Raw genomic sequence first — 57,671 nt, 5'->3', positions numbered from 1 at the left:
TAAGCATTGCGATGGTCATAGGTCCTACGCCACCGGGTACAGGTGTGATGTATCCGGCAATTTCTGAAACCTCATCATACTTAACATCTCCGCAAAGCTTGCCGTCTTCATTCCTGTTGATACCAACGTCTATTACCACTGCTCCCTCTTTAACATGGTCAGCAGTTATAACACCCGCTTTACCAACAGCTGCAATTATTATATCAGCTCGTCTGCAAACTTCAGCAAGATTTTTTGTCTTTGAGTGAGCAACGGTCACAGTTGCGTTTTCTCTCAGCATCAAAAGAGACATAGGCTTGCCGACAATGTTGCTCCTTCCAATGATGACACATTCCTTGCCGGTAATGTCGTATCCGTCTGTACCTCTCTTAAGAAGCTGTATAACTCCTGCAGGAGTACATGATACAAAGCCCTTCTCGCCTATCATAAGAGCTCCGACGTTCATAGGATGGAATCCGTCCACATCCTTAGAAGGGTCAATGGCATTGATGACAGTTTTTTCATCAATGTGCCCGGGAAGTGGCATCTGTACCAGGATACCGTCTACGTCCCCTCGTCCGTTAAGCTCATCAATAAGCTTAAGGAGCTCTTCCTGCGTAGTCTCAGCCGGAAGCTCATAGGAAAGTGAATTATATCCTATGTATTCACAGGCTCTTTTCTTGTTGCGAACATATACCTGTGAAGCAGGATCTTCACCCACAAGAATAACTGCCAGGGTAACTTCTATTCCTTTTTCCTTAAGGGCAGCTGTCTTTTCCTTAAGCTCGTCCTTGATCTGCTGGGATATTGCTTTTCCGTCAATGATCTTTGCGCTCATAAAATCTCCTTCTTTTGCGATATTGCTCAGAACAATCCTACAATATTGCCTTCTGCATTTACATCGATATCGAAGGCTGCAGGTCTCTTTGGAAGTCCGGGCATTGTAACGATAGCGCCTGTAAGTGCTACTACAAAGCCTGCTCCTGCTGAAACGTAAGCTTCACGAACGGTGATATTGTAATCTTTGGGTCTTCCAAGCATGTTAGGATCGTCAGAGAGTGAATACTGTGTCTTAGCCATACATACAGGGAGCTTGCCAAAGCCCATCTCCTCAATCTTAGCAAGCTGCTTGGCTGCTGCAGGAAGGAAGTTAACTCCGTCTGCTCCGTAGATCTCGGTAGCAACCTTGGTGATCTTCTCTGTAAGTGATAAGTCGTCTGAGTAGATAGGTGCGTAGTTTGAAGGCTTGTTCTCGATAGTGCTTATTACTTCCTTAGCGAGAGCCTCTCCGCCTTCTCCGCCTTTTGCCCAAACTTCTGAAAGAGCGAACTTACATCCTCTCTCTTCGCAGAACTCTTTTACATAAGCCATCTCAGCGTCTGTATCTGTGAGGAATGCATTTAAGGTTACAACAACAGGAACGCCATATTTCTGGATGTTCTCGATGTGCTTCTCAAGGTTTACGATTCCCTTCTTAAGAGCCTCAAGGTTCTCTTCTCCAAGATCCTTCTTAGCAACTCCGCCGTTGTACTTAAGAGCTCTGATAGTTGCTACAAGAACAACTGCGTCAGGCTTAAGACCTGCGATCCTGCACTTGATATCAAGGAACTTCTCTGCTCCAAGGTCAGCACCGAATCCTGCCTCAGTTACTGTGTAATCAGAGATACCAAGAGCTGTCTTGGTTGCTCTTACTGAGTTACATCCGTGAGCGATATTTGCGAAAGGTCCGCCGTGTACGATTACAGGTGTGTGCTCTAATGTCTGAACAAGGTTAGGCTTAATAGCATCTTTTAAAAGAGCTGCCATTGAGCCGACTGCATTGAGGTCCTTAGCAGTTACAGGCTCGCCGTCTCTTGTGTATGCAACGATGATTCTTGAAAGTCTTGCCTTTAAATCATCCATATCGCTGGCAAGACAAAGAATAGCCATGATTTCTGAAGCTACAGTGATAACGAAGTGATCCTCTCTGGGAACACCGTCAGCCTTGGCTCCAAGACCTACTACTATATTTCTGAGGGCTCTGTCGTTCATGTCCTCAGCTCTTTTCCATATTATCTGGCGGGTATCGATGCCAAGCTCGTTACCCTGCTGAATATGGTTATCAATAAGTGCTGCAAGAAGATTGTTTGCTGAAGTAATGGCGTGGAAATCGCCCGTGAAGTGTAAGTTCAAATCTTCCATTGGAACAACCTGGGCATATCCGCCACCTGCTGCTCCGCCCTTGATACCAAAGCATGGTCCAAGAGAAGGTTCCCTGAGGGCGATAACAGTCTTATAACCAAGTCTGTTAAGCGCATCGCCAAGACCTACGCTGGTAGTTGTCTTGCCTTCGCCTGCGGGGGTTGGGTTGATAGCAGTTACAAGGATGAGTTTGCCTTTCTTATTTCCCTCGACCTTTCTTAAGTACTCCTCTGAAAGTTTTGCCTTGTACTTTCCGTAGTACTCAAGGTCGTCCTCGGTGATTCCGAGTTTGTCAGCAACCTCTCTGATGTGAAGCATTTTAGCTTCCTGTGCGATTTCGATGTCACTCTTTACAGCCATTGTTTCAATCTCCTCCATTCACATACGCGTCAAACTCTTGTTTACTCATTAGCACTTTCCTAGGCTTGGTGCCCTCCTCGTCTCCTACAACGCCTGCCTCGCAGAGCTGATCCATGATCCTGGCAGCCCTGTTAAATCCAATCTTGAACACGCGCTGAAGCATACCGATTGAAGCTTTTTCTTTTTCTATGATAATGTTCCCTGCCTGAACAAAGTACTCGTCTCTATCTGACCCGCCATCTGATGAAGATGATCCGCCTGCTCCTCCGCCGACGGACATATTGTCAATGGAATTCATGGCCTCTTCGTTGTAAGAAGCTTCTGAGCCCTGATTTCTTAAGAAATCAGTAACTGCCTGAACTTCCTTGTCTGAAACGAAGGCGCCCTGGACTCTGGCCGGCTTGGTGTAGCCTTGTGGGTAAAAGAGCATGTCGCCCTTTCCAAGGAGCTTCTCAGCACCGTTGATATCCAGGATTGTTCTGGAATCAACACCGCTGGAAACAGCAAAAGCTACACGGCTTGGCATATTGGCCTTGATAAGTCCCGTGATAACGTCTACTGATGGTCTCTGTGTTGCTATTATCAGATGAATGCCTGCTGCTCTTGCCAGCTGTGTAAGACGGCAGATGGCATCCTCAACCTCATTGGCTGAAACCATCATTAGGTCCGCAAGCTCATCAACTATGACAACTATCTGCGGAAGAACGGTCATGTCAGGGTCATTAGAATCAGCAGCAAGCTTGTTGTAACCCTTAAGGTCCCTAACTCCTGTGTCCGCAAACTTCTTGTATCTGTTGGTCATCTCAGCAACAGCCCAGTTAAGTGCAGCTGCAGCCTTCTTGGGATCTGTTACGACAGGGATCATAAGATGTGGTATTCCGTTATAAACAGAAAGCTCAACAATCTTAGGATCGATCATGATCATCTGTACCTCTTCAGGCTTGGCCTTATAGATAAGGGACATAATGATGGTGTTGATACATACCGATTTACCTGAACCTGTAGCACCTGCGATAAGAAGGTGAGGCATCTTGGCTATATCGGTTACAACCACCTTGCCCGCTATGTCTTTTCCGACAGCAAAGGCAAGCTTGGATGAAAAGTTCTGATATTCTGAGGATTCAAAGAGGTCTCTTAGTGCAACTGCCTGATTCTCTTTGTTTGGTACCTCGATTCCCACAGCAGCCTTACCCGGGATAGGTGCCTCAATCCTTATGTCGCTGGCTGCCAGATTCATCTTGATATCATCTGCAAGACCAACGATCTTGTTAACTCTGACTCCGGCCTCAGGCTGAAGCTCGAATCTTGTTACCGCAGGGCCCTGGCTGATGTCGGTTACTGTAACCTTAACTCCGAATGTAGCCAGTGTTTCCTGTAGCTTAACCGCTGTCTCTTTCAGAGCTCTTGCGGAATCTGTGTTCTTGTTCTTAACACCCTTTTCAAGAAGGCTAAGAGGAGGGAATACGTACTTCTTGGGAACGCTCCTCTTGTGTCTTTCAATCTCTTTCTCCATGCCTGGGCTCGTTGTGTGAGGACCAGGACCGAGATTAACTGATGAAGGCTTTGAACCGTTTATTGTACTGTCGGCACCAGCACTTCTTGAGATGTGATCCTGAGCATGGATCACATAGTCGCCGTTCATTCCGTTTCCGAGGTGCTCAGCGTGAACAGGCACATCAGGAAGGATGTCATCGTCTGAATCAAATTCATTTGTAGCTCTTGCAACGAGCTTCTTCATTGATGGAGAAAGCTCTTTTACCGGTTCAGGTTCAGGCTCATAGGCCTCTTCATCCCGATAATCAGGCTCATAAGAAGGCTCAGGCTCGTAGTCAGGCTCATAAGCATCATTACGTCTTCCTGCTGACTCAATCTCTTCTATGGCATCGCTCTCATTCTTAAGAATGATCTCGTGAATATCGTCGTGGAACTCATCTTCATCAGGGATAAAGAGATTTTCGCTCTTTACCTTCTCCTCGTTGTGGAGCCTTATCTCGCCCAGATCATCGCCATCCTCTTCCTCTTTATCAAGGGCGGTATCGATCATTACGCCGCTGACCTTCTTCTCCATACGAAGGATTTTCTCATCTTCCTTCTGCTCGATGGCAAGGCGTCTCTCTTCCTCAATCTCGGCGCGTCTTGCTTCCATCTTCTCTCTGCGTCTCTCAGCGTACTCTCGGTAGTTGTCAGCTTCCTGTCTGGTCTTGTCGATGAGCTTTCTTCCGCCCTTCTTAAGGCCTCCAACAAAGGACTGCTGGGTAACCACTACTATAGAAGCAATGCCGATAAGCAGCAGCAAAAGAGCTGTTCCCGCAAGTGAGAGATACTTGTAGGACACATAGGCAAGAGAACCTGCGAAGACACCTCCACCGTTCTTATGTTCACTGGCTTGTCCATATATTTCTTTTATCAAATAGGAATCTGAAGACTGTGGTCTGCCGGTGAGTAGTTCAGCCAGCATTCCGATCACAAAGAATAAAACAATGCCTGCAACTATCTTACGAATGGCGGCATTTGAGCCAAAATTGGCGACTCCGACCACAACAGCTGCAAGCACTACAAGTGGCGCAATATAAGCAGTGATGCCGAACAAACCAAATAAGACACCGCTTACTGCGCTGCCAAGTGCTCCGCATACACCGAAATTACATAGGAAAAGAAATATGGTAAGAAAAGCCATACCGATGACAATCAGTTCGCTCTTTAAAGAATAATCCAGCTCTTCCTCCCGTACATTCTTCTTTCTTGATGATGTACTCTTAGACCCGGATGATCTTCCTGTAGATCTCCTGGTAGAATTTCCCCTCGTATTTGTTGCCATATCCTACCCGTCACAAAACTTTCTTTAAAATATCGATCTGTTAATATTACGCAAACAGACCTTAGATAGTATACCATTTTTAAATCCTTTATGCTATACTAACTACTGATTTAAGTTTAGCTTAGATAAATAGTGAAGGAGAACACAATGGAATTTACACAGGAATTGGAAACCGGTACTTTTAAGATGATCGGGAACACCGAAACTTCTCTTAAGATCAGGGAAGTTGCTGATAAATGCCGTCTTGTCAGGACAGATAACGGTGTAAAGGTTGAACTTGCTTATACAGGCCCTAACGCCAGCAAATATATGCAGTACGTTGAGAAGCATAAAGAGGAACTGACAAAATATCTCATGAATCCGGACGAGGCTGACCTCTTCGAGTGGATGGAGACATCACATCAGAATCCCACTTCTCTTAAAAAGCATGAGAAGGAGCATCTCATCCTCTACGTAAACTTCGATCCTGAGACCCGTATGGTTCTTACAGGAATCGCAGATGAGAATGTTACAATGAAGCTCGGCTCACCTCTCATGGAGATCAACGTAGACCAGCTCACACGTGATGAGTTCAAGCTCAAGATCTACAACATGCTGCTTCTTGCAGACGAGATTTCAGTGCTTATGGGCAATGCAGATCTTCGCAAGATGTCAAACATTCAGATCGTTAAGACTTATCTGACAGAGATTTATGACAAGTATCATGAGAATGTATAATTAGGTTTAATGAAAATAAAACGCTATCAGCACTTACGAGTACTGATAGCGTTATTTTTTGCTTATTTTTCTTTTGCAACGAACAAAGTTCCGACTTTCTTCTTCTCAATAACGTCGTAGAGCTTCTCGGGATTTTTTCCGTTTGTTACTAAAACATCGATTCCATGTGAAGTTGCAAGTTCTGCAGCCTCAAGCTTGGTGATCATTCCGCCGGTTCCGCGATTTGATCCTGATCCGGAAGCAACATTTTTAAGCTCCTCCGTGATCTCTTCTACCCTGCTGATGACCTTGGCGTTTGGATCAGTCTTGGGATTACCGTCGTAGAGGCCGTCAATATCCGAGAAGATAATGAGCTTACTTGCCTTACAGAATACTGCTACAACAGCCGATAACATGTCATTGTCAGAAAAGAGCTTTTTCTCCGATTCAATCTCTGCGTGGCTGACTGAGTCGTTCTCATTAACAATAGGGATAATGTGGTTCTCCAAAAGTGCATCGAAGGTATTCTTAAGATTCTCACTTCTGACCGGATCAGTAATATCTCCGTTATCAAGAAGGATCTGACCTACCATCCTACCGTATTCGGAAAAGAACTTGTCATACAGGTGCATGAGTTCTGTCTGGCCGACAGCTGCTGCAGCCTGTTTCATTCTGATCTCCTTGGGCTTCTGGGCAAGTCTCATCTTGTTGGCTCCAACGGCAATAGCTCCGGAAGAAACCAGCACCAGATCGTATCCAAGATTCTCTACTCCTGCAAGTGCTCTGCAAAGATGATCAAGTGCCCTTATATCAACATTGCCATCATCATTTGTAATTGTGGAAGTTCCGACCTTTACCACAATTCTCTTTTTACTAAGTGTCATGGCTCTCCTCTTAAATAATTTCACACTTTAATTTGTTAAAAACACATATCCCTATTATATAACTGAAGAAAAAGAAATCAAGAACTTATTAATTCGGGGGTTGAAAAATAAAAAGAAAAAGTATATATTAAATTGTGCACAATTTAATTCATGTTTGTTTGTTAATTAGTGAGGTTATATATATGAAGACTAAAGCTTTTGAAGCAATAGATATGACATTAGGAAAGCCATGGCAGCAGATACTTAAGTTCACTGTTCCCATGCTCCTTGGAAATGTAGTTCAGCAGTTATACAGCACTGTTGACAGTATAGTCGTAGGAAGATATGTTGGCGACAACGCACTTGCTGCCGTTGGTAGTGCAGCTCCGATTCTTAATCTCCTTCTGGTTTTATTCATTGGAATCAGTATGGGTGCGACCATCATGGTTGCTCAGTATCTGGGCGCAAGGGACCGAAATGCTCTCTCACTTACCATCGGAAACTGTGTGACACTTATTCTGATCGCATCAATACTTATGACCGTCATCGGCGTTGCCATTGCAAGACCGATGCTGGTACTATTAAGAACACCTGACAGCATCCTTGATTGGGCAACAGACTATCTTGTTATTCTGTTCCTGGGTAGTATCGGCCTTGGTTTTTACAATATCTTAAGCGGTGTACTAAGAGGTCTCGGCGATGCAATGTCAGCTCTTATATATCTGATCGTTGCCAGTGTTATCAATATCGTTCTTGATATCCTTTTTGTTGCAAAACTTGGTCTTGGAGTTCCGGGCGTTGCTCTTGCAACCATCATTGCTCAGGGAATTTCAGCTATTCTTTGCATCGACAGACTTCGCAGAATGACTGATACCTTTGATTTCGGATTTAAGTACTTTAAGTGGAACGGACAGTATGCAGGACAGATCATAAGACTTGGCCTTCCCTCAGGAATCACTCAGGCGATCTTCTCAATGTCAATCGTCCTGGTTCAGTCCCTTACCAACACCTTCGGTGAGCAGCTCATCACTGCCAACGTTATGGTTCAGCGTGTTGACGGCTTTGCTGTACTTCCTATCTTCTCTTTTGGTTCTGCTCTTACAACCTTTGCCGGCCAGAACATTGGAGCCGGTGATAAAGAGAGAGTTGAAAAAGGATCAAGGCAGGGACTTTTCATGTCACTTTTGTTCTCAGTGCTGATTGTTGCCGTAATCCTTATTTTCGGAAGATACCTTATGGGAATCTTCACCGATACTCAGGAGCTCATCGATCTTAGTATGCACATCATGAGGATCCTCGCTGCAGGTTACCTTCTTATGGCAATCATCCAGGCCCTTACCGGAGTTATGCGTGGCGCAGGTGATACGGTAACACCTATGTGGATCTCAATAATCGAGACCTTCTTCCTGCGTATGCCACTTGCATACCTTATGGTTTACCTCACCAAGTCAGAGACCATGCCACTCGGCAACCAGGACATGATCTACTACTCACTCCTCATCGCCTGGGGCATCGGCGCTATCATGAGCATCCTCTTCTACCGTTTCGGCAAATGGAGAAACAAAGCCATCGCCCTCTAAAATGAGTCACCGGGGACGTTTCACTTTGACTCATTTTGAGTCACCGGGGACGTTTCACTTTGACTCAAAAAAGCTGCACACCTTTTTGTCGGTGTACAGCTTTTTGTTGTTATATGAAAAGGTTTAAATCATCAAAGGCCAAGCTCCGCCATTGCTTCATCATATTCTTCCTGAGTGATCTCGCCGCTTTCAAGCTTTTGCTGAAGCTCTCCAACTATGACAAGAATCCATAATATAGCAGCATCTTCATCAGACATTTCTTCATCATCGTCATCTTCGGGCTCCGGATCAGGTGTAGGAGCAGGAGCTGGAGCAGGTGTAGGCGCCGGAGCAGGAGCAGGCTGTGCTTTCTGTTGCTGCTGAGGCTGTGAATAAACGGTCTCAGACCAATTTCCGTTATTTACGTTAACTGTTGAATACTGATAGCAGCTTCCACTGTTGAAGCTTCCGCTTGTATCATAGAGATTTCCGTCAATATAAGCGCCGTATCCGTTATCACTCTTATAAATCTTGATGGTGCAGCTTTTATACTGACTGTCGTTCAGATATACTGTAAGGCCGTTATTGAGGTTTACCTGATAAGTAGTAGACTGTACTACCTTCTTTGAAGCAGCTGCTTTCTTGGTTACCTGAGCATTGGTTGTAAGGGTTCTTCCTTCTTTTTTACCAAATATTACATAGTGCTCATATGCCTTTGAGTAGTCGTTCTTTTTTAAAGTAGCTTTTACATCGGGATAAGCAGTTACGTAAGCAACAGGATCAAAATTTGCATTCATCATTCTGCCTTCCTTCATGCCAAAGTTAAGGAAGTGATTGAACATCGCTTCTTTGTTATTTCCAAAAGCAGCTTTGATATCCGGGTACTTGGTTGCGTAGAAATCTGCATCAAACTCCTTCTTAAGTGCCGCTGTGGTTGTCTTGTCCGCAGCTTCAACTTTAATTGAGCCGGAAGCAAGTGATGATACCATTGCGCCTGATAATACTGCAGCTAATAAAAGTGCAGCCATAATTCTTTTCATAATACTTTTCATGACACGTCCATCCTTTCAATACTCTTGTTTTGATGTTACATGTAGATTTTAACGCGCAGATGTGATAAGTTCTAATGAAATATTGATAAAGAATATGACGATTAATTACATAGATTTTTTATAAACAACAAAAAACGGCTCAACTGAGCCGTTCTTTTTAATGGATTAGGCGGGAGTCGAACCCGCGTCCAAAAATTCATCCCCTGTCCTTCTACTATCATAGCCGGTTATTTCGGAATTCTGCATTCCTGTTCCCTCATACCTGCGGTAACTGGCAACTGCAGATAATCGGTAGCCCCTGATACGTCCATGGAATCGAGGCATCTTCCATGTCGTTTCCTACAAAGTTTGACGCCGGTTATCTGATGTGTAGGTGCATCAGAGCCGACGCGCCGCACTTAGGCAGCGAGTGCTAAATTATCGTTAGCGTTTAATTTTAATTTGAGGTTTAACGCAACCGTCCTTCGGATAGCTTCTCCAGCTTCAAAATCCCTGTCGAAACCTTTACTAACCCTTATTCAATTTGCTTAATCAGTATATCGGCTTTTGATTATAAAATCAATAACCTGCAGGTTTAGTTTTTTGAGTCACCGGGGACGTTTCAGATTGACTCATTTTGAGTCAATCTGAAACGTCCCCGGTGACTCATTTTTCCTTTACTTAAAGCTCTGCCTGAAGTCCCTCATAGCTTCCCTCTGCTGATCCTTCTTGGCCATGTCGGCTCTCTTGTCGTAGAGCTTTTTACCTCTGGCAAGACCAATCTCAACCTTGACTCTTCCGTTCTTGAAATAAACTTCAAGGGGCACTAAAGTGTAGCCGGCAGTCATCTTCTGCTGGTCAAGCTTTCTAATCTCTGCCTTGTGAAGAAGGAGTCTCTTTACACGAAGAGGATCCTTGTTGAAGATGTTTCCTTTCTCGTAAGGGCTGATATTCATACCATTAATGAAAGCTTCTCCCTTATCAATGGTGACCCAGGCTTCCTTGATGGAGCACTTTCCCTGGCGGATAGACTTGACCTCAGTACCAAAGAGCTCAATTCCTGCCTCGTACTTCTCTTCTATGAAATAGTCGTGATATGCTTTTTTGTTGTTTGCGACAAGCTTCCTTGCCTTATTATCTTCTGCCATTGTTTATCACCTGTAATCTGTTATCTCTTCTTTTTTCTGCCCTTGCCCTGGGAGCTCCTGGCTGCCTTGCTGGTAGCAGACTTCTTGTACTTATGTACCTTGTACACTTTCCTTCCTGCAGGTTTCTTGAGCTTAGGCTTACCGGTTCTGGGGTCAGGTTCCACGTCCCTAAGGTCCACCATCTCTCCACGAACATTTACCTTTTTTCTGCTCTTTTTTGGCTCTGATTTCTTCCTTGGAGCTTCACTGTGCACCCCAGACTCATGATCATATTCATAACCATCGTCTTCATCATCTTCTTCAGCTACCTCCTGGGCGATTCCCATGAGCTTTCTGACCTTGCTGGCCCTAAACTCCGCAGCCTTTCTTGCTTCGGAATACTCAACAAAATCGTCTCCGTCATCCTCAGCATCGGGATCAATTATCTTAAAATCTATAGCCTTGGTGAGTCTGTCAGCGCCCACAACCTTGATCCAGACCTTCTGTCCAAGATTATACTCCTTGTGATAGCGCTCTCCAACAAGCTTCATGTTGTTCTCATCATATACATAGAAGTCATCTTCCATGGATGCTGCTCTGATCATTCCCTCGCAGGAATTCTCAAGCTCCACAAAAAGTCCCCAGGCTGTAACACCTGAAATAACTCCCTCGAAACGCTCTCCGAGGTGATTCTCCATATACTGAGCCTTCTTGAGCTTGTCAGTTTCTCTCTCAGCCTCTTCAGCTCTTCTCTCGGTCTCGGATGAGTGCTTTGCTACTTCATCCAGAATCTCTGTGTAATGATGAGCCTTAGCTTCGGTCATCCTTCCGCGCAAATGATCCTTGATGATCCTGTGGATCTGAAGGTCCGGATAACGCCTGATGGGCGATGTGAAGTGACAATAAAAATCAAAAGCAAGTCCAAAGTGACCTGTACATTCAGTGCTGTACTTGGCCTGCATCATGCTGCGCAGCGCCATTCTGCTGATAACGGCTTCTTCCTTGCTGCCCTCGATATTTTTGAGGAGCTTCTGAATCTCTTTTGGCTTAACCTCACCGTCATTTCTTATCTTCATATGATGGCCAAGGTGTCCGGCAAAAGTCGCCAGTGTAGCCATTTTCTCCGGATCCGGCTGCTCATGGATACGATATACGAAGGGACTTTGCAGGTAAAAGAAATGTTCTGCAACCGTCTGGTTCGCAGCCAGCATAAAGTCCTCTATAAGCTTGGTAGCAGTATTTCTCTCATGAGGAACAATATCAACAGGATTTCCATCCTTATCAAGGATGATCTTGGACTCCGGGAAATCAAAGTCGATGGCGCCCTTCTTCTCCCTCTTCTTGCGAAGGATTGACGAGAGCTCTGCCATTTCCTTAAACATCGGAACCAGCTCTTTATATTTCTCTATGGTTTCAGGATCCTCATCCTCTAATATTCTGGCAACGTCTGAGTAATTCATTCTCTCATTGACGTTAATGACAGTCTCTGCAATCTCGTGATCAACAAGTCCGCCGTTCTTATCAAAAGTCATAAGGCAGCTAAGAGCGAGTCTGTCCTCACCGTGATTGAGCGAACAGATTCCGTTTGAAAGCCTGTGGGGAAGCATGGGGATAACCCTGTCCACCAGATATACACTGGTGCCTCTTTTAAGAGCTTCTCTGTCAAGGGCCGAGCTCTCCTGAACATAGTTGGTTACATCCGCAATATGAACCCCTAGATGATAAAGACCTTCCTCATCTATATGAAGGCTTACTGCATCATCAAGGTCTTTTGCATCTTCACCGTCGATGGTGACCATAACAACATCACGCAGATCCTTACGGCCATACATGTCAGCCTCACTGATCTGATCGGGGCATCTGTTTGCCTGATTAATGACCTTCTCCGGAAACTCGTAGGGAATGTCATATCCCATGACAATTGATAAAATATCAACTCCGGGGTCGTTTATATTGCCAATGACCTCCTTGACCTTGCCCTCGGGCTTCTTGCGCTTTATGGGATCGCCGTAATCAGTAATGGTGACTACGACCTTATCTCCGGTCACAGCTGCTCCGTGGTGCTCAATGGGAATAAAGATGTCGCTTGTGATCTTGCCGTTGTCAGGAACAACAAAGCCAAAGTTCTTCTCACCCTGGTAGGTTCCAACGATCTCCTCAATTCCTCTTACCAGTATATTCCTGATACGTCCCTCTTGTCTCTTACCCTGTGAGTCAGGTAAAAGCTCAACTTCAACGGTATCTGTGTGGAAGGCTCCGTGAACATAGTCCTCGGGGATAAAGATATCTTCCTCCATCCCTTCAACTTCCACAAAGCCAAAGCCTCTGGCATTGCTTATAAACTGGCCTACCACATAGTTCTTATTATTCTTTTTTGTGCCAAAAAGGCTGTCATCCATGCGCTTTATGCGCTTTCCTTTACTCATAAACTCTACCTATAAAACAAGGCACCCTAATTAAAATTAGAGTGCCTTAAAACAATTCATCAAAAGAAATTAGGGAATTAAAGGATTCCCATATTAAGAACAATAGCCAAAACAATGAAAAGAACTGAAAGAGCAATTGTTATCTTCTTAAGAACGCCCTCTCTTGAACGGCCCTTGTTCTTGCTCCAATATGTATTCTCAACTGTTCCCTGAATTGCACCAAGTCCCTGGTTCTTGCCTTCCTGAGCAAGCACGAGAACTACAAGTGCGACACAAACTATGATAAATAATACTCCGAAAACATAACCTAAAACGTTCACGATCAAACCTCCAAAGGTAAAACTATCATTAAAAACACGCAACAGTTAATATAACATATTAGTAACGCCGAGTCAATTCTTTCTTAAATCATTTCTTAATAAGAAGAGACTTTCCTGTCATTTCAGCAGGCTTCTCCTCGCCCATGCACTCAATAAGCGTAGGAACGATATCTGCAAGACATCCGCCCTCTGCAAGTGTGTATGCAGGATCATAATTAACAAGGATGAAAGGAACAGGGTTTGTTGTGTGAGCTGTCCAAGGCTCTCCTGTCTCATAGTCAACCATCATATCTGCATTACCGTGGTCAGCGCAGATGAACAGTGTTCCGTTTGTTGCCTTAATAGCATCAACGATCTTACCAACGCACTCATCAACAACCTCGATAGCCTTAACAGCTGCAGGAATAACGCCTGTGTGTCCAACCATGTCAGGGTTAGCAAAGTTTGCTACTACTACGTCATACTTCTGAGAATTGATAGCATCAAGGATCTTCTCGCAAACCTCGGGAGCGCTCATCTGAGGCTTAAGGTCATAAGTAGGAACGTCCTTAGGGCTGTTTACAAGTACTCTGTCCTCGCCCTCGTTAGGCTGCTCAACACCGCCGTTGAAGAAGAATGTAACATGAGCATACTTCTCTGTCTCAGCGATACGAGCCTGCTTCATTCCCTTGTTTGCAAGCCACTCGCCAAAGGTATTTGTAAGCTGAACCTTCTTGAAAGCAACTTCCTTGTTAGGGATAAGTGGATCGTAATCTGTGAAGCAAACGTAAGTTACGTCCTTACGAGGTCCTCTGTTAAACTTATCAAACTCATCATCACAGAAGCAGTGTGTGATCTCTCTTGCTCTGTCAGGACGGAAGTTGTAGAAAATGATTGAATCTCCATCCTTGATAGTAGCTACAGGAGCACCGTTCTTCATGATGACTGTAGGAATTACGAATTCGTCTGTCTTACCGTTCTTGTAAGAGTTGACCATGCACTCGTGAGCTGAATCAGCCTTGTTGCCCTCGCCCTTTGTAAGTGCATTGTATGCGATCTCTACTCTGTCGTAGTTGTTATCTCTGTCCATAGCGTAGTAACGACCTGAGATTGAAGCGATGGCACCAACGCCGAGCTCCTTCATCTTGTCCTCAAGCTGCTGTACGAAATCAATTCCGCTCTCCGGAGGAGTATCTCTTCCGTCGAGGAAGCAGTGAACATATACCTTATCAAGGCCGTTCTTCTTAGCAAGCTCTAAGAGGCCATAGATATGTGTGATGTGGCTGTGTACACCACCGTCTGAAACAAGGCCGTACATATGGAGAGCTGAATTCTTCTCCTTGCAGTTGTAGATTGCCTGCATAAGACCTTCATTTGTAAAGAAATCGCCGTCCTCAATAGACTTTGTGATTCTTGTGAGCTCCTGGTAAACGATTCTGCCGGCGCCCATATTCATGTGACCAACCTCGGAATTACCCATCTGTCCGTCAGGAAGACCAACAGCAAGACCTGAAGCGTAGCCCTTTACGAAGGGATAATCCTTCATAAGGCCATCCATTACAGGAGTGTTTGCCATTGCAATGGCATTATACTCAGGATTGTCATTAAGACCATATCCATCAAGAACTAAAAGAACTGTAGGTTTAGAACCTCTCATATTTATATCCTCCATTTTTACAATAGATCAAAACATATTTGTCCTTGCATAGTATATCTCATTGAGGTCACATATGACAAGCATTTAACAATACTTTTATAATTAGTGATAAGCGTAGTACCCGTCAATATCAAGATACTCAACATCCCCGTCTTCTCCGATGCGCAGATATACCCTGGTCAGATATAAAAGGCCGCCGTCCGGTGTGACAACAGGTGTGCTTATGGTATGCGTAAAATCATACTCTATTCCATCATTGTCATAAGCTGCCTCAAGCTCTTTTACCATAAAAGACAGGTCCGCATATCCGACAACTGAGGTTTCCTGACCGTTTGAAGCCTTAAGCTCAAACCTTGTGACATCAATCTCCCCACCGTCATCATCTGCATGAGTGCTGATCACAGCAAGATTCTTGTATCTTGAGACATCTATCACATCCACATCGTTATAGGCATAGATTTCCTTATCGTTCCCAAATGTATCTTCATAATAGTAGGAATCACTTGTGCCAAGCTCATCACCAAAATCAATATCAGGATATTTCTCCTCAAGCTCTTTTAAAAAGCGCAATCCTTCTGCATTACCGTTGTTCTCAATCTGTCTGTAAGCAGACTTCGCCTTGGCTTTTTCCTGAGAATTTATCTCATTACCGCCTGCAGCTGCCACGACATATTTCATTACCACTGCCTTCTGAGAGCCGGTAATTGCCGCATAGACATTGATTCCGGGCACAAGATAGTAGATAACCACGAGGACCAGAGCAATTGGGAAAAGAAATCCACCAATCCCCTCCTGCTTTCGAAACCTGTAAACATAGTAAATAAGGTAGATCACCTCGAAAACAATAAACATGATTCCGAGATATCTTCTGGTTGTGATCCCGTACTGACCAATTCTCATGGCAAGACACATGATCTGAACCACGATAAAAGGCACAAATAAAAGCGGAGAAATCTTAAGCATCTTTAATAGCCCACCCTCGGTGCAGCCCTGAGCCATTGTTATTACAACAAGCCCTGTGGCAAATAAAGATGTGGTAATGGTGTAGGCTTCGTTGGAAGGGAATGTCCAGGTAAAGATTATCTTAAGAAGATAGACATATACGATAACCGCAGCGACTGCCAGAAGTCCGGTGAATACATAGCCCACCATGACCTTTGAAAAGCGCGCCATGTTCTCTCCCATTTTTGAAAGGCCCACAAGCAGCGCAGGGTATCCGACAAGTGCTGCAATTAAGAGTTCCACAGTCGCGGCATAATCAAAGCTTACGATAAGTGAATCGAACACCCAGATAATGCAGAGAAATCCTATTGCTACAACAGCGTAGACCGCCAGCGCCTTAAGGCTTCCAAGGAAAGCCTTTACGCTGTAGCTTTCAAAAGACTCTCCGCTCTTTTTGTACATGAAGTACCATGCGCTTATAATGCACACAGCAATGTACACCCAGAAAAAGCGATAGAATATATCAAACCTGATTCCAAGCTCGGCAGAAGCAGAAAGATCTTTTGACGTAATATATGCCTGTCTGTAGGCATGAACTATGCTGAGTAAAAGAGATATCGCCATCACAATGGCATAAATCAAAGACCCTCTTCCATCAAAGAGCTTCTGCAATTTGCCGATCTGTTTTTTGTAATTGTAATTGGATTCACATAGGACAAAGCCGAAAATAAGGCCTAATGATAAAGTCTGGATAAAGGTAAGGATCTTCCAAATGCTGCTATGATCCTTAACATTCAAAATATCCTCAAGAAGCGCAGTACACACTGCAAAAATAAAGACACTGACAATAGAAGCAGGATGCTCTTTGAAAATCCCCTTGGCATCCTCCTTAAGCTTTTTAACCCACAACATTCTCTTTTCATTCCTCTCTCATTTGTTTAGTTATTCCCAGATGACGCTAATGAGCAAAGTCCCCTCTTTGACTGTAACTTCCGCTTCCTCATCAATGATAAACTCATTGCTCACACCCAGCGGAAAGTCTCTTCTTAGTTCGCCATCCTCCATGCCATATAAAAGGCCCTTAAGGCTCACGCCACGGGATACCTCCGATAAAGAAAATACCGAGAGGGTTCCTGTGTTTCCCCTGTGAAACTTAATAGTCTCATTCTCTGCTAAAAAGAGCATGGAGTCCCTGTCCATTATATATCCTCTGCCTCCCTGGTGTTTTATAAACTCAAGTGTCTGGATATTGGCAAAACTGTGATCGAAGCGCTTTCCTCCCATAGCACCGTAGAGATAGAACTTCCGATACCCCTTAGATAAGCCTATCTTCACCGCACGCATGGTGTCTGTATCATCCTTCATCACTTCCAGCTGCACGACGCGCCCCGGATCATTTTCTGCAATTTCCCTAATACCACGAAGGACCTCAGGTGGTGCGTCTTTTGCTGAATCAAAATCTCCCACAATGAGGTCCGGTAGAATACCGAGCCTTTGCGCGTAACCAAATCCCGCGTCCGCCGCGATACAAAGATCGCCCTCCCGAAGGTCTATCTCCACCTCCGGAAAACTTCCCGCTGATATGATCACACACTTTGGCTCACTATCAATATTATTCATATTATGCTCTAATCCTGGATTCGATGGTATCGATATCCATTTCCCATTCGTTTTCTCCACCCCAGTCGCCGACGATGGAATTGATGGTACTTCCATCTTCAGAAGTGATGGTGGTCTCAAGCCTGTAATTCATCTTGATGGTCTTGGTTGACTTACCTGAAGTTATATAGCTCTTAAGGTAAGTTACGTCGTACTTGGTGTGAGGATAAAGCTGTCCGTCTATAGCGCCGGGCTCATAAGAAATTGAATCTCTCTGTACACCATCATCCTCAAAGAAGTTGGCCCAAAGTGTTATAACACCTGTTGTCTCAGGATTCTCTTCAAAATCAAGGAACCTGTAGGACCATTTCCCGTCATTTCGGTTAAGGATCATTGCCTCACGGCTTATTGGCACATAGGTTGTGTTCTCCTGAGGTGTATATTCATCATTTAAAAAGATATCTCTGAGAGCCAGATACTCATCTGATACAACAAAGCTTCTGAGCTCATCTACATTTCCAACATCAAGCTGTGTGAAGATGTCAGCAAAAACTGCCTGAACCTCCTGTGCGTTTGAAAGGCACTCCTTAAATGAATCAAGGTTCTCATCTGTTCCGCAGGCAGCCTCAACCTGAGATATCAGCTCCTGATAAGCCTCCACGTCTGAGTAGTTCATGGTAAAAGAGCTGACTCCGGGTGTAGCGTACTCAAGGATTACCTTCTTAAGCTCGTCAGTAGGGTTGGTCTCATATATTGCCAAAAGCTCTTTCTCAAAGTTCAGATACTCTTCAAATGAGAAGGTATCACTTCCGCGCTCGCTTGAATATGTTGAAGCATCAGATCTAAAGAGTGCATCTGCGTTGTAGCTGTATGCATCATCAAAAACTCTTGTATATGCTGCATCTAAAAGCTCTACTGCATCCTTGTTGGTGTTGTCATCCTTAAGCACTGATTCTATGGAAAGAACTGTCTCCATATCAGCGTTCTTGGTGTTCATGGAATCTACCGCTTCATTTAAGATAACTGTGTGGTAGTTGTCCAAAAGACCTGTGTTCTCAGTGTTCTGCCATCCATCATAGAGGATCTTCTTGGCAGACTCAGAATCATCTATACTAAGGAATGCGCCTGCCATATTGCTGTAGGCTGTAACTGAGTGCTTGTCTATCTTGATTGCCTCTGAATAGGAATCGATTGCTGCCTCGTAATCAGCATCCTCAGTATATCTGTTTCCTGCTGCTATCGCTTTATTTACTTTTACAAAAGGAAGGTGATTATAAACTGTATATCCGCCAACTACTGCCAAAACTGATGCTGCAGCTATTACTGCGATCTTTCTCATATCGTAGTGGCGCCTCTTCCTTCTTTTTGGTCTTCTGACAGTTACGTTTCTGCTGTAACTCTTGTCCGAATTTCTGTAACTATTAACTCTTGCCGTGCTCAAAACTAAATCCCTTACTTCCCCTCATAATAAAAATTAATGCAACAAAAGAAGCCATATGCTTCCCCACATACAGTTTCTCTCCTCGAAAATCATACACACTTTTGATAGTATAGCACAAACCTTCCTGAACTGAAAGATAAATATTAATTTTTTCTTAACAAATATCTTTTGACTAAAATCTTGAAAATATGACACATTGACCTCAAAAGCGTAGACACAGGTCTATTCGAAAAATAAAATATACTTATCAAAATATACATTTATTTAAACTACTGTTGTTTTGGAGGGATTTAAAATGAAAATTGCTCTTATCAATGAGAATTCTCAAGCAGCCAAGAACGCAATGATCTATGGCGCGCTCAAGAAGGTAGCTGACAAGCACGGTTTTGAAGTGTTTAACTACGGAATGTACTCAGCAGAGGACGAGGCACAGCTTACCTATGTACAGAACGGTATCCTTGCCTGTGTGCTCCTTAATTCCGGCGCTGCCGATTATGTTGTTACAGGCTGCGGAACAGGCGAAGGCGCTATGCTTGCATGCAACAGCTTCCCTGGTGTTATCTGCGGACACGTAACAGATCCTCTTGATGCCTACACTTTTGCACAGGTTAATGACGGAAATGCCATCGCCATGAACTTCGCCCTTAAGTCAGGCTGGGGTGCCGAATTAAATCTTGAGTACAGCTTCGAGAAGCTCTTTAGTGAGCCAAGCGGACAGGGATATCCAAGAGAAAGAGCTGTTCCTGAGCAGCGCAACAAGAAGATCCTCGACGAGGTAAGAAAGGTTACTGTAGTTCAGGATGTTCCTGCTATTCTTAAGAGCCTTGATCAGGACCTTGTTAAGGGTGCATTCTCAGGTGAGCACTTCCTTGAGTACTTCGATGCCAATGCTAAGGATGAGAACATCAAAGCTGCTGTTCACGAAATCCTCGGTAAGTAAGATTTTAAGAAAACCGTCCCCTGGGTCACCGGGGACGGTTCTTTTATTTTAGAATTATTATCACATCATCAAGGATATAATGAAAGGTCGGATACGACGTATTCTGATTTTCAATATATCCATTCTTTAAACTTATCTTATCAGACGGGTTCTTTGGATCAGTTCCTGTATAATCTCCCCAGAAAACGAAGTCATTGTGTCCTCTCTTGAATTTATCTATCGCAACATTCATGGCTTTTTGTGTTCCGGGAGCACAGACCTGGAGATTTAAGTCAACTATTTCAACCCATCCGAACTCATATCCTGCTGCTATATCAGTTCCGTGAACGCTTCCCTGTACAACGCTCTCAATCTCTCTGCTGTTCATCACAGCATCAACCGCTCCAAGCACGTATGGCTCCCAACAAATTCTGGATGTTACCAGTGATGATCCCGGTGCAACCTCTGACATACTCTGGTTATAGCCGACAAAGTAAACTTCCTTTTTGGCTGAAGCCTCTTCACATGCAATGGCAGGTCCAATGGTATCGGTGTGCTGCGACAAAATAACACATCCGTCTTTAATAAGCTGCATCGCTGCACTCTTTTCATGAGCATAGCTGCTCCAGGTATTGGTGTAGCAGACCTTCATCTTAGCTTCTGGAACAATACTTCTTACTCCCAGCAAAAATGCCGTGTAGCCGGATATTACTTCAGATGTTGGAAATGCTGCGACAAAGCCTACCAAGGCCTCATCAGATCTTATTGTTCCCTCGCTTATCATCTGCTTTATCTTCACGCCGGCAGCAATTCCGCTGACATATCTTCCCTGATAAGCTTCCCCTTTAAATGTGTGGTAATTCTCCGGAACGGGAACTCCGTTCATATCCATATACGAAGTCTGGCAGAACTGGGTATTGGGATATTCAGGAGCAAGCTCTTTAACCATCTCACTATAACCGTTGAAAAAGATGATATCGCACCCCTTGTCTGCAAGCTCTCTTAAAGGCTCTTCCATCTCATCGTCAAGAACGTTGCTGCAGGTAAATATCTCTACATGATCACCGTATTTCTTTTCCAGTGCGTCCTTTGCCAGAGAGAAGTTGTAAGTATATGGAGTGCTCTCGTCGTTGTCATAAATAAAGCCAACTTTTAGTGTATCTCTGCCCACCGAAGGATTGAGGATCTTGAACACAATACAGAATGCAGCGAGCGAAACAAGGCATGTTATAAAAGTTATAATATGAGTTTTTTTCATACCTTATCCTTTCTCCGCCTTATCCTGAGCCGGTTCGTTTTTCTTCATTTCAGCTTCCTGTATCTGTTTATCTTCCTTCTGCCTTCTCTCAAGTTCTTCCTGTGACTTTTCATCAACCTTCTGAATCTCTGACTGTTTCTGGCCATAAATAGCTTCCAGGTCGATAACTCCTTTGTCTACTAGACGAAGGAACGCATCAAGGGCATCAGGATCAAACTGTGTTCCTCTTCCCCTCTTCATCTCATTCATAACATAATCGTTATCCATGTGATTACGGTATACACGGTTTGAAGTCATGGCGTCGAAAGCATCCGCCACACCGATTATTCTTGCAAAAAGAGGTATCTCCTCTCCTTTTAGTCCATCCGGATATCCACGGCCGTCGTATCTCTCGTGATGATATCTTGTTCCGTCCTGAACATGGTCAACCAGCGTGAAGTCTTTAAGGATCTCTGCTCCGCTTACTACGTGGGATTTCATCTTGGCATACTCTTCATCCGTAAGACGACCTACTTTATTAAGCACGCTGTCAGGAATTCCAATCTTACCGATATCATGCATCTGTGCTGCTTTTCGAAGGTTTGAAAGAGCTTTTTCTCTCTGCCACCAGGGGAAGCAGTTCATCTCTTCTGCAATAAGCACAGCATAATCCGCTACACGGGATGAGTGCTGACTTGTACGAACATCCTTGGCATCGACGGAATTAGCTATGGCCATGACCGTCTCATTTGCCATATTGATCTTAACCTGCTGCTGACGGAGCTGTCTTTGAACCACAAGCCAGGTTGTCCAAACGATCAGCGCTATAAGTACAAGGAGCATATATAATAAGAACCCTGACTGTTCATAGAACTCACCTTCTTTTATTACCGTGAACTTTCGCTCCTCAAGCACTTGTTCTCCGGCACTGTCCAGTATTGCCAGATGGAATGTGAACGTGCCTGAGGGCAGGTTTACGTAGATGATATTGCTGAGGTTATTCTGCGCAACCTTGGTCCACTGGGTATCATAACCTTCAAGATAATAGCCCACATTTGGATCCTGAATGGTATAGTTTAATATCTCGGGATCAAGTTCAACTCTGCTGATGCCCTGACCGATAGTAATTGAACCATGGCGATCTATAGGAACCGGAGTTCCGTCAAGCTTTACAGCTGCCAGCTGCATTCTATAGGATCTTACATCGCTGTTGTATTTTTCAACATCGATGACATAAACACCTGTATCACAAGGAAGGAACAGCTCTCCGTTTCCGTTGTAATAATTCCAGGAATTGGCTGTAAGTGATGTACCTAGTCCTCTTCTTGCATCTAAAAGCTCCCAGGCAATCTCGCCGCCTTCAACAAGTTCATCACGCTCAACAACATAGATTCCGGCACTGGACATTACAAAGAGAGTATCCGCATCCTTTACCCAGATATCATAGTTGTTAAAGTAAGGGAACTTGTCCAGAACTCTGATATTTTTGTTCTCGTCAAGATAACACAGACTGTTACTGGTAACGAGAAATACGCCTTCGGATTTCGGATCCTTTATTGTCCTTAAAATTACACCGCTGCTAAGGCCGTCATCCCTGGTAAGCATCCTTTCTACTTTGCCGTCTTTTATTACCGCAATGCCGTCTCCGTCTGTGCCTGCCAGGATTGTTCCATCTCTCATCTCGGTAATGGTAAGGATCATGGAGTTAATAAGACCATCTTCGTTCTTTATTGTCTTTGTTACTTTATGGTCTTCTATGTAACTGATGCCGGTATCTCCCGCTGCAATGATGGTGCCATCAGAAAGCCCTGTCACGATACGTGCTCTGCTTCCAAAGCTTCCGTTATCAGCATTATATGCCCAGCTTTCGCCGGTGGGTGAATACTCTATAAGGCCGTTTCCGTAGGTGCAAACCCACAAATGGTTTTTCTGGTCAACGTAGAGGCATCGTATTCTCTTTCCCTCAAGCTCCTCTGTAAGCTCATTTTCTATCTCGTTGTGACATCCCTTGTCTACTATATCCAGACCTTTATCAGTTCCGATATAATAGTTTCGCTGCCAGGAAACAATGGAATTCACCACGTTTCTCTCCATTCCGATAGCGCCGTAAACATCCCTGAACGGAGATTTTGCAAGACGAAGAAGGCCAAGTCTTGATGATGTAAACCAAAGATTGCCCTGATAGTCACACAACATATGATCAATGGAATTATTAAAATCGTTGGTATTAAGATGATGGAACCCATGGATATTAGAATAAGAAACTCCGCTGTCAGATGAAACAAACATGGTTCCGTTATTTAAAAAGCTGATGTCATTAATATTGATAGCGCCCTCGCAGGTGGTTACTCTTATCTTCTTAAAACTTCCGGCTGAGATGTCGTAGTTGTAAATATTATTGGTAGAAGTTCCGACCATAAGCGTTCCGTTAGGCGCAAAGGTACAGCAATTGAACTCCTCTCCATCCTGGGACAGCTTAATGGAATTTAAAATATTACCGCTCTTAAGAAGGTATAGCGTTCCATCTGATGAAATGGCAGCTACATGCCCCTCATCATCAGCGGTTATACTCTCAACATAATAAACTTCGGGGAGTGTACTTGCAGCCTTAAGTCCGTTGTTCATCACCAGGATCTGCATACTTCCGCTGGTACCAATATAATAGTATCCATCAGTGGCACGAACTATACTTTTAACAGAATTCGAAGGAAGCCCTGTGGACTGATCAAGAACATTTACTACCTTCTCGCGGATAACAATGGACAGACCATTATCGTTGGTCCCGATCCAAAGTCGTCCCTCTTCATCTACATAGAGGCAGTTTACGTTTTTTACAGATTCATAATTGTCTATCCAGCGAAATTCCCTTCCGTTATACCTATAGAGTCCTGCGTAAGTACCAATCCAAAGCACGCCGTCATTGGTCTGTGCAATATCATTTGCCTCACCACAGGGAAGGCCATTATTGGAGCTGTAAACACTTTGAACATAGTCGTTGTAGTCTTCCGTAGTATCCGCAGTAATATCCTCTGCTTTTGAAGGGAAAGATAAGCACATCGACAGACACAGGATAAGAGCAGCTCCTGTTGTAGTGCCCTTCCTTACTGCATCAATTTCATCCTGATTGTCCTTGATATGCATTAAGAAAACCGTAACGAAAACTGCACCTATTGTAAGAACCTTGTCTACAAACTCAAGTGCCAGCTGTCCGAAGACAAAACACAAAAACGGAGGCCAATTCCTATCAAAAAGATAGTAAATCACTCCGTCTCCCCACTTATTTCCGGTAAAACCTTCTGTAAATATCATATTGACGGGAACTGAAACGACGAGTGCTGTCAGAACAACTAAAGAAGCGGCTTTCATATAGCCATAGAGATAATCAAACCAGTTTTTCCTGGCTGCTATTCCAACAATAATACCCAGAGCAATACTGGTAATTGAATATATGGTTGAGAGCGGATTCACCAAAGAGTATGCCAGATTTCCCGTAACTCCGACCATGGCGCCACATACAGGTCCTAAGACATAAGCACAAAGTGCCGTGCCAAAAGAGTCAGCCCAAAGCGGAAGCTCAAGCCATACAGCCAAAAACTTGCCACCTATATTGAGACCTACGCACATAACAACAAACAGAACAATCTGCAGACTCTTCCACTTTTTCATTGGCAATTTCTCCTAAACTCCCAACATTATTGATATTTTTGTACATTCATCCCTTATTACAATTATATTCTATAAAACGTACATAATCAAAAGAAAATAAAATATATAAAATTTTTATAAATACCAGCTTCAATCTTCTGCAATTATCGTCATAACGTACAAAAGGGAAGAAAGAGCCATACTGGTTTCTTTCTTCCCTTATTTTTTATATCAAAGCTCCGGTCATCAGCTAAGTCCCAGCACTTCACCGTAGATCATAACTGCATTTCTAACGCACTCCTCGCACGGGCAAAGAGGCTTACCATCTGTAACGGTTTTTAAGTCCTTACATTTTATTGCTCCGCATCTGTTATTGAACTCTTCCTGGATCTGCCTTGTAATTCCAAGAGTTCCTCTTCCTTCAGTCTTAAGTCCTGCTATCATTCCTGCACCTATAAGCGCTCCACAGGTTGCCTCAAGATTTCCCATACCTGCGCAGAACCCTGCTGATATCTGCCTGAGTTGTTCCTCAGAAAGCCCCGTCTCATCAGCAAGTGCCACAGTTACCGACTGAGCACAGTTATACATTCCGGAGTTTTTCATTTCAACTGCCTTTGCAGCTCTTTCTTCTAATGTCATATTTCAGGCTCCTTTCTTTGCCTTGATCTTACAGATTCCCTGAGTCATGGTTCCCATAGGACAGAACGAGCACCAGGTTCTCTCTTTATATAGTGCCATTACTATAAGTCCGATAAGGGTGGATGTCAGCATCAGGCTATAGAATCCAAAGCCAAACTGCGCAACCCAGTCGGGGAATATACTACCATTATACGCCCATTTCCACGGAACTCTAAAGGTCCAGAAAAGTTTAATTGCTTTTCTCAAGGTCTGAGCTCCCGAGAACACCATATAGGTCTGGAATACCATCGTTCCGAACATAGTCAGGAAAAAGGCGAGGAATCCATACCTGAACCACTTTGATGATATCCACTTTGGCGCCTGCTTCCTTCTTGAGAATTTAAGATTTCTTCCAAGCACCCAAAAGAGCTGTCCTCTTCCGCACATGTGATTGCAAAACCACTTGTTTCCTCCTGCGATTGCAAATATCAGCGGCAGGATAAAATCTATCATTCCAAGCCATGTAAATAGAATATTAAAAAATCCGAGAGCAAAATAGATAATTGACCAGATCCATAGATAGTCATACCAGTGACTCTTTTTGTTAACCGCTTTCTTCATCTGCCCCCATCCTCCATTTCCTGTACTCTTATTGATCCGGCAGGACATGCCTTCTCACAGATTCCGCATCCTACACACATAGATAAATCCACATCCGCATAGCACCCTTTGTAAATACTTATGGCGCCTCTCGGACACTGCCCGGCACATACTCCGCAGGCAACACATCTGTCTGTATCGTTTACTGCCCGTTTCATTCTAATAATCTCCTACATACACTTGATTTATTTAAGTAACATGGATATTATATCTGGTATAAAAAGTATATCAAGTACGCAGTTAATATTGACCTGGTAAGGAAAATGATACTATGAGTAAAATAGCGAAAAAAGAACCATTATGTGAAGATATTGCCGGAAAAGGGTGCGGTCTTAAGAAGGTCCTGGACATTGTCGGAGGCAAGTGGAAGATCATGATTCTCTGCGTCATCGACAACAGGGAAGTCGTGCGCTACGGAGAACTGACAAGAGCCATAGCCGGAATCACCAATACCATGCTCGCCAATTCGTTAAAAGAGCTTGAAGCTGACGGCCTCGTCCTTAGAAAGCTTTATGATGAGATGCCTGTAAGAGTTGAGTACAGTCTCACCGAAAAAGCAAAAAGCCTCATCCCCATTCTTCTTGAGATGAAAAAATGGGGTGAGGACAATCTTTGATCTGTTATTTTAATACTGTTTACTGTTTACATATTCCTTAAATCTGGGAAGACGAAGCACAATCTTGCCACGTATGGAGCCATCAATAACGCCTTTTTCTATGAGGCGTTTCCTGGGTTCGCTCCAGTCACTGTGGCTTTTTTTGGTTATCTCCAAAAGTTCTGAGGCATCCATGGAATCCTTCTGAACAATGAAGCCCAAATACCATTTATCCTTCGGTGGCAGTTCGCTCCAGATCTTGTCATACACCTTCTGTGCAAGAGCATCATCAACCTTAGCAAGGACCATAGGAGTAATCTCTTTTTCCTTTGAATCCCACATGTATTTTCCAAAAGCCTGATAAGCAAAAGCATATCCCTTGGTCATCACAGCAAGGTTATAGGCAACCTCATCTGAAAGTCCCATTGTGAGCTTATAGTCTTCTTTTATAACTCCAATATTAAGAGGTGTCATCTCATACTTGGTGGAACGGAGGAAAAAAGTAAGTCCATCCGTGTTCTCAATATCTTCAATATCCTCATACAGCCCTGCAACCAGCAGGTATATCGGAATATCTTTCCTTATCAGGATCTGATATTCCTGAATAAAATCCACAAGAGAATCTGTCTTTCTTACCTCATCTATTGTGACAAGCACCCTCTTCTTTTCTTTTTTTATAACAGTGAGAAGTTCTTCCAAAACCAGATCAAGACTGGCTGCGGGACTTTTCTTTTTTAGATTAAGGCCTATTCCGAAGGCTGAAAGATTCAAATTCGCATCTACATAAGATGTAATAAACGGCACTTCCGTATATAGCTTAGCCACAAGATCATTAGTAATCTCTGCTCCGGGTTTTAAATTTACAATGATCCATTCGCGGTCATCGGAAAGTTCTTTTTCTATTGCAGTAAGTGTAACGGTCTTACCTGTTCCTCGTATTCCCGTTATCTTAAATGCCTGCTCTTCGGCAATGTCACTGTTAAATGCACTGACGATCTCATCAATGATAATATCTCTGCTAATATACTGTGTAGGTATTCTCCCAAAGCTGATGGCATATGGATTTCTCTCAGTCATACGAACCTCCGTAGTATCTCAAACAATATAAAATCATATAAAGTAATTGTCGAAGCTATAATATCATATAATTTAATATAATTCCATATAATACACTATAATTTACTATAATTATCCCATTCGAACTATAAAGCAATATAAAACAGCGATGGATCATATAAAATCCACCGCTGCTGATCATTCAATTTCCGGGCATCATATCAGGCAATTGTGTAAGACACTTTAAATTTCTCTCCTGCCCCCAGCTTATTGACATACTCTCTTTCACTGAGGTCTCCTGTAAAGCCCGTCCTGTCGCATCTTCCGTACCAGGGCTCTATGCATACAAACGGGGCATTCTTATGATCGGGTGACCATACACCAAACAAAGGAGCATCAAAGCTTACAGTGACTATAGTCTCTCCGTCTGCAGCAATAATAGCAACTGTATCAGCCTGTCTGTCCTCGATCACCAGCGCATCCTCATCAAAGAGTTCAGGCTTAAGGTCAAGGACGCCATCCTCAAGAACAACCTCTTTTGTCTTATCTGAAAGACAACCGCTTCCATCAAGAGATACAACATGGGATGTCAGATTTCCTAAAACCTTACTTTCCTTATTCATAAACAGGAGCTTGTCCTTATTAAGGTCACAGTTAAATGCCGGGTGACCTCCGATCGAGAAGAACATATCTCTGTCAGATGGATTCTCAACCTCCCAGATTACTTCAACTTTATCATCAGTCAGTTTATATCCCAGCTTTAACACAAAATCAAAAGGATATTTTGCTTTTGTGTCTTCACTGTCCCTAAGCTCAAACACAAGCTCATCACTTGTCTGTGAGATCATCTTAAAGTCCATGTCTCTGGCAAAGCCATGCTGTCCCATTTCATAGGTCTTGCCCTCGTAGCGATATTTCTTTTCCCAGACAGCACCAACCTGAGGGAACAAGACAGGAGATGTTCTGCCCCAGAATGCAGGATCCGCGTGCCACATAAGCTCCCTGCCGTTTTTTAAAAGAGAGGTGATCTCAGCGCCGTGGTCTGAAACTGTCAGGTTGAAAATGTCATTTTTGATGTTGTACTTTTTCATAGTCTTCTACCTCTTATCCAAGTCGATCATTTCCAGTAAGAGCACTGTAACCATCACATAAACGAAGGTCCACATGATAAGCCATCCCCAACATTTAACAACAATCCTCGGATCAAAGTCATAGTCATGGTTCTGGTTGAGCTCTCCTGTCTTCATAAGTATGTCATCTCTCATATTATTCTCTTCTATCTCTCTAAACAAGGTCAAAAGAGGTTTTTCTCCCTCAACTTCAACATCTTTCATCTTGAGGGCATTGTTCCACACACTTACCATTGGCTTTGAGTTGTAATCGCCCTGGGCGCAGAGAGCCGTAAGCCCCCACTTTGTGGCAGTCAGGTTGGTAAGTGGCATTGCCTCCTCAGGAAGAGAAAAGAATGCACCTGAAAACAGGAGCTGTACTATGAGGAGAAATGGCATTATAGTCATGGCTGTTGTCGTAGTCTTTGAAAATGCAGAGATAAGCAGCGCCAGCATGTCTGCACAATAAGTTATGAGGAAAAGAGACAATCCAAAATCCACTAAAGGCCACGGAGTAATAAGGCTACCCTCAGGGAATTTAACCTTCATAAGAAGGCATACGCCGATTGTTATGATCGCCTGAAGGATGCATAAAAAAGCCTGGTAGATCATGTGAGCTGCCACATAGGACGTCATGTGAAGTCCCGATCTGTGCTCTCTTTTTACTATTGCTCTCTCACGGCAGATAACCTGTATTGAGTTAAAAAAGCCGTTCCAGATACAGATACACGACAGGGCAAAAGTACCCATCAGTGTTCCTTCCATGGTCTTAAACAGGTTCTTTCCCACAGTAAATGAAACCAGGCCTGCAATGACCGCAGCCATCGGGAGAACCTTCCAGTCATTCTGAAAGAGAAACATTCTAAAGAGCTTGCCCAGATATATAAAGGTCTGAAAAACTCTGCCTCTGTGCTTTGTCTTATATTCAGTCATGTTGCATCACCCCACTTTTTCCTTAATGCGGTCAGCATACTTTTCTACGAACTCATCCGCTCTGCCTTCTCCACCTTCGTCCTTCTGATTGATTGAAAGAAGGATTTCTTCCATGGAGGACTTTCCGAAGAATTCATAGGCCTCATCAACAGGGCCGTACCACGCAAGACGTCCTGTTCTTGTGGCATCCTTGGCAAGTACGATCACATCATCAAAAAGATCTATTACTCTGTCAGGGGTGTGGGTAATAACTACAACAATCTTTCCTTCATCTGCAATTTCCCTGAGCCTTTCAAAAAGACTCCTTGCTACTACGCCGTCAAGGCCCGAATCCGGCTCATCAAGAATAAACAGTGACGGATCTGAAATGAACTCCATGGCAATTGAGAGCCTCTTTCTCTGACCTCCCGATAGCTTCTCAACCAGATTGTTTCTTACTGCAGTAAGACCGAACTGATCGAGCATGTAGGCTATGCGATTTTCTCTCTCCATAACAGATGTGTCTTTTGAAAGTCTCATCAGTGCTGCATCTGTGAGAGTCATTTCCACAGTATCATTGCCTCTCATCAGATCCTGCTGAGGAACGAAACCGATGTCGTATTTCATCTTGCCGTAATCTGTGTAAACATCATTGTTATCAAGCTTAATGCTGGCCTTTGCCTTCTCATAACCCGTCACAGCATTCAAGAATGTGGTCTTTCCGGCTCCGGAACCGCCAAGAAGAAGCACCATGTGGCCTCTTGGAATGACCATGTGTATATCCTTAAGTAGAGTCTTTTTCTTAAAGAAATCAACTACAGTCCTGTCGGTAATGTTTACCGTAAGCCCTTCTGTTGCAGCGCTTAAGTTTTCGCCAAGCTCTTTTGCACCTGTCTTTTCAATATGTTCAACCTTTTTGCCCGGAACAAAGCGCTTTGAAATTCCCCAGATAATAAGGGTTATTGACTCAAAGAAGAAAAATGCAAGGATCCATTTTTTCTTTTTATCAAATACCTTTATCAGCCCCAGATAAACCTTGATTATATAGATCTCAATGGCGACACCGATTCCGACTATCGGTATCAGAAGAAACAGTACAAAAAGATTATCCTTCGGAAGAAAAGGAACCAGAATCGTAAGAAGATCGTAGAAAAATACAAGTATGGTATAGACTCTGCCGTCCTTCTCTCTGTCTGCACAAAGGCTTATATGATATTCCCTTGCAACCGGAATAAAAGCCCATACCTTTTTTACATCGCATTTATTAAAGAGAAACCAGCATCCAATGGTCATCAGAATCTGATGCCTTAAAATAACAGGCAGATTTGTATAATCCATTTGAGATGAAAGCATTTCAATCATCAGCGTTCTCCTTTTTCATGATCATATTTACATAGTTGTATGGAATCTCGATTCCATTATCACAAAGAGCCTTGAAAATTCGGGTGTTCACTTCATCCTTTACAACTTCTGTTCTAAGCTCATGTGGATAATAGATTGTTGCCCCAAGTATGATCGCGCTGTCCGTGATTTCAAGAAAATATACGGATTTTGAATTGGGGTCATCCTCTTTGTATCTGTCTTTGTTGAGCGTAAGCGGACAGTCGCAGATTGTCTGTCTTATTATCTCTTTGGCCTTATCAATATCCGAGTTATATCCGATTCCAAATCTTACATCAAAAGACCTTGGAACATGTTCTGCGTAACTGTAATTAACTATTATGCTCTGGTTAGCCTTACTGTTCGGGATTATAACGCGTGTTGTGTCAATGAGTCTGAGTACAACATGACGGAGCGTCAGCTTTTCAACAATTCCCGCTCTTCCGTCCTCGAGCATGATCCTTGATCCGATATCGAAGGGCTTATATATGCTTATCTCAAGGCCTGCGAACATGTCCTTTAAAACTTCATTGGCAGCAAGACCGACTATAACAGCAAGAACTGCCGTTGATCCAAGAAGGGACCTGGCCAGTTGTTTTCCGCCCAAAGGAAGAACTACAAGAACGGCTATAAGTAAAAGAGCTATAGCCTTCTGTAAAAACTGAAGTGTTATGCTGTTTCCTCTCTTCTTTTCAATCCTCTTGAATATGGCCTTGTTGAGTTTCAGGATGAAGTAGGTCAGAAGGATATACACCGCAGCCGTTAAAAGAAACGTTATTATTGCTATGATCACAATCGATACGATTTCTTTAGAAGTAAGATTATTAAGAATTTCTGTAAGACCTGATCCATTTAGATCTATGCTGATATCCTGCATGATTTCACCTCACTATTTTACGTTATATTATCATTTTATCATTGATAAAGCTCATTACAAAGAATTGCAATAAAAAACCGGGAGCTAATGTCCCGGTTTTTAAGTGATCGTGATTTAATTATTTGCAAAGCTCATATGTATCTCTAGCAATTGCAAGCTCTTCGTTGGTAGGAACTACCATAAGAAGAACCTTGGAGTCAGCAGCTGAGATTGTCTTCTCTTCGCCGCGAACCTTGTTAGCCTCTGCATCAACGGTTGCGCCGAGGAATGAGAGTCTCTCACAGATAAGTCCTCTTGTGAATCCGCTGTTCTCGCCAACACCTGCTGTGAAGCAGATCACATCAACGCCGCCCATAGCTGCTGTGTAGGAGCCGATGTACTTGGCAACTCTGTAAGTAAATGCATCAACTGCTCTCTTAGCACCTTCATCACCCTTAAGGTATGCATCCTCAAGATCTCTGAAGTCTGATGAAAGGTTATTTGAAAGTCCGTAAACACCTGACTTCTTGTTGAGAAGATTTGTTACGTCAGCAACTGTAGAGTTCTCTTTCTTCATGATAAACTCAACAACTGAAGGATCGATGTCACCGGTTCTTGTTCCCATGATAAGACCCTCAAGAGGTGTAAGACCCATTGAAGTGTCGATGCACTTGCCGTCCTTAACAGCTGAAATAGATGCGCCGTTTCCAAGGTGGCAAACAATGATTTTAAGATCCTTAATGTCTTTTCCAAGGATTTCTGCAGCGCGCTTACTTACGTATGAATGGCTTGTTCCGTGGAAGCCGTATCTTCTGATACCGTACTTCTCGTAGTATGAATATGGAAGGCCGTAAAGGTAAGCTTCCTGTGGCATTGTCTGATGGAATGCTGTGTCGAAAACTGCTACCATAGGAACTCCCGGCATAACCTTCTGGCATGCTCTGATTCCGATAAGGTTTGCAGGGTTGTGAAGAGGTGCAAGATCTGAAACCTCCTCAATTGCCTTAATAACTTCGTCATTGATAACAACTGACTTGGTAAACTTCTCACCGCCGTGTACGATACGATGTCCAACTGCTCCGATCTCCTCGAGCTTAACTACGCCGTCGTTCTCGTTTGTAAGGGCCTCGATAACCATCTCGATTGCCTTGTTGTGATCTGGCATGGGCTCTTCCTTTGTGATCTTATCCTTGCCTGCAGGTGTATAAACGATACGGCTTCCGTCGATTCCGATTCTCTCGCAGAGTCCCTTGCAGATAACTGCCTCTGACTCTGAGTCGATAAGCTGGAACTTCAGTGATGAACTTCCACAGTTGATAACCAGTATTTTCATAAAGTAACCTCTTTTCCCATTAATAAGTAAAGTCAAAAAACTTCCAAATAATAATATAATTATATTATAATTTAAGGACAAGGTAAAACTTGTACAAAAATTGGAAAAACAGGTAAATTCACTATGAAAACTATCGGAATAATAGCAGAATTTAATCCATTTCACGAAGGTCATAAACACCTTATCGAAAAGTGCAAGGAAAACCTTGGTGCTGACAGAGTCGTTATCGTCATGAGCGGAGACTTTGTTCAAAGAGGCGCTCCTGCCATCGTGGACAAATACGCAAGGGCCAAAATGGCTCTCAGGAGTGGCGCCGATCTGGTACTTGAACTCCCTGTCTATTACAGCACGGGAAGCGCTGAGTACTTTGCTCAGGGTGCAGTTTCAATCTTAAACAGCCTTGGCTGTATCGACTATCTGTGCTTTGGCAGCGAACATGCTGACCTGAAAAAGCTTGATAACATCGCAAACATTCTGCACTCCGAATCGACTCTTTACAAAGAGATTCTGGAAAAAGAGCTTAAGCAGGGTAAACCCTATCCGGCAGCCAGCGCAAGTGCGCTTATGGCAGCTTTAAAAAATCAGTCCGTTGATAACAATATCGATGTGTACCGTCAGATTTTCGAATCTCCCAACAGTATTCTTGCCATTGAATACTTAAAGGCACTTAAGAAACAAAAGAGCAAAATAACCCCCTACACCATCGAGCGTATAGGACAGCCCTATCACTGCGACGATCTTGGCGGAGTTCCAAGTGCATCCGGTGTAAGAGCCAGAATCTTTACAGCCTCTGAGCGCTACACAAAGGCCAATGCTCATGAAATTTTAAGTGGTTTCATGCCGGAAGGCGCAATCCATGAGATTGCCTCCTACAGCGGTAGTTTCTTATCTTCCAACTCACTCTCAAGGCTTATGCACTATAAGCTCACCCTGGAAAAAGATAAGGGCTATACGGATTACCTTGACGTAAGCGGCGACATTTCAAATCTCATTGTCAAGAATCTCGACGGTTTTGATGATTTCAGCGGCTTTTGCTCCAAGCTAAAGAGTAAAAACCTGGTATATACAAGGATAAGCAGATCTCTTCTTCATATCCTTCTAAACATAACCAAGGAAAACATGAATGAGTACAAGAAAGGCTCTTTTACCTGCTATGCACGGGTACTGGGCCTAAAAACCGACTCCTCGGACGTCCTTGCACTCATTCATGAAAAATCAAGCATTCCTGTCATCGACAGAATAAAATATGCAGATAAACTCCTTGATCCTCTGCAGAAGAGACTCTTTGACGAGACTCTAACTGCCAGCAGCATATACAACTCTATCTCCAAGTCCTATGAGGGCTCAGAATACAGTATAAAACCTGTACTTCTCTGATATTAATCATTTGAAGTAAAGTTTTATACGTGATAACATATATGTGTATGGTCACTTATGTCAGATTCCCGGAGGCGCCATGGGTCTTATTAAGCTCGAAAAAGGTCAGATCCTTCATAAAGCCGGTAAGGATATCGTATCTACCGTGGAAGTTCTTGTTAAGGGTACTCTAAAGATTTCTAACCCTTATTCTTCCATCACGGCCGGCGTAGGAACCTTTATCGGAATCGTAGAGCATCCGGGACAGCCCTATAACTACACCATCGAAGCGATTGAAGAGTCTTCCGTCTATTCATATCCATACGAATCCATCGAGGATATTCCCAAAATTGTAAGATCAAATCCGAAGATAGCTCCTGTTCTGGCAGCTCAGTCCACTGATACTGCTGCGCGTATTTGTGCTGTTTATGACCAGCAGTTTGATGAGGTTGCTAAGGAATACGATCAGCTTATGGCTGATTACACCGACTATCCCAATCTGTGCATAAAAGTTGGCGAAGTGGTAAAAGAGTTCCCGGAGTTTGAAGCCATCATTCCTCCGGAGAGAATAAATAGTATTCCCCAGTGGGCAATTGATTTCATAAACTCCTTAAAGGAAAACGAGGAGATCATGAAAAAGAACCTCTATCCCATAAATGTGGAAATTGCCATCGGAATGATCATGAGTACCTTTAATATCTATAACACCATTTCCGAAGAGGTACTTCTTTTAAACGAATACAGAAAAACTCTTAAGAAAAGAACTACTGCCTTCAACACCACCATGACTGCCATAAAGACAAAACTCGCAGAGCTTGAAAGAGCTGAAAACGGCGAGGGTGACGGCAGCGTTAAAATTGTTAACGCGCTGGCCACTATTCTCTCCTACGCAGGTGTAAGCGGAGAAGTCGCAGGATGGTTTGAAGATCTGATATCTCAGTTTAAGGCAAATGAAAACAGATATGACTCTTCTGACGAAGCAAGGCTTCTTAGAAAGAACATACAAAATACGTTCTATGACATTTATTTGCCTGCTTTTATGAGAAGTCTTACCGACGATGACATCCCAATTGAAGTAAAGATGTTCTTTATGTTTGGCTTTGTTGATGAGGAACTTGCAGGCGAAAAAAATACAACCATCCTCTACAATATGGCCAAATCCTATACTCGCGATCCTGAAGGAAATGTCTTTACTGTTTACGAGTGGCTTAAAATGATCTTCATGAGTGAAGCTGAGCCCTCCAAGAACGAATTTGACCAGGACTGGCCCACATACTTAAGAGATCAGAAAAACAGCGGAGCAATTACTGAAGAGAGAATGGAGGCCATGTTAAATAACCCTCAGAAGAAGCTGGATTTTGAACTTCGAAATCTCTTTGCACTGGGTAACAGAATGACCTTTGGCAGAGTCACTTCTTTTGTTCCTGTATTTGATGCGCAAAACGTTCTGCGTCCGCTTGATATGGCATATATTACTGCCACAAAGATAAACGAGTATTATGAAAAGATCCGCAGCATAGACTATAGCGTATTCTGCAGACAGGCTGTTTATTCAAATCCGGAGATAGGAATCACTCAGGTTTACTACGACGAGGACATTACTCCTATCATGATTCTGATGCCCAATGTCGGAAGCAGAGCTGCTCTTTGGCAGGATATAGATGGCAAGAACAGAAGAACCAGAGCTCGTATGCTGGTATCAATCTTCAACATAGAAAACACTGAAGATGCAATGCTAAAGCTCTTTGGCGAGTTCAGATGGGAATTGTGCAAAACAGTTCAGGGTGTGCATTGGAATGATGTCACAGACCCATCCCTTACATCAATGTACTGCGACTATCTGCAGTTCTTTAAAAAGAACTCTGCTCTCTCAGCAGATAATAAGGAAAAGCTAAAGACTGACCTGAAGAAGTTTAATAACAACTTTAAACATGTCTTTATAGCAGATTACCTCTCCTACATAAAATTTGAGTCAGCCGGATCTCCAAGACTGAACAAGGTAGCAAGAGAAATCCTCTTTACCTTCTGCCCTTTCTCCAAAGAGATCAGAGATAAACTCTCGGACAATCCGCAGTACACCGAGCTCATAAATCACCACAATGCCCGAATAGGGAATATAGCAAAACCAATTTCAAATCTGATCCACAAGCTTACCAAGGAAGGCATCCATGTACCTGTCCAGATAGCAGGTCAACTCGAGCATCTCAAAAAATAAAAAATCCCTGACCACCATAACAGTGATCAGGGATTTATATGTTTTATATAACTTTAATTAGTTAAGTGCCTCAATAGCATCAATAAGTGCGTCTGTTGAATCCTCGTTGAAGCATGTTGCTGCAAAAGCAAGCATGTAGTCACCCTTCTGAAGGTTAACCATCTCGTTGTGGAATTCAACACCGTTGAAATCACCGTTCATCTTAAGGACCTTGTGAGTCTCACCTGCAATTTCTCTCTCAACAATCTCTGTTGTGATGTTTGAGATACCCTGAGCCTCAAGAGCACTCTGTGCCTGAGAAATGCTTGCGTTAAGAACTGCCTCCTCATCAAGGATAGCGTTAGCAAGTGTAGCATTTGACTGAGCTGTTACATTTACGTTGCAAAGGCCTGTTGCATTCTGTGCATATGCAACGATTGTTGCCGTACCTTCCTCAATAGCCTTTGTAGCAAGCTTGTTGTCAGAAAGCATATCAGTTGTCATACCTGTGATCTGAGCAAGTGTCTCATCATCAACAAATGAATATCCATCAAGAAGGTTGAGCTTAACACCAAAGTACTCGTTTACATAAGCGTTGCCCTCAACTGTACCGATTGAAAACTCGCCATCAGCTTCTTTTGTGCTCTCCTCTGTTGTAGTCTCTGCTGCTTCTTCTACAGATGCTTCCTCAGTAGCAGCCTCTGTAGCTTCCTCTACAGTAGCCTCTGCTACAGGCTCCTCTACCTGAGCGCTCTTACCACATGCTGAAAGCGCCATTACCATTGTCATTGTCATTACCACTGCAATAAATTTTCTTTTCATAATTCTCTCCTCTAAAATACAATTATTGCTTAAAATACAACCTTGAATAACTTAACAGATGTGGTGATTTTCATCAATGAACAATTTTACCAAAGATATTTCATCTATTGTAATATTTTTCTATCACAGATTCAATGCATTTTCTTGATTCTACGGCTGTTTCCGGCTTAGTATCCTCAAGGGTTGCATGAATAAAGGGCTTGTTTTCAAGAGCAAACTTCACTATCTGAGTGTAATCCATATCTCCAAAGCCGCATCCTACGCTCTTTACCTTGTCCCCTTCAAGAAGACAATCCTTTAAATGGATCATGGCAACGTCTTTTCCGATAAGATCGATTGCTTCAGCTATAACTTCATCTCTCTGTTCATAATTGTCAGTCCAGATAAGATTTACAGGATCAAATATGATCTTAAGATTCGGAGAGCCGATACGATCAAGGACTTCTCTGGCTCTTTTGCCGTCATATACTATGTGCCTGTAAACAGGCTCAATTGCAAGGATCACTCCACATTTCTCGGCGCAGTCAATAACAGGGCGCAGGTTCGTAATAAAGGTCTCCAGCGCCTCTTTTGAGTGACAGGCCTCCTTGTCATAGACATAACCCTCATTTGGCGCACCGGTCTCTGTTCCAACCATTCCGCAGCCGGCAATGGATGCAAAGCGAAGGTGTGCGTAGTACTTCTCCTGAATCTCGGAGAGCTTCTCGGCATTTGGGTTTGCCAGGTTTAAGTAGCAGCCAAGAACAGCCATATCAAGATCAGCCTTTCTTAAGGCATTCTTCAGATACATGGCATATCCGGGTGTCAGAGCATTTGTATCTGCCGTAAATCCCGGGACCTTGGAAAGCGCTAAGTGGATGCAGGAAAAGCCCTGGTCCTTAACCTCCTTTAATCTCTCCTCAAAAGGAAGTTCTCTGGTGTCATGAAATCTAATTCCAAGCTGTATCATCTTGTCATCTCCATTCTATAGAATATACCTCTTTTTTCCATCAGTTCCTTTGCAGTACCACACTCTGCCACGGTTCCGGCATCTATAACCACTATCTTGTCTGCCTTCTCTATCGTGGCCAGTTTGTGGGCAACTATAAATGTCGTGCACTTATCCGACATATTTTCAAGAGCGTAGGTTACCTCTTTTTCAGAGAGCGCATCCAGGGCCGATGTAGCCTCGTCAAGGATGATCACCTTAGGGTGTCTGATAAGAGCTCTTGCGATTGATATCCTCTGCTTCTGACCGCCGGAGAGCTTATCGCCGTGTTCGCCCACCTTGGTATCAAGCCCAGCCGGGAGCTTGTCAATTACGCTCCTAAGACCTGACTCATCAATTACTCTGGAAAGCTCCTCCTCAGTCACATCACTGGTTCCGTATAAAATATTATCCCTGATGCTACCGGAGAACAGGATTGTGTTCTGGGGCACAACAGCCAGATTCTTTCGATAGCTCTGAAGGTTGACCTTGCTGATATCCTTATCGTCAACCAGGATACGTCCGCTTGACGGAAGTCCAAAGCCCACCAGGAGGTTCATTATGGTGGATTTGCCGGCTCCCGACTCACCCACAAAGGCCACCGTCTCACCCGGTTCAACATGCAGGTTTATGTTGTGAACAATCTCTTCAGTGCTGTCAGGATATGAATATCCCACATTCTCAAAGGTGAACTCACCCGTTATCTCTCCGATTTCTTCCTTGTCTGAGCTGTCCTCAACGTGCTCAAACTCCAGGATTTCCCCGATACTTGATACGGACTCAAGACCCTTTGATATAACAGGAAGCAGTGTCAAAAGAGATGATACCTGTCCCACAATTGATGTGAAGTAGCTCTGGTACAGCACCACATCTCCGACCTGTACTCTTCCTTTTACAGCAAGTATTGATGTAAACGCAAGGCACAGAACCTGGAAAATCTGGAAAAACGCCCAGCTCACAGCTCCGAAATTACCCTGAATGATATCAAGGTTGTATCCGGCCTGTGCAATGAGATCCACCTGTGTATCCATTCTTACGATTTCCTCATCCTCTAAGGCGTGAGCTCTTGTTACGGGCACCAGCTGAACCATCTCCATGACCTTGGCTGAGGTCTCTTCCATCTCTTTTCTGAACCTCTGGTTGTGCTTTTTGATAGGCTTTTTAAAAGTCACCACCAAAACTGCCGCAAGAGGCACCATGAACAGGAAGAAGAAAAATACCACGATACTCTTTGTTATGGTAACCGTAAGAGCTACGGACATATTGATCACGATATTGATGAGGGAGACAAATATCTGGTCTGACAAAGTCTCCACCGCTTCAACATCCCTTATAACCTTGGACTGAAGCCTGCCTGATAGCATATCCTTCTGATGAGGAATGGACATGACCTGTATCTTGTGGACCAGAGCGCTCCTAAGTCCTGCCTCCACCTTCCTAACTGACTTACTCCTGAAGTGTATGTGCAGATAGTTCATCGGGACATTCAGGATAAGGAGAAATACCATAAGCACAATGTTGAAAATGATCAGAGTTACTACATTAGGATCATGATCAGTTACCGCATTTATGATATTTGCAGTCACAATGGGAAGTATCCACACCGGGCTGTGCTTTATCACATAAAACACGGTAGATAGCAAAAAGTTATGGTACATTCCCTTATAGAACCCAATCAGAGTCATCAGGGGATTTCCCTTATGTCTTTCATAGCTGTCAAAATAGACGTCTGTATCTAATTTCATCGATATTCCTCTTACATCTCCTTAAACATATCATCTCTGAAGGAAACAATCATCTCATTTGCGCCTGAAAAAGCATACATTCCGACCATTGCTCCGGTAAATCTCTTGCCCCTGTCAAGGCCTTCGTCGCACAGATAAAAGACATTGTCCAGTGTTGCAAAGTGTCTTCTGTCGCCTTCTTCGTTCAAGCAATACGAAAGCTCTCTTCTTAGATGATCTGTATCCATATATAGCCTTATAGATTCTGCTGTACCTTCAAGTGGCTCTTTTGACAAAAGAGCTCTGTCCTCATCTCCAATGTGCTCGTTAACATATAGATATCGCCTTCCCTCTTTCCTTGTGATTCCAAATTCAAAGAAAGTGTTCTCATCATAGTATCCGCAAATTCCGGCGCTCTGTCCATCCTTAATATCCGGAATATCCATTGAAACCGAATATGAAAAGACTAAACTACTCTGCCTTCTTAAAACTATGTTCCTGCTATCTACGCTTGAAAGAGGCGCTCTGCTTCCCTTAATTTGGAACTTCCTCTCATCAGAACTGCAAACAACTTCGCCATCCTCAAAGGGACGGGGAGTCATATATTCCATGTAAAGCCCGCAAGGGGATATTCGCACTCTTTTGCCATTATCGGCTTCTGCATCTGAATCTGTATCCATCTCAGGAAATGGTTTGACCTGCATAGCAGACGGTCCCTTAAGATCATTTACTATAGGCCATCCGTCAGGCGTCCAGGTCACGGGATCGATTGCCGTCTCCCTTCCAAGAATACTGTACCTGCCATCCAGTGCTCTTCCGCAGAGATAGACCATAAACCATCTGCCGTCCTGAGTCTCTACCAGGTCCCCGTGTCCGCATCTCTGAATTGCAGCAGTTTCGTCTTTCTGCCTCATTATTGGATTGTAGGGGCATCTTTCATAGACGCCGAAGAGCTCTTTTGACCTGGACACAGTAACCCTGTGGCCCGGGCCCGTACCACCCTCAGCCTCAAGCAGGTAGTAATATCCGTCCTTCTTGTATAGATGAGGCCCTTCGGGAGCTCTTTTATGGTCTCCGTAGTAAAGAAGCTGAGCATCGGAAATCTTCTTCGTTCCGGATTTATCCAGCTCGAAGATCCTCGCTCCACGGTTTAGGAGCATATATCTCCTGCCGTCATCATCATTAAAGATACTTGGATCGATTCCATCTTCATCAATGAAAACAGGCTCGGTGTAAGGGCCTTCCGGCTTATCAGAGCTTACAACAATCTGCCTTCTGTAAGTGGGCGGAACGTCATTTAGCCTGTAGGTCGCCGTTATGTAAAATCTTCCCTCGTAGTAGGAAATATCAGGAGCCCAGTAGCCCCTTCCGCCTTCAAGTTCATCAAGATGTGCCCAGTCAGGGTTTGTTATGGCATGTCCTATTATCTCCCAATGAATAAGGTCTCTCGAATGAGAGATCGGAATACAGGGAAAAAAGATGAAGGAAGAGTTGACCATATAGTAGTCAGAGCCAACTCTTACAATTGACGGATCCGGGTAAAAACCACGTCTTATGGGATTGTGATAATAATCCTCATATTTATGGCCAAATTGATTCTCTAAGTAATTCTCGATATTTATATATCCTAAAGCCAATGAATCCTCGGGATATTCTTCATACATATTCTCATAGCTCTGTCTAAGATCATGTACAATATCCCATGGTGTTACAAGGTCTGAATCTCCCTCAAGAGGGTCCATACCACATCTCTCAACCAGGTATTTAAACACCTCTAAATCACCGGATTCAGCGCCAAAGTGAAGCACATTCCTGTGTTCATCATCGTACTCATTAAGGCTGATCCTGGAGTATTCAACAAGGTATTTAAGGATGTCCAGATTCCCGAGCTTTGCAGCTTCAAACAGAGCCTCCTTACTTACTTTCGAAGGCTCGTTTATCAATATCTCTTTTAATCTGTCAAGGTCATCATGCCTTATCGCATCAATCATTGTAGCTCCTCTACAATAAAATTCTTAAAGTCAGCGTGTCCGTGATCTTTGTTGTTACCACCAAGAGACAGGGCGAATATTCCGAGCTTTGCCCCTACCCAGGTGTGATCCGAAGGCGTGTAATCTATGCCAAGATCAAACATCTTTACTCCATCAAAGGAAATACAGACCTTGAGTTTCATGTCTTCTGCTTCCGGGCTATGAGTAACGTTCTGAAAATAAGTATCTGCTCCGGTGAAGGTCATAACCCATTTGATGTTTTTGAGAGCGTCCTCCAAAGAAAGTTCGCTGTCTTTTACATAGTTTTCAAAGAGTTCCGAAAGGTCTGTCGCCTCACTCTTGTGCGTATCATCTCCCTCAGAGTGAATGGTCCTTACATAATATTTACCGGCAATATCTTTCTCTATAAAAGCTGCAACGTACTGACCGCCTGTCATGCAGACGCCCGCTCTTTCTCCCGGCAAAAGCCCTGATGCATCCATTTCAGCTTCTGCCCTAAAGGAAGGGTAAATCAGCTTCTGCGTAAGAACATTGCTGCTCCTCCACAGAACCGGCACCTCATCATGAGACGGATTTTGGCAAAAGAGCCTTAAGCCGCCTCTGCATGCACCGTCTTCATCTGTTACACTTCCATAAAAGCTATCATCGTGATCACCCATCCATTGCCACGAAAGATTTGGTTTACCGTCCTTAAAATCATCTGACCCTTCAAGATATACGGGCTCTTCGCTTGTAATAACAGGCTTATCCAGCTCAAAGGCCGGCTCTCCAACTCCGTTTTCATCAGGATTTATTCCGATAACAGGCCATCCGCCCTTCCAGCATACCGGCTGAAGATGACATATCCTTCCATAGAGTCCTCTGTCCTGGAAATGAAGGAAATACTCTTTTCCATCCGGAGTATCAATAAGACCTCCCTGGTGAGGGCCGTTGATAACAGTGCCGCCCTGAGCCATCACAGTCTTTATCTCATAGGGGCCGTGAATGTCTTTTGACCTGAGTGCAACCTGATAGCCTTCCCTTACACCTCCGGCCGGAGCAAGGATATAGTAAAATCCATCCCTTTTATAAACCTTGGGACCTTCTATGGTCACTGCCGGGTGAGATGGATCATTTCCATCAAACACAAAGTGATCTTCAGTTATGGCACTTAGTCCGTCAGGACTCATCTCGAATATACCGAGAATGCTCTTAAAGCCGATTCTGGACTTGGCATATCCGTGAATGATATAAGCTCTTCCATCCTCATCCCAGAACGGGCATGGGTCAATAAGACCTTTCCCTTTAAGGACAAGAACAGGCTCTTCCCACTCTCCCAATGGGTCTTTTGTCCTTACTACGTAGTAGCCTTCATCCGGCATTCCGTAGTAGATGTAGAACATTCCCTCATGGAATCTGATGGCAGGCGCCCAGACGCCTTCTGAGTGCCTCGGTATCTTAAATCTCTCCTGCCCAATATTTTTAAGGGCATAGTTAACCAGCCTCCAGTTCACAAGGTCTTTTGACACAAGGATTGGAAGCCCAGGCGTGTAATTAAAGCTGCTGGCAGTCATATAAAATATGTCTCCAACCCTTATTACATCAGGGTCAGAGTAATCTGCAAACAGCACAGGATTTCTGAATTTATCACCAAGATCAGAATAAGTTTTCATGTCTTTATCATCCGTTTATCTCAATATTCGTAGTCTCTTTATTAAGCTCCTCATCTGCAAGGAGGGAGGCATAAACACCGCCAAGATCCTTAAGTCCCTTAGCTATCATGCCTGCATAGAGCATTGCTCCTTCGTACTTTAAATGGGAGTTATCTATCTTACCCTCAGGAGCCCAAGATGCCTCTCCCGGTGCAAGATTCATATAGTACTTCTTTGTAGCCTCATCACCTGTCTTAGTTAAAAAGTCCCTGCTCATGGTAAAAAGATCCACAACCGGAACATCAAATTTTTCAGCAGCTTCTTTCATCCCCTTTACATACTCAGTGTGTTCGGAGGGCTTAAGTGCGCCATTTTCATCAAACAGCCTTCTTTCAACCGAGGTAATGAAAACAGGATATGCGCCTTTATTTCTGGCTACATTCACATACTTGCCAAGGTTGACAATAAACTCCCCATGGGGATCTGTATATCTGGAAGGGTCATTTTTCTTTTCATCATTGTGTCCGAACTGGATAAAAAGAAAATCTCCCTCTGTGATCTCATCATAAATCGGCGCAAGGCGTGATTCATCTATAAAGCTCTTGGTGCTCCTTCCGTTTACTGCTCTGTTGCATACACAGACATCCATGGCAGTGAACCTGTCAAAAGCCTGTCCTATCCCTGTTTGGGGATAAGTTGATGCCTTGTTGGTAGCTACCGTCGAATCTCCTGCCCAGAAAATATGTCTCATCTTTCTACTCCTTTAAAAACAGCCGTCCAAGCAAAAAACCTGGACGGCCTGTTAAAATGATTATCTGATTTAATATTACTCTTTTACAGCTCCTACGTTAACGCCCTTAACGAAGTACTTCTGAAGGAAAGGATACAGAAGCATGAAAGGAAGGATTGCACAAACGATGGCTGAATAGTACAGAGTACTCTGTGATACCTTATAAGCCGTCGTCGGCGTATCTCCGTCCATGACCATAACTCTCAGGATGTACTGGAAGTTAACCTGATCACGGTTTGTGATGTAGATCTGAACTGTTGAATAGTCGTTCCATACAGTTACGGCAAACATCAGACCGATTGAAGCAAGGGCTGCCTTAGAAAGAGGAAGCACGATCTTGAAGAAGATACCCATTGGTGAGCATCCGTCAATCTTAGCTGCTTCAAAAAGTGATCCCGGTATTCCTTCAAAGAAGTTACGCATAAGAACCAGGTTGTAAACATTCATACCATGCTTAACAACAAGGATCCACATCTTGTTAAGAAGGCCAAGCTGTTTCATAACCAAGTACTCAGGGATCATACCACCTGAGAAGATCATGGTGAAGAGAAGGAAGTATGCAAAAAGTGTTCTTCCGGGCATCTCGTACTGTGAAAGTACATATCCACCAAGGGTTGACATTACAAGACCAAGCAGTGTTCCAAGAATTGTTGTAACAACTGAATTAACGAATGGCTTGTAAAGCTTAGCTGTGTGAAGGATTGTACGATATCCGTCAAGTGTTGGCTGATTCGGGAAAAACTGGAATTTGTAAACACCAACGGCGTTGAAGGAATCAACAACAACCTTCCAGATTGGGAACAGAACTATAAGTCCCAACAAAATAAATACTATGTAATTTACTACGTCAAATGTATCGGTCTTTTTCTTACGACCTGCACCAAATTCTACTCTCTTTGCCATCGTAAGCCTCCTTAAATAATTCCGCGGCCGCGGACTTTCTTGCTGGCCCAGTTACAAATAAGTACCAGTGCGCATCCAACCAGTGACTTGAAAAGACCTACCGCTGTTGTGTAACCATAGTTAGGAATAGCTGTCATGAAGGTCTTACGATAGATGTATGTTGAAATTACATCCGAAACAGCAAATACTCGGTTGTTGTACATAACGAATACTGACTCAAAGAGGTTAAGAACCTTAGCCAGATTCAGGATAAGTACGATGATTACTGTGTTGAGAAGTTCAGGTACTGTTACATACCAGATCTTCTGAAGTCTTGTAGCACCATCGATATCTGCTGCTTCATAGAGCTCGGGGTTAATTCCTGAAAGCGTTGCCAGGAAGATAACGGTTCCCCATCCTGTCTCCTTCCAGATATTTACCAGATAGTAAACAGGTCGCCAGAGCGTGAGCTCATGCATGAAATCAATACTCTCTTTTATCAGTCCCCAACTCTTAAGTGTTTCATTTACGAAACCTGTTGAAGAAGTTGAAAGGAAAAGTGTGAAGATAGCTGCTGTAACTGTCCATGACATGAAATGTGGCAGGTAGATAACTGTCTGCAATACTTTCTTGGCAAACAGGTTTGCCATCTCATTGATGAACACAGATACAATAACCGCAGTACCTGTGGTGATCAGCAGCTTGATGATAGAAAGCTGTAGTGTATTAAAAAAGGCTTTCCAGAAATCAGCATCTGAGAACATCTTCTCAAAATGTTTAAAGCCTACCGGTTCCAATTTCTTAAGTGTGTAATCATAGAAAGCATATCTTACGCCAAGCATTGGCCAATAGTAGATAATAAGAACATAGATAACTACAGGAAGAAACATAAGATAAAAACCTCTGTGGTTCCATATACGCATTCCCAAAGGCTTTTTATTTAAAGTTTGTCCTGTGGATGTAACCTTCTGTGTTTTGCTCATTTTACTGCCCCATTCATATTTATACTTGTTGATTGTGGTAAAGGAAAGGATCTCTTTAAGGTTCTGCATGGGCACCCGGATGGATGCCCATACAGTTTATAGATAGTTTAAAAGAATTGGTTTTGAAAAAAGAAATTACTGTGCGTTAAGCTCGTCAAGGATCTCTGTGATTGTATCGCCCCACTTAGCCTGGTACTCAGCGATAGCATCCTCTGCGCTCTTCTTACCTGCAACAACTTCGTTCATAAGAGTTGTCTTATCTGTTGCAAGATCAGCCTCAACCTCTGTGAGGATCTCTGATGAAGGTGACTGAGGAGCGTCTACGCAGTTCTCTGTGAAGAACTTGTTACCAGCCTGTACAAGCTCGTCGTTATCTACGAAACCGTTTGTAAGAGGAGCAATAACAAGTACTGGATCAAGGTGATTCTTCTTCCATACAGAGTTAGGGTCGTTAGGAGACTGCTTAAGGTGGAACTGACCTTCCTCGTACTCATAATCTTTCTTCTTGTCAGGATCATCAGGGTTAGTTGTGAATGACTCTGCGTGTGTTGACCAGTGAACATCCTCAGCACCATATGTCCAAAGTGTCTGAACCTTGTCACCGTCAAGCATTGTCTCAAGGAGTGCATCGAAGATAGCCTGCTCACGAGAGTTGTCTCCGTCGCCATCATCTGTGATTACCCATACAGGAGCCTCACGGTTGATGTATCCGCCCCATGTATCCTTGATCTCCTTGATAGGAGGAAGCTGTACAAGTCTGTCATCGCCAAGATCTGTATCAACGTCGTTCTTGTCAAGGTTATCTGTAAGAGTTCTAAGCCATGTGCCAGCCCAGTAAGTGAATACACCTTCTGATGTTGTCTGGTCATTTGAGAACCATTTCTCACGTGCTGTCTTTGTTGAAGCTTCCTCAGTATCCTTATCGATTACGCCATCAGCGTAGCCCTGAGCAAGTCTTGTAAGAGCATCGATTGTAGCCTGCTCCTGGAATCCGTCAACCCACTGTCCGTCCTTCTGGTAGATAGCTGGGTAAGCACCCTGCCAGAACTCAGGCATGTAGTTGATGTATGGAGCCTCGTCAAGCTTACCGAATCCTGCTGCGATAACACCTGTCTGGCCATCCTTTGTGAAAGCCTTGAGCATGTTGTAGTAGTCATCGAATGTCTTGATGTCATCAACCTTAAGTCCTGCAGCATCGAGCCATGACTGCTTGATGTATGTAACACATCCGTTACCATATGTAGGAGCGAAAGCGTAAAGCTCTCCGTTTGCAGTCTTCATGTTCTCGTTGATTGAAGGAAGTGTGATCCTTGACTGGAACTCTGCGTTTGCATAAGCATCAGCCATGTTCCAAAGGATACCTGTGTTCTGATACTGCTTGAACATTGTAGCGCTCATGATAAGAGCATCAGGATACTGTCCGTCACCGGGCTGTCCTGTTGTAAGGAGCTGAGCTACATTGTCCTTGTAACCTGAGTGCTCAGGCTGGTTGATGTGAAGCTTGATGTCATGACCAATCTTCTCTGAAACAGCTGCTTCCCACTGCTCGATGAAAGCATCCTGTCCGTTATCAACGTTTGCTGTAAGTGTTCCGTCTACTGTGATGTAGAGGTCTGTGAGCTCATACTCACCTGCCTCAGCTGTCTCAGCTGTCTCTGTTGTAGCTGTAGCATCAGTTGTCTGAGCTGCTGTGTCAGTGCTCTGGCCGCCGTCTGTTGTTGCAGGTGCTGATTCTGATCCGCATGCTGCAAGAGAAGCAACCATTGCTGTTGAAAGAATTAATGATAAGACTTTCTTTTTCATTTAATTTGTTCCTCCCAATTTGATTTTTGAAAATTAAATGTAAGCACTTTCATTTGCTTGTAACTGTACTTTATCATGTATCGCAATCCTTTGCAAGTACAAATTTTGTAAGATTTGTAACAATCTCCTCAGTTTTTTGTCGAAAGTAGCATTTATACGCCAATTTTGGAAAGTGCTTACATGTAAAAATTTACAAAAAATTTCTTTAAAGTGTTACTCCTCTTTTCCATATTGCCATATCATGGAAACCTGCCAGTTCACTTTTAAGCTTTTCACCTGATGCTGTTCTTACAATCTTGTCAAAGAGTTCATCAGTGAGGTCCTCAAAGGTTTCTCCGTCTAATATACGGCCTGCACAAAAGTCGATCCAATTGCCCTTCTTCTGAGCAATGGTATTGTTGCTGGCTATTTTCATAGTAGGAACGGGACATGCAAAAGGTGTTCCTCTTCCTGTTGTAAAGAGCACAATCTGAGCTCCTGCACTGGCAAGGGCTGTTGCTGCACAGAGGTCATTGCCGGGTGCGCACAAAAGGTTGAGTCCTGTCGTCTCAGTTCTCTCACCATATTCCATAACATTCATTACAGGATAATCGCCGGACTTCTGTGTGCATCCAAGGGACTTATCCTCAAGTGTTGTAATTCCGCCCGCCTTATTTCCGGGAGATGGATTCTCATATATAGGCTCGCCCTGCTTGGTGAAGTACTCTTTGAAGCCGTTGATCATATTGACGGTATCTTCAAAGGTCTTTTCATCCTTACATCTATTCATAAGAATAGTCTCTGCTCCGAACATCTCAGGAACCTCAGTCAGGATGCTGGTTCCTCCATACTCTATAATGCGGTCTGAAATCCTGCCCACAAGAGGATTGGCTGTGATTCCGGAAAAGCCGTCGCTTCCGCCGCACTTAAGTCCGATTATGAGCTTTGAAAGATCAGCATCTGTTCTTTCATCAGCTGATGCTGTGTCTATAAGCTCTTTTAACAGATTAAGTCCGTCCTCCATCTCGTCGTCTGACTTCTGGCATACCAGGAACTTAACTCTGTCCTTGTCATACTCTCCTATATAAGGCATCAACACATCGATATTGCTGTTCTCGCAGCCAAGGCCAAGAACAAGCACTCCGCCTGCGTTTGGATGTTTAATAAGGTCTGCAAGAATTGTTCTTGTGTGCTCCTGATCGTCTCCTGTCTGAGAGCATCCGTAATTATGTGTAAAAGCAACTACTTCATCAATACTTCCCTTAATATAGGAATTAGCCTGCTTGGCAAGAGCTGTTGCAATGTTGTTTACACAGCCGACTGTGGGAATGATCCATATTTCATTTCTTATGCCTACTCTGCCATCACCCCTTACAAAGCCCTTAAATGTGCCCTTTCTCGTGCCCATCTTGGCCTCTTTGGCAGGAACATACTCAGGATCGGGCTGATACTTATAATCAAGGATTCCCTCAAGATTAGTCTTGATATCATGTGTGTGAACCCATCTGCCTGTGCTTATCGCTTCTGTAGCATGTCCGATGGCGTATCCGTATTTCACAATGTCTTTTCCGTCATCAATGTCCTTAACAGCCATCTTGTGGCCTGCAGGAATATCTTCCAAAGCCTCTACCGCTCTGCCATCTCCAAGAGTTACGCTCTCGCCTTTCTTTAATTCTTCAAGGCATACAACCACATTGTCCTGGGGATGAATCTGTAAAAATCTGCCCATTTGTAACCTACCCTTCTTGTGTTTTGAAAAAATGTTGTAAGCGTTTACAATAAAATCATATATTTAACTAAATCAAACGTCAACAAATTTTTCTATTGTAATTGCCGTGGCTGTCTTGTATAATCAATTTGAAAAAAATTATGAAAATGCTTTCATAATTGAAAGGTTTGGAGGGTATACAAATGAAAAGATTTATGGACGAAGATTTCCTTCTGCAGTCTGAATCTGCCAAGAAACTGTACCATGATTATTCAGAGAACATGCCCATTCTTGACTATCACTGTCACATCAGTCCAAGAGAGATAGCCGAGGATCGTCATTTCGACACAATCACACAGGTATGGCTCGGAGGAGATCACTACAAATGGCGCATGATGCGTTCTTTCGGGGTTGATGAGAAGTTTATTACAGGAGATGCTTCTGATAAGGATAAATTTCTTATGTTCGCAAAGTGCCTTGAGAAGTCGGTAGGACACCCGCTTCATCACTGGGCACATCTTGAACTTCGTAAATATTTCGGTTACCAGGGCGTTCTTAATTCAAAGACCGCCGAGGAAGTTTATGATCTTTGCAACAAGGTTCTTCAGGACCCTGCAACAAGCGTAAGATCACTTATCAAGGCTTCAGGTGTAACTCTTATCTGCACAACAGATGATCCTGTTGATACTCTTGAGTGGCACGACAAGATTAAAGAAGATCCAACTTTTGATGTTAAGGTTCTTCCTGCATGGAGACCTGACAAGGCTAAGAATATCACTAAGCCTGAGTTTACTGATTATCTTAAGGCTCTTTCAGATGTAAGCGGAGTTAAGATCGACTCTTTCGCTTCACTTAAGGAAGCTCTTAAGGTAAGACTTGATTACTTTGCTTCAAAGGGCTGCACAGTTACAGACCACGCCCTTGAATATGTTATGTACTACCCTGCTTCTGACGAAGAAGTTGAGGCAATCTTTGCAAAGCGCCTTGCCGGATCAGAACTTACCAAAGAGGAAGATCTGAAGTTCCAGACAGCATTCATGCTCTTTGAAGGTGAAGAGATTGCAAAGAGAGACTGGGTAATGCAGCTTCACTTCGGATGCAAGAGAGACAACAACACTCCTATGTTCGAGAAGCTCGGTCCCGATACAGGATACGATTCAATCGATGCTTACTATCCTATGGGTGAGATGGCAGATTTCCTCAATGCCCTTCATGTAAAGAATTCTCTTCCTAAGACAATTCTCTACTCACTTAACCCTAACGATAACAAGATCATCAACACTATGCTCAACTGCTTCAACGAAGGTCCTGCAGTTGCCAAGATCCAGCAGGGAAGCGCATGGTGGTTCAATGACAGCAAGTTCGGTATGGAGGAGCAGCTCAGATGCGTTGCTGAATCCAGCAATCTCTCAGGCTTTGTAGGAATGCTTACAGACTCAAGAAGCTTTACTTCCTATACAAGACATGAGTACTTCAGAAGAATCCTTTGTAATTATTTGGGATCTCTTGTTGAAAATGGTGAATATCCTTCAGAGGACCTTGATATTCTCGGTGAAATTGTAAAAGATATCTCTTATAATAATGCAGTTAGATATTTCAAATTCCCGTTAGAAGAAAGATAACTTTATGAGCAACCAGATGACAATATATGACATTTCCAAGAAGGCAGGGGTTTCAATTGCCACAGTATCCCGTGTACTTAACGGATCCACCAATGTTAAGCCCCGCACTCGCAAGAAAGTCATGGACATAATTGAACAATATGGCTATAAGCCCAATGCTTTTGCCAGAGGACTTGGTCTTAATTCCATGAAGACCATTGGTATTCTCTGTGCCGATGCATCCGATCTGTACCTTGCCAAGGCCATCTACTACATAGAGCAGAAGCTCCGTGAGAACGGATATCACTCAGTTCTTTGTTGTACAGGTTATGAGGTTGAGACCAAGAAAGAGTCGGTTAATCTCCTCTTGTCCCAGCATGTAGATGCGATTGTCATGATAGGCTCCAACTTTATCATGAACACTTCCGAGGATAACCAGTACATTAAGGAGGCAGCTGCAACTGTGCCTATCATGCTCCTTAACGCGGACTTTGACTGTAACAATGTTTACTGCACTCTCTGCGATGATTACAAGGCAACACAGGATGCAACAGAGCAGCTTATTAACGGCGGAGCCAAGGATATCCTTTATCTCTACAACAGTAACTCCTACTCAGGTCTTAAGAAGCTGGCAGGATTCCAGAACGCCCTTCTTACACATGACATTCCGCTCAAGAAGCAGCTCATGCAGTGCTTTAAGGGAAGTCACGAGGACATAGATGGTGTTAAGGGCTTTGTAGAGAGCCTTCACGCCAAGGGTCTTAAGTTCGATGCCATCGTAACAAGTGATGACTTTTTGGCAGTAGGTTCCATGAACTTTGCCAGAGCTAATCACATCAAGGTTCCTTCAGAGCTTCAGGTTATAGGATACAACAATTCAATCCTCTCCCACTGCTCTGAGCCGGAGCTCTCCTCAATCGATAACAGACTTGAGGATATGTGCATTCAGCTTGTTAAGACACTTATCGGAACCCTGACTCAGAATGAGATGCCACAGAAGACCATCTTCTCAGGCGAACTTATCAAGAGAGGTTCAACCAGGATTTAACTACTTTCTATATACATTTAAAAACAACCGGTAAATGAGGCCATGCTCATTTACCGGTTGTTTGATTTATTTGATCTGTTAAGCGCCTTTCTCCTCTTTCAGAAAGTTGTCAGACTGCTTATCTTTATCCTCCAGTCTTCTGTAAATATTAGCTAAAAGCGCTCCTGATATGTTGTGCCATACAGAGAAGATTGCTCCGGGCACTGTTGCCATTGCAAGGTCAGGGAAAGCTGATCCAGCAAGGGATGTTGCGAGACCTGAATTCTGCATTCCAATCTCGATAGAGAGTGCTTTCTTTTTGGACATTGGAAGCTTGAGTACAAGTCCAAGCGCAAATCCTACAACATATCCGAGAACATTGTGAAGGATAACTACTACAAATACGATAGCTCCTGTTTCAAGGATTCTCTCAGCATTGTGAGAAACAACCGCTGCAACAATAAGTGTTATTGCAACTACAGAAATAAGCGGAAGTACATCTGATACTTTTTCTGTATATTTGCTCCAGAATCTGTTAATGATAAAGCCCAGCGCAATGGGGATGATAACTACCTTGATGATTGAAAGGAACATGCTCAGCACATCCACTGATACTGTTGTCTTTAACAAAAGGTATGTAATAGCAGGTGTAAGAAGTGGTGCCAGGAGCGTGTTGACACTGGTCATTCCTACTGAAAGGGCTACATCTCCCTTACTCAGATATGTCATTACATTGCTCGCTGTTCCGCCCGGACAGGTTCCTACAAGGATTACTCCGGCCAGAAGACCTGTCTCAAGGCCGAATATCTTACCAAGTGCAAATGCCAGAAGAGGCATTATGGTAAACTGTGCAATACAACCGATAATGATATCTTTTGGACGTTTGAAGACTACTGCGAAATCGCCAAACTTCAAAGTAAGTCCCATTCCAAACATTACAACCATAAGCAGGTAGTTGATCCATGATGTCTGTATCCACAGGCATGACTTTGGTACAAAAAGTGCCAGAGCTGCAACTACGAGAACAATTATTGCCATATACTTTCCAACAAAGTCACTAATCCTTTTCATATTCAGTTTTCCTTCCTCACATAGATGACTGTTAATTAAAGTTCAGATGTGCAGTGAGGGCATCTTGTTGCCTCAATGTTGATCTCACTCTTACAACGTGGGCAGATCTTAGTTGTAGCAGGTGCTTCTGCTTCTTCCTTTTCAAATCTTGCTGCTATCTTATTCATGGATTTTACAAGGCAGAAGATTACAAGTGCCATGAGAATAAAGTTGATGATTACTGTAATGAATGTACCGTAGTTAAGTGTAGCTGCTCCGGCCTCTTTTGCTGCCTCGAGGGTGGCATATGAACTGCCATCAAGAGAAACAAACATGTTGTTGAAGTCAATTCCACCGGTAAGTAAGCTGATGATCGGCATGATGATGTCATCAACCAGTGATGAAATGATCTTCTGGAAAGCTCCGCCAATGATAACACCGACTGCCATATCCATCACGTTTCCACGCATGATGAACTCACGAAATTCGGCCGCAAAGCCCTTGCCTTTGCCGGCCACGTTTTTGATCTTTTCTGTCATATCCTTTTACCTCCACAAAATATTTTTCATACTCTTGAAATTATAGCACAGAATGCCTAAAATAAAATAGTTGGAAGGCGCAGGATTAGTACATCGGTAGTATGTCAGCTTCCCAAGCTGAAGAGGCGGGTTCGATTCCCGTATCCTGCTTAAGTCAAGCGATGCAAAAATAGGCATATAATCAATTGAAACGCAAGCGTTTCTAATTGACTATATGCCTATTTTTATACCGCGCGTCAGTGCGGCTAAGGATTGCGGAGCAATCCTTAGATGCATCGCAGGCGTTTTATTTAGCTGTTTTCATTAACATATATTGAAACTCTGCTCTGGATAATATCTGCCACCTCCTGAGCACTCTTTTGCCCCTTAAAGTAAGCAGCTGCCTCTTCGCTTATAATGTTGCTTACAGCCTCATTGGAGGAATAAGTAAGGGTAAGAGACTCAACAAAATCTGTAACAGTATCCACATCCTGCTGAGTAAGCGGCTGAACTTCAATCTGTGTATCGCCAACCCAGTAGTACTCTTCTTCGTAGTGCTTCTCTCCGTCATCGTCGATCCAGAACTGCTTTTCCATGGACTTCTTGGCAAGAGCATCGAACTTGTCCTTCCTGATTGGGAAGTCGTATTCTATGGTGTCCTGATACTCATCCAAGTAGAGTTTTCTAAGGAACTTCCAGCACTCCTCAGGGTACTTGGTCTGTGAGCTGACAGCAAATCGCGCATTGGGAGTTAAAATGGAACAGTTAACCCCAAGTTCATTAGGGAATCCAATCAGCTTGATATCACTGCCAAAGGTTCCGTCAACATACCTTTTGTAAGGCCTAAAGCCGTTTAAATATGTAAGTGAAAAAAGTGCTTCACCCGTCCTGTAGCTGGCCTCGTCGTAGTCCATCCACATATCTTCAGTGATCTCAGCAGGGAATTCATTAGCAAATTCCAAAAGCTCCGTAAAGCCCTCACTGTTAAAATTACAGGTCTTGTTCTCCCAGTCAATAAACCTGTTGCCTGATGTCATAATGCCGTAGTACATGATTGTGTCTTTTGCTATCATGCCGAAGGAATCAGAAAATGTAACACCCTTTTGCTTTATCATTTCCTTGCAGTCCTTAAGGGTAAGCGTATCCATTCCCGGTACATTTGAAGCCTTTACAGCCAAAGTGTTTACATAGAATGAAGGAATGATCTGGTAAAGCTTATCTCCTGTCTTAAAGGCATCAAAAGCATTCTGTACAAACTTCACATCCTTAAGCTCAGGGTCGGAAGCAAGGTAGCTGCTCATATCAAGGAACAGTCCCTTATTGATGTAGCTGTCAACAGGCTCGTCATTTACAAAAAACATGATATCAGGGATATTTCCCGACACAATATCAAGGTTAAACTGTGTAAGTCCTGCCTGCCAGTCATCTTCAGAATCCAGTGATGCATAATCAACGATTTTTATCTTGTAGCCATCAGACTCTTGATTGAATTTATAGACCATATCTCTTACATTATAGTCGATGCCTCTTCCTGCAAGAGTGATGATTGTCTTGTCTCTTACCTGATCTGCAGGAACCTTGGTCAGTCTGTAAAGTGCGTAATTATAATTCTCATCAGGAAGGTTTGCGATAAACTCCTGATCGCTTACAGCAACTACGCTGTTTATCGAATAGCCGATGCTGAGGTCTGAATCAACGTAATCAAGGAGCTTGGTCAGTGCATCTTTCCCTTTATCATAGCCATAGAATCCATCGGTCTTAGATACATAAAGGTCATATCCGTTTCCGCTAAAGAATGAGTAATCATCATAAGTCTCAAACTGTCCTGAAGGGTCAGAGAGCTTACCTGTTTCAGGATCAAAGCTTCTAAGCTCAATTCCGTGATCTCCCCAGAGAGAAGCAAATATCTGTCCGTCAAATCCGCTGTACAAACTTATTGAAGTATCGTAAAATTCACTGGCGGAATCAGTTGTATCAAGTATCATGTCAAAAGACTGATCGGCTTCATTAAACTTCTGGATTCCTCTGTTTGAGCTGACTATCAGACCCTTATTTTCATCGTAGACCATTCCATACATTGAGAAGTAGTTCTCTTCATCCTGTCCGTCAGAGAGCATGATGTTAAAGATCTCATTACCCTCAGCGTCATACTTCTGAAGGTACTGTTCCTCATGGTAGTCATAGTCATCGTCCATGTTCTCACCGTCCGGAACCATCTTATCTACGATAATATCTCCGTCAGCCGAAGTCTCCTCCTCAGTCATGGTGATGACTTCTCCATCTCCCATACCCTCTTCTTCGTAAACGTCTTCCATATCAACAACATTGCCCTGCTTATCAGTGTAGTAGTACTTGTAGAGAACGCAGTAGAGATTGCCGTCCTTGTCATAGGTCATATTGCCATGGCTGTCTGCATCACTCTCAGGGATCTTCACCGTCTTTAGGTCACTTCCGTCGGAGTTAAAAGAGCATATGGTGATATTTTCGCCATCGGAATAAGTTGTTGCGTAGATTCTCTGCCCAACGATTGAAATATTGCTGTAATCCGAAGCATCAATAATATCGAGCTTCTCGCTCTTAAACACATAGTCCTTTGTGCTCTTTGAAGCTTCGTCCACAAGGCTTGATCCGCCTTTATTTCCCATAGAGCATCCGCTTAAAGTCCCCAGTAAAAGAGACATAAGCGTCACCAGGGATATCCCCCTCTTTAACAAAGATTTCTTTTTCATAATTTCTCCTTTTTCCTCTTATGTTCAACTTCCAAATCGTATTTCTTATCTGAAAGGTATTTGACAATTCCCCTTACAGTCCACTTCTTGTGCCTGTAAGCGCCAACCACAAAGACTACAAGTATCAGAATAAGCACTGTCATGCATATCATTCTCACAAGCAGTATGAGCGATAGAATATCCTCATAGCCTCTTGCAGTATTTTCCCAGTAAGGATAAAAGATTGCTTTATTCCACATACTTCTTGTAAAGAAGTTTCTGAGTACTGCTATAAGTGAAAAGAAAGAAAACCTCTCTGTATTATCTACCACTGTCACATACTCATCACCGATTCCAAGACTCTCCTTACATATCTTGGCAGCAAGTCCCCTTACGGGATTGGGACATACTACTTCAATGCAGGTAATGCCTCCTGACTTCGCAGTGGTTCCGTCCTCGGAAACATCATGTTCCTCGGTTACTCCACTGAGGATCGTTCCATACTTGGACAGAGAGTCATAGGACATATAAACATAGCTGGTATCCTGCTGGGCAGCCTTTTTAATCCTGCCTTTATCCCTCTTTACAACACCCTCTACGTAGTGAGGAATGCCTTCGATCTCAACACACTCTCCAATG

44 protein-coding genes, 1 tRNA gene, 1 other RNA gene and 1 pseudogene (2 of these 47 only partly in view) are annotated in these 57,671 nt (G+C 43.4%); 9 read left to right on the top strand and 38 right to left on the bottom strand.

What is annotated here, in order from left to right; translation table 11 throughout:
- The 3 genes in view from folD to G633_RS0101340 are tightly spaced (at most 26 nt apart) and all read right to left on the bottom strand, a layout consistent with a single transcriptional unit that may run on beyond the window.
- A protein-coding gene (gene folD, locus G633_RS0101350) for a bifunctional methylenetetrahydrofolate dehydrogenase/methenyltetrahydrofolate cyclohydrolase FolD (protein WP_035770374.1) crosses the window boundary here: on the bottom strand, positions 1-817 show its 5' portion. 44 nt of this gene lie to the left of the window's left edge; only the first 817 of its 861 coding nucleotides appear in the window; its start codon is at positions 815-817; the stop codon falls past the left edge of the window.
- A 26-nt stretch (positions 818-843) separates the two neighbouring features.
- Positions 844-2,520 (bottom strand): formate--tetrahydrofolate ligase, encoded by a 1,677-nt coding sequence (locus tag G633_RS0101345; protein WP_026518861.1) that lies wholly within the window; start codon positions 2,518-2,520, stop codon positions 844-846.
- Between the two features lie 4 nt (positions 2,521-2,524).
- Positions 2,525-5,338 (bottom strand): DNA translocase FtsK, encoded by a 2,814-nt coding sequence (locus G633_RS0101340; RefSeq protein ID WP_026518860.1) that lies wholly within the window; start codon positions 5,336-5,338, stop codon positions 2,525-2,527.
- A gap of 147 nt (positions 5,339-5,485) precedes the next feature.
- On the opposite strand from G633_RS0101340, the gene G633_RS0101335 reads away from it, so the two are divergent.
- Positions 5,486-6,055, top strand: a complete 570-nt coding sequence (locus G633_RS0101335; protein WP_022767311.1) for a hypothetical protein — start codon at positions 5,486-5,488, stop codon at positions 6,053-6,055.
- Between the two features lie 62 nt (positions 6,056-6,117).
- Here G633_RS0101335 and proB read toward each other — a convergent pair whose 3' ends face one another.
- A complete protein-coding gene (proB, locus tag G633_RS0101330) occupies positions 6,118-6,918 on the bottom strand; it encodes a glutamate 5-kinase (protein WP_022767312.1) in 801 nt (266 codons plus the stop codon).
- 182 nt (positions 6,919-7,100) lie between these two features.
- On the opposite strand from proB, the gene G633_RS0101325 reads away from it, so the two are divergent.
- Complete coding sequence (locus G633_RS0101325; RefSeq protein WP_035770372.1) at positions 7,101-8,477, top strand: MATE family efflux transporter; 1,377 nt, start codon at positions 7,101-7,103, stop codon at positions 8,475-8,477.
- A 131-nt stretch (positions 8,478-8,608) separates the two neighbouring features.
- Here G633_RS0101325 and G633_RS18960 read toward each other — a convergent pair whose 3' ends face one another.
- The 9 genes and pseudogenes from G633_RS18960 to G633_RS0101285 all read right to left on the bottom strand — a co-directional run bounded on the left by G633_RS18960 (position 8,609) and on the right by G633_RS0101285 (position 18,978).
- On the bottom strand, positions 8,609-9,496 hold the full coding sequence (locus tag G633_RS18960) for an SHOCT domain-containing protein (protein ID WP_155834900.1): 888 nt from the start codon (positions 9,494-9,496) through the stop codon (positions 8,609-8,611).
- Between the two features lie 170 nt (positions 9,497-9,666).
- Positions 9,667-10,022, bottom strand: a transfer-messenger RNA (tmRNA) gene (gene ssrA, locus G633_RS19655).
- 142 nt (positions 10,023-10,164) lie between these two features.
- Positions 10,165-10,635, bottom strand: a complete 471-nt coding sequence (smpB, locus tag G633_RS0101315; protein ID WP_026518858.1) for an SsrA-binding protein SmpB — start codon at positions 10,633-10,635, stop codon at positions 10,165-10,167.
- A 392-nt stretch (positions 10,636-11,027) separates the two neighbouring features.
- A pseudogene (gene rnr, locus G633_RS16980) lies at positions 11,028-13,049 on the bottom strand (ribonuclease R); the annotation flags it as partial.
- A gap of 68 nt (positions 13,050-13,117) precedes the next feature.
- Positions 13,118-13,360 (bottom strand): preprotein translocase subunit SecG, encoded by a 243-nt coding sequence (secG, locus tag G633_RS0101305; RefSeq protein ID WP_022768721.1) that lies wholly within the window; start codon positions 13,358-13,360, stop codon positions 13,118-13,120.
- An 88-nt stretch (positions 13,361-13,448) separates the two neighbouring features.
- Positions 13,449-14,996, bottom strand: a complete 1,548-nt coding sequence (gene gpmI / locus G633_RS0101300; protein WP_026518857.1) for a 2,3-bisphosphoglycerate-independent phosphoglycerate mutase — start codon at positions 14,994-14,996, stop codon at positions 13,449-13,451.
- A gap of 102 nt (positions 14,997-15,098) precedes the next feature.
- Positions 15,099-16,850, bottom strand: a complete 1,752-nt coding sequence (locus G633_RS0101295) for a DUF4153 domain-containing protein (RefSeq protein ID WP_026518856.1) — start codon at positions 16,848-16,850, stop codon at positions 15,099-15,101.
- A 30-nt stretch (positions 16,851-16,880) separates the two neighbouring features.
- Positions 16,881-17,558 (bottom strand): thiamine diphosphokinase, encoded by a 678-nt coding sequence (locus tag G633_RS0101290; protein WP_022768725.1) that lies wholly within the window; start codon positions 17,556-17,558, stop codon positions 16,881-16,883.
- A 1-nt stretch (position 17,559) separates the two neighbouring features.
- Complete coding sequence (locus G633_RS0101285) at positions 17,560-18,978, bottom strand: tetratricopeptide repeat protein (protein ID WP_155834899.1); 1,419 nt, start codon at positions 18,976-18,978, stop codon at positions 17,560-17,562.
- A 295-nt stretch (positions 18,979-19,273) separates the two neighbouring features.
- On the opposite strand from G633_RS0101285, the gene G633_RS0101280 reads away from it, so the two are divergent.
- The gene (locus G633_RS0101280; RefSeq protein WP_022768727.1) at positions 19,274-19,918 is read left to right on the top strand and encodes an RpiB/LacA/LacB family sugar-phosphate isomerase; all 645 of its coding nucleotides are present in this window, start codon (positions 19,274-19,276) and stop codon (positions 19,916-19,918) included.
- Between the two features lie 43 nt (positions 19,919-19,961).
- Here the strand turns inward: G633_RS0101280 and G633_RS16975 are convergent, their stop codons facing one another.
- The 5 genes from G633_RS16975 to G633_RS0101255 form a co-directional block, all read right to left on the bottom strand.
- On the bottom strand, positions 19,962-21,155 hold the full coding sequence (locus G633_RS16975; protein ID WP_051199842.1) for a BMP family ABC transporter substrate-binding protein: 1,194 nt from the start codon (positions 21,153-21,155) through the stop codon (positions 19,962-19,964).
- A 3-nt stretch (positions 21,156-21,158) separates the two neighbouring features.
- Positions 21,159-24,800 carry an HD domain-containing phosphohydrolase gene (locus G633_RS16970; RefSeq protein ID WP_022768730.1) on the bottom strand — a complete coding sequence of 1,214 codons (3,642 nt, stop codon included), beginning with the start codon at positions 24,798-24,800 and terminating at the stop codon, positions 21,159-21,161.
- Positions 24,801-25,025: 225 nt separating this feature from the next.
- Positions 25,026-25,418 carry a C-GCAxxG-C-C family protein gene (locus tag G633_RS0101265; RefSeq protein WP_022768731.1) on the bottom strand — a complete coding sequence of 131 codons (393 nt, stop codon included), beginning with the start codon at positions 25,416-25,418 and terminating at the stop codon, positions 25,026-25,028.
- 3 nt (positions 25,419-25,421) lie between these two features.
- Positions 25,422-26,018: a 4Fe-4S binding protein gene (locus G633_RS0101260; RefSeq protein ID WP_022768733.1), complete on the bottom strand. Its 597-nt coding sequence runs from the start codon at positions 26,016-26,018 to the stop codon at positions 25,422-25,424.
- On the bottom strand, positions 26,015-26,215 hold the full coding sequence (locus tag G633_RS0101255; RefSeq protein ID WP_022768734.1) for a 4Fe-4S binding protein: 201 nt from the start codon (positions 26,213-26,215) through the stop codon (positions 26,015-26,017). Before G633_RS0101255 ends, G633_RS0101260 begins: the two co-directional genes overlap by 4 nt.
- Positions 26,216-26,328: 113 nt before the next feature.
- Between G633_RS0101255 and G633_RS0101250 the strand changes: the two genes are divergently transcribed.
- The gene (locus G633_RS0101250) at positions 26,329-26,673 is read left to right on the top strand and encodes a winged helix-turn-helix transcriptional regulator (protein WP_022768735.1); all 345 of its coding nucleotides are present in this window, start codon (positions 26,329-26,331) and stop codon (positions 26,671-26,673) included.
- Positions 26,674-26,682: 9 nt separating this feature from the next.
- Here G633_RS0101250 and G633_RS0101245 read toward each other — a convergent pair whose 3' ends face one another.
- The 6 genes from G633_RS0101245 to G633_RS0101220 form a co-directional block, all read right to left on the bottom strand.
- Positions 26,683-27,729: an ATP-binding protein gene (locus G633_RS0101245; RefSeq protein WP_022768737.1), complete on the bottom strand. Its 1,047-nt coding sequence runs from the start codon at positions 27,727-27,729 to the stop codon at positions 26,683-26,685.
- Positions 27,730-27,929: 200 nt separating this feature from the next.
- A complete protein-coding gene (locus G633_RS0101240; RefSeq protein ID WP_026518855.1) occupies positions 27,930-28,799 on the bottom strand; it encodes an aldose 1-epimerase family protein in 870 nt (289 codons plus the stop codon).
- Between the two features lie 6 nt (positions 28,800-28,805).
- Entirely contained in the window at positions 28,806-29,750 is a 945-nt protein-coding gene (locus G633_RS0101235) for an ABC transporter permease (protein ID WP_022768740.1), read from the bottom strand.
- A 6-nt stretch (positions 29,751-29,756) separates the two neighbouring features.
- On the bottom strand, positions 29,757-31,091 hold the full coding sequence (locus G633_RS0101230) for an ABC transporter ATP-binding protein (protein ID WP_242838807.1): 1,335 nt from the start codon (positions 31,089-31,091) through the stop codon (positions 29,757-29,759).
- Positions 31,084-31,986, bottom strand: coding sequence for a mechanosensitive ion channel family protein (locus G633_RS0101225; RefSeq protein ID WP_022768743.1), 903 nt, complete (start codon positions 31,984-31,986; stop codon positions 31,084-31,086). The genes G633_RS0101230 and G633_RS0101225 overlap by 8 nt, the downstream gene beginning before the upstream one ends.
- Positions 31,987-32,104: 118 nt before the next feature.
- Positions 32,105-33,298, bottom strand: coding sequence for an acetate/propionate family kinase (locus G633_RS0101220; RefSeq protein ID WP_022768744.1), 1,194 nt, complete (start codon positions 33,296-33,298; stop codon positions 32,105-32,107).
- 123 nt (positions 33,299-33,421) lie between these two features.
- Here G633_RS0101220 and G633_RS0101215 point away from each other — a divergent pair, with 123 nt between their 5' ends.
- On the top strand, positions 33,422-34,675 hold the full coding sequence (locus G633_RS0101215) for a tRNA(Met) cytidine acetate ligase (protein WP_022768745.1): 1,254 nt from the start codon (positions 33,422-33,424) through the stop codon (positions 34,673-34,675).
- Between the two features lie 79 nt (positions 34,676-34,754).
- Entirely contained in the window at positions 34,755-36,869 is a 2,115-nt protein-coding gene (locus G633_RS18955) for a cyclic nucleotide-binding domain-containing protein (RefSeq protein ID WP_051199841.1), read from the top strand.
- A gap of 57 nt (positions 36,870-36,926) precedes the next feature.
- On the opposite strand, the gene G633_RS0101205 is transcribed toward G633_RS18955, so the two are convergent.
- From G633_RS0101205 to G633_RS0101160, 10 genes are all read right to left on the bottom strand, one after another.
- A complete protein-coding gene (locus G633_RS0101205; RefSeq protein ID WP_022768748.1) occupies positions 36,927-37,670 on the bottom strand; it encodes a hypothetical protein in 744 nt (247 codons plus the stop codon).
- Between the two features lie 100 nt (positions 37,671-37,770).
- Positions 37,771-38,619 (bottom strand): sugar phosphate isomerase/epimerase family protein, encoded by an 849-nt coding sequence (locus G633_RS0101200; RefSeq protein WP_022768749.1) that lies wholly within the window; start codon positions 38,617-38,619, stop codon positions 37,771-37,773.
- Complete coding sequence (locus G633_RS0101195; protein WP_022768751.1) at positions 38,616-40,382, bottom strand: ABC transporter ATP-binding protein; 1,767 nt, start codon at positions 40,380-40,382, stop codon at positions 38,616-38,618. Before G633_RS0101195 ends, G633_RS0101200 begins: the two co-directional genes overlap by 4 nt.
- Before the next feature lie 11 nt (positions 40,383-40,393).
- Positions 40,394-42,352, bottom strand: a complete 1,959-nt coding sequence (locus G633_RS0101190; protein ID WP_026518853.1) for a family 43 glycosylhydrolase — start codon at positions 42,350-42,352, stop codon at positions 40,394-40,396.
- Positions 42,349-44,004 (bottom strand): glycoside hydrolase family 43 protein, encoded by a 1,656-nt coding sequence (locus tag G633_RS0101185; RefSeq protein ID WP_026518852.1) that lies wholly within the window; start codon positions 44,002-44,004, stop codon positions 42,349-42,351. The genes G633_RS0101190 and G633_RS0101185 overlap by 4 nt, the downstream gene beginning before the upstream one ends.
- A gap of 7 nt (positions 44,005-44,011) precedes the next feature.
- Positions 44,012-44,734, bottom strand: coding sequence for a rhamnogalacturonan acetylesterase (locus tag G633_RS0101180; protein ID WP_022768755.1), 723 nt, complete (start codon positions 44,732-44,734; stop codon positions 44,012-44,014).
- Between the two features lie 75 nt (positions 44,735-44,809).
- Positions 44,810-45,676, bottom strand: a complete 867-nt coding sequence (locus G633_RS0101175; protein ID WP_022768756.1) for a carbohydrate ABC transporter permease — start codon at positions 45,674-45,676, stop codon at positions 44,810-44,812.
- 11 nt (positions 45,677-45,687) lie between these two features.
- The gene (locus G633_RS0101170) at positions 45,688-46,638 is read right to left on the bottom strand and encodes an ABC transporter permease (RefSeq protein ID WP_026512504.1); all 951 of its coding nucleotides are present in this window, start codon (positions 46,636-46,638) and stop codon (positions 45,688-45,690) included.
- Positions 46,639-46,773: 135 nt separating this feature from the next.
- Positions 46,774-48,441, bottom strand: a complete 1,668-nt coding sequence (locus tag G633_RS0101165; protein WP_022768759.1) for a hypothetical protein — start codon at positions 48,439-48,441, stop codon at positions 46,774-46,776.
- A gap of 205 nt (positions 48,442-48,646) precedes the next feature.
- Positions 48,647-50,149, bottom strand: a complete 1,503-nt coding sequence (locus G633_RS0101160; protein WP_022768760.1) for a UxaA family hydrolase — start codon at positions 50,147-50,149, stop codon at positions 48,647-48,649.
- Positions 50,150-50,331: 182 nt separating this feature from the next.
- On the opposite strand from G633_RS0101160, the gene uxaC reads away from it, so the two are divergent.
- Positions 50,332-51,750 carry a glucuronate isomerase gene (gene uxaC, locus G633_RS0101155; RefSeq protein WP_022768762.1) on the top strand — a complete coding sequence of 473 codons (1,419 nt, stop codon included), beginning with the start codon at positions 50,332-50,334 and terminating at the stop codon, positions 51,748-51,750.
- A gap of 4 nt (positions 51,751-51,754) precedes the next feature.
- Entirely contained in the window at positions 51,755-52,777 is a 1,023-nt protein-coding gene (locus tag G633_RS0101150; protein ID WP_022768763.1) for a LacI family DNA-binding transcriptional regulator, read from the top strand.
- A gap of 78 nt (positions 52,778-52,855) precedes the next feature.
- On the opposite strand, the gene G633_RS0101145 is transcribed toward G633_RS0101150, so the two are convergent.
- Positions 52,856-53,827 (bottom strand): bile acid:sodium symporter family protein, encoded by a 972-nt coding sequence (locus tag G633_RS0101145; RefSeq protein ID WP_022768764.1) that lies wholly within the window; start codon positions 53,825-53,827, stop codon positions 52,856-52,858.
- Positions 53,828-53,862: 35 nt separating this feature from the next.
- Positions 53,863-54,345, bottom strand: a complete 483-nt coding sequence (gene mscL / locus G633_RS0101140) for a large conductance mechanosensitive channel protein MscL (protein ID WP_022768766.1) — start codon at positions 54,343-54,345, stop codon at positions 53,863-53,865.
- A gap of 79 nt (positions 54,346-54,424) precedes the next feature.
- Between mscL and G633_RS0101135 the strand changes: the two genes are divergently transcribed.
- Positions 54,425-54,495: transfer RNA gene (locus G633_RS0101135), tRNA-Gly, on the top strand.
- A gap of 140 nt (positions 54,496-54,635) precedes the next feature.
- Here the strand turns inward: G633_RS0101135 and G633_RS0101130 are convergent.
- Both G633_RS0101130 and G633_RS0101125 read right to left on the bottom strand, forming a co-directional pair.
- Entirely contained in the window at positions 54,636-57,053 is a 2,418-nt protein-coding gene (locus G633_RS0101130) for an extracellular solute-binding protein (RefSeq protein ID WP_026518851.1), read from the bottom strand.
- Positions 57,050-57,671 carry the 3' portion of an ABC transporter permease gene (locus tag G633_RS0101125; protein WP_207638096.1) on the bottom strand. It continues 551 nt past the right edge of the window, so only the last 622 of its 1,173 coding nucleotides appear in the window; its start codon lies beyond the right edge, outside the window; it ends in the stop codon at positions 57,050-57,052. The genes G633_RS0101130 and G633_RS0101125 overlap by 4 nt, the downstream gene beginning before the upstream one ends.

Source organism: Butyrivibrio sp. FCS006 (assembly GCF_000424525.1).
GTDB lineage: Bacteria > Bacillota > Clostridia > Lachnospirales > Lachnospiraceae > Butyrivibrio.
The sequence above is the reverse complement of the archived record's forward strand: the minus strand, read 5'-3'. Positions and strand labels throughout refer to the sequence as shown.

Excerpts from the sequence above, each read along its gene's own strand:
- G633_RS0101345 (WP_026518861.1), bottom strand. The coding sequence starts at position 2,520 with ATGGCTGTAAAGAGTGACATCGAAATCGCACAGGAAGCTAAAATGCTT.
- G633_RS0101340 (WP_026518860.1), bottom strand. The coding sequence starts at position 5,338 with ATGGCAACAAATACGAGGGGAAATTCTACCAGGAGATCTACAGGAAGA.
- G633_RS0101335 (WP_022767311.1), top strand. The coding sequence starts at position 5,486 with ATGGAATTTACACAGGAATTGGAAACCGGTACTTTTAAGATGATCGGG.
- proB (WP_022767312.1), bottom strand. The coding sequence starts at position 6,918 with ATGACACTTAGTAAAAAGAGAATTGTGGTAAAGGTCGGAACTTCCACA.
- G633_RS0101325 (WP_035770372.1), top strand. The coding sequence starts at position 7,101 with ATGAAGACTAAAGCTTTTGAAGCAATAGATATGACATTAGGAAAGCCA.
- G633_RS18960 (WP_155834900.1), bottom strand. The coding sequence starts at position 9,496 with ATGAAAAGAATTATGGCTGCACTTTTATTAGCTGCAGTATTATCAGGC.
- smpB (WP_026518858.1), bottom strand. The coding sequence starts at position 10,635 with ATGGCAGAAGATAATAAGGCAAGGAAGCTTGTCGCAAACAACAAAAAA.
- gpmI (WP_026518857.1), bottom strand. The coding sequence starts at position 14,996 with ATGAGAGGTTCTAAACCTACAGTTCTTTTAGTTCTTGATGGATATGGT.
- G633_RS0101295 (WP_026518856.1), bottom strand. The coding sequence starts at position 16,850 with ATGTTGTGGGTTAAAAAGCTTAAGGAGGATGCCAAGGGGATTTTCAAA.
- G633_RS0101290 (WP_022768725.1), bottom strand. The coding sequence starts at position 17,558 with ATGAATAATATTGATAGTGAGCCAAAGTGTGTGATCATATCAGCGGGA.
- G633_RS0101280 (WP_022768727.1), top strand. The coding sequence starts at position 19,274 with ATGAAAATTGCTCTTATCAATGAGAATTCTCAAGCAGCCAAGAACGCA.
- G633_RS16975 (WP_051199842.1), bottom strand. The coding sequence starts at position 21,155 with ATGAAAAAAACTCATATTATAACTTTTATAACATGCCTTGTTTCGCTC.
- G633_RS16970 (WP_022768730.1), bottom strand. The coding sequence starts at position 24,800 with ATGAAAAAGTGGAAGAGTCTGCAGATTGTTCTGTTTGTTGTTATGTGC.
- G633_RS0101265 (WP_022768731.1), bottom strand. The coding sequence starts at position 25,418 with ATGACATTAGAAGAAAGAGCTGCAAAGGCAGTTGAAATGAAAAACTCC.
- G633_RS0101260 (WP_022768733.1), bottom strand. The coding sequence starts at position 26,018 with ATGAAGAAAGCGGTTAACAAAAAGAGTCACTGGTATGACTATCTATGG.
- G633_RS0101255 (WP_022768734.1), bottom strand. The coding sequence starts at position 26,215 with ATGAAACGGGCAGTAAACGATACAGACAGATGTGTTGCCTGCGGAGTA.
- G633_RS0101250 (WP_022768735.1), top strand. The coding sequence starts at position 26,329 with ATGAGTAAAATAGCGAAAAAAGAACCATTATGTGAAGATATTGCCGGA.
- G633_RS0101245 (WP_022768737.1), bottom strand. The coding sequence starts at position 27,729 with ATGACTGAGAGAAATCCATATGCCATCAGCTTTGGGAGAATACCTACA.
- G633_RS0101240 (WP_026518855.1), bottom strand. The coding sequence starts at position 28,799 with ATGAAAAAGTACAACATCAAAAATGACATTTTCAACCTGACAGTTTCA.
- G633_RS0101235 (WP_022768740.1), bottom strand. The coding sequence starts at position 29,750 with ATGACTGAATATAAGACAAAGCACAGAGGCAGAGTTTTTCAGACCTTT.
- G633_RS0101230 (WP_242838807.1), bottom strand. The coding sequence starts at position 31,091 with ATGATTGAAATGCTTTCATCTCAAATGGATTATACAAATCTGCCTGTT.
- G633_RS0101225 (WP_022768743.1), bottom strand. The coding sequence starts at position 31,986 with ATGCAGGATATCAGCATAGATCTAAATGGATCAGGTCTTACAGAAATT.
- G633_RS0101220 (WP_022768744.1), bottom strand. The coding sequence starts at position 33,298 with ATGAAAATACTGGTTATCAACTGTGGAAGTTCATCACTGAAGTTCCAG.
- G633_RS0101215 (WP_022768745.1), top strand. The coding sequence starts at position 33,422 with ATGAAAACTATCGGAATAATAGCAGAATTTAATCCATTTCACGAAGGT.
- G633_RS18955 (WP_051199841.1), top strand. The coding sequence starts at position 34,755 with ATGGGTCTTATTAAGCTCGAAAAAGGTCAGATCCTTCATAAAGCCGGT.
- G633_RS0101205 (WP_022768748.1), bottom strand. The coding sequence starts at position 37,670 with ATGAAAAGAAAATTTATTGCAGTGGTAATGACAATGACAATGGTAATG.
- G633_RS0101200 (WP_022768749.1), bottom strand. The coding sequence starts at position 38,619 with ATGATACAGCTTGGAATTAGATTTCATGACACCAGAGAACTTCCTTTT.
- G633_RS0101195 (WP_022768751.1), bottom strand. The coding sequence starts at position 40,382 with ATGAAATTAGATACAGACGTCTATTTTGACAGCTATGAAAGACATAAG.
- G633_RS0101190 (WP_026518853.1), bottom strand. The coding sequence starts at position 42,352 with ATGATTGATGCGATAAGGCATGATGACCTTGACAGATTAAAAGAGATA.
- G633_RS0101185 (WP_026518852.1), bottom strand. The coding sequence starts at position 44,004 with ATGAAAACTTATTCTGATCTTGGTGATAAATTCAGAAATCCTGTGCTG.
- G633_RS0101180 (WP_022768755.1), bottom strand. The coding sequence starts at position 44,734 with ATGAGACATATTTTCTGGGCAGGAGATTCGACGGTAGCTACCAACAAG.
- G633_RS0101175 (WP_022768756.1), bottom strand. The coding sequence starts at position 45,676 with ATGGCAAAGAGAGTAGAATTTGGTGCAGGTCGTAAGAAAAAGACCGAT.
- G633_RS0101170 (WP_026512504.1), bottom strand. The coding sequence starts at position 46,638 with ATGAGCAAAACACAGAAGGTTACATCCACAGGACAAACTTTAAATAAA.
- G633_RS0101165 (WP_022768759.1), bottom strand. The coding sequence starts at position 48,441 with ATGAAAAAGAAAGTCTTATCATTAATTCTTTCAACAGCAATGGTTGCT.
- G633_RS0101160 (WP_022768760.1), bottom strand. The coding sequence starts at position 50,149 with ATGGGCAGATTTTTACAGATTCATCCCCAGGACAATGTGGTTGTATGC.
- uxaC (WP_022768762.1), top strand. The coding sequence starts at position 50,332 with ATGAAAAGATTTATGGACGAAGATTTCCTTCTGCAGTCTGAATCTGCC.
- G633_RS0101150 (WP_022768763.1), top strand. The coding sequence starts at position 51,755 with ATGAGCAACCAGATGACAATATATGACATTTCCAAGAAGGCAGGGGTT.
- G633_RS0101145 (WP_022768764.1), bottom strand. The coding sequence starts at position 53,827 with ATGAAAAGGATTAGTGACTTTGTTGGAAAGTATATGGCAATAATTGTT.
- mscL (WP_022768766.1), bottom strand. The coding sequence starts at position 54,345 with ATGACAGAAAAGATCAAAAACGTGGCCGGCAAAGGCAAGGGCTTTGCG.
- G633_RS0101130 (WP_026518851.1), bottom strand. The coding sequence starts at position 57,053 with ATGAAAAAGAAATCTTTGTTAAAGAGGGGGATATCCCTGGTGACGCTT.